Annotated in this window: 43 protein-coding genes, 1 tRNA gene and 2 pseudogenes (1 of these 46 only partly in view); 37 read left to right on the forward strand and 9 right to left on the reverse strand. The window is 44.0% G+C overall.

The features are described from left to right. The 6 genes from infC to CYL18_RS13550 form a co-directional block, all read left to right on the forward strand. A protein-coding gene (gene infC / locus CYL18_RS13525) for a translation initiation factor IF-3 (RefSeq protein WP_104850055.1) crosses the window boundary here: on the forward strand, positions 1–484 show its 3' portion. 20 nt of this gene lie to the left of the window's left edge; 484 of the gene's 504 nt are visible here — the last part of the coding sequence; the start codon falls outside the window, past its left edge; its stop codon occupies positions 482–484. 22 nt (positions 485–506) lie between these two features. Further along, positions 507–707 (forward strand): 50S ribosomal protein L35, encoded by a 201-nt coding sequence (gene rpmI / locus CYL18_RS13530; RefSeq protein WP_049669916.1) that lies wholly within the window; start codon positions 507–509, stop codon positions 705–707. A gap of 34 nt (positions 708–741) precedes the next feature. After that, positions 742–1,101, forward strand: a complete 360-nt coding sequence (gene rplT, locus CYL18_RS13535) for a 50S ribosomal protein L20 (protein WP_104850056.1) — start codon at positions 742–744, stop codon at positions 1,099–1,101. A gap of 118 nt (positions 1,102–1,219) precedes the next feature. Beyond that, positions 1,220–1,477 carry a DUF1294 domain-containing protein gene (locus tag CYL18_RS13540; protein ID WP_104850057.1) on the forward strand — a complete coding sequence of 86 codons (258 nt, stop codon included), beginning with the start codon at positions 1,220–1,222 and terminating at the stop codon, positions 1,475–1,477. Between the two features lie 86 nt (positions 1,478–1,563). Continuing rightward, positions 1,564–2,139 (forward strand): TVP38/TMEM64 family protein, encoded by a 576-nt coding sequence (locus tag CYL18_RS13545; RefSeq protein WP_236636474.1) that lies wholly within the window; start codon positions 1,564–1,566, stop codon positions 2,137–2,139. Between the two features lie 164 nt (positions 2,140–2,303). Continuing rightward, on the forward strand, positions 2,304–3,170 hold the full coding sequence (locus tag CYL18_RS13550) for an aldose epimerase family protein (RefSeq protein WP_236636475.1): 867 nt from the start codon (positions 2,304–2,306) through the stop codon (positions 3,168–3,170). A 43-nt stretch (positions 3,171–3,213) separates the two neighbouring features. Here CYL18_RS13550 and CYL18_RS13555 read toward each other — a convergent pair whose 3' ends face one another. Together CYL18_RS13555 and CYL18_RS13560 are read right to left on the reverse strand one after the other, a co-directional pair. Then, positions 3,214–3,414: a hypothetical protein gene (locus CYL18_RS13555; protein ID WP_104850059.1), complete on the reverse strand. Its 201-nt coding sequence runs from the start codon at positions 3,412–3,414 to the stop codon at positions 3,214–3,216. 135 nt (positions 3,415–3,549) lie between these two features. Next, positions 3,550–3,930: a sigma-w pathway protein ysdB gene (locus CYL18_RS13560; RefSeq protein ID WP_104850060.1), complete on the reverse strand. Its 381-nt coding sequence runs from the start codon at positions 3,928–3,930 to the stop codon at positions 3,550–3,552. 145 nt (positions 3,931–4,075) lie between these two features. Between CYL18_RS13560 and CYL18_RS13565 the strand changes: the two genes are divergently transcribed. Continuing rightward, positions 4,076–5,164 carry a M42 family metallopeptidase gene (locus CYL18_RS13565; protein ID WP_104850102.1) on the forward strand — a complete coding sequence of 363 codons (1,089 nt, stop codon included), beginning with the start codon at positions 4,076–4,078 and terminating at the stop codon, positions 5,162–5,164. 40 nt (positions 5,165–5,204) lie between these two features. Here CYL18_RS13565 and sspI read toward each other — a convergent pair whose 3' ends face one another. Further along, on the reverse strand, positions 5,205–5,414 hold the full coding sequence (sspI, locus tag CYL18_RS13570; protein WP_104850061.1) for a small acid-soluble spore protein SspI: 210 nt from the start codon (positions 5,412–5,414) through the stop codon (positions 5,205–5,207). A 126-nt stretch (positions 5,415–5,540) separates the two neighbouring features. On the opposite strand from sspI, the gene CYL18_RS13575 reads away from it, so the two are divergent. The 7 genes and pseudogenes from CYL18_RS13575 (at position 5,541) to CYL18_RS13600 (ending at position 12,764) form a co-directional block, all read left to right on the forward strand. Next, positions 5,541–6,275 (forward strand): TrmH family RNA methyltransferase, encoded by a 735-nt coding sequence (locus tag CYL18_RS13575; protein ID WP_201741287.1) that lies wholly within the window; start codon positions 5,541–5,543, stop codon positions 6,273–6,275. Between the two features lie 372 nt (positions 6,276–6,647). Next, complete coding sequence (pheS, locus tag CYL18_RS13580; protein WP_104850063.1) at positions 6,648–7,685, forward strand: phenylalanine--tRNA ligase subunit alpha; 1,038 nt, start codon at positions 6,648–6,650, stop codon at positions 7,683–7,685. A 23-nt stretch (positions 7,686–7,708) separates the two neighbouring features. Next, positions 7,709–10,120 carry a phenylalanine--tRNA ligase subunit beta gene (gene pheT / locus CYL18_RS13585; RefSeq protein WP_104850064.1) on the forward strand — a complete coding sequence of 804 codons (2,412 nt, stop codon included), beginning with the start codon at positions 7,709–7,711 and terminating at the stop codon, positions 10,118–10,120. Between the two features lie 817 nt (positions 10,121–10,937). Then, positions 10,938–11,006 (forward strand): annotated as a pseudogene (locus CYL18_RS19720) (hypothetical protein); the annotation flags it as partial. A gap of 175 nt (positions 11,007–11,181) precedes the next feature. After that, positions 11,182–11,559, forward strand: coding sequence for a hypothetical protein (locus tag CYL18_RS13590; RefSeq protein ID WP_104850065.1), 378 nt, complete (start codon positions 11,182–11,184; stop codon positions 11,557–11,559). Positions 11,560–11,878: 319 nt separating this feature from the next. Then, positions 11,879–12,250, forward strand: a complete 372-nt coding sequence (locus CYL18_RS19400) for a hypothetical protein (RefSeq protein WP_201741284.1) — start codon at positions 11,879–11,881, stop codon at positions 12,248–12,250. A gap of 160 nt (positions 12,251–12,410) precedes the next feature. Further along, the gene (locus CYL18_RS13600; RefSeq protein ID WP_104850066.1) at positions 12,411–12,764 is read left to right on the forward strand and encodes a hypothetical protein; all 354 of its coding nucleotides are present in this window, start codon (positions 12,411–12,413) and stop codon (positions 12,762–12,764) included. Between the two features lie 359 nt (positions 12,765–13,123). Here CYL18_RS13600 and rnhC read toward each other — a convergent pair whose 3' ends face one another. Beyond that, on the reverse strand, positions 13,124–14,086 hold the full coding sequence (rnhC, locus tag CYL18_RS13605; protein ID WP_104850067.1) for a ribonuclease HIII: 963 nt from the start codon (positions 14,084–14,086) through the stop codon (positions 13,124–13,126). A gap of 108 nt (positions 14,087–14,194) precedes the next feature. Here rnhC and zapA point away from each other — a divergent pair, with 108 nt between their 5' ends. The 4 genes from zapA to CYL18_RS13625 all read left to right on the forward strand — a co-directional run bounded on the left by zapA (position 14,195) and on the right by CYL18_RS13625 (position 19,222). Beyond that, the gene (gene zapA, locus CYL18_RS13610; RefSeq protein ID WP_104850068.1) at positions 14,195–14,467 is read left to right on the forward strand and encodes a cell division protein ZapA; all 273 of its coding nucleotides are present in this window, start codon (positions 14,195–14,197) and stop codon (positions 14,465–14,467) included. A 7-nt stretch (positions 14,468–14,474) separates the two neighbouring features. Further along, complete coding sequence (locus CYL18_RS13615) at positions 14,475–15,011, forward strand: CvpA family protein (RefSeq protein WP_104850069.1); 537 nt, start codon at positions 14,475–14,477, stop codon at positions 15,009–15,011. Between the two features lie 108 nt (positions 15,012–15,119). Next, on the forward strand, positions 15,120–16,838 hold the full coding sequence (gene polX, locus CYL18_RS13620) for a DNA polymerase/3'-5' exonuclease PolX (protein ID WP_104850070.1): 1,719 nt from the start codon (positions 15,120–15,122) through the stop codon (positions 16,836–16,838). Positions 16,839–16,864: 26 nt separating this feature from the next. Beyond that, complete coding sequence (locus tag CYL18_RS13625; RefSeq protein ID WP_104850071.1) at positions 16,865–19,222, forward strand: endonuclease MutS2; 2,358 nt, start codon at positions 16,865–16,867, stop codon at positions 19,220–19,222. Positions 19,223–19,385: 163 nt separating this feature from the next. On the opposite strand, the gene CYL18_RS19515 is transcribed toward CYL18_RS13625, so the two are convergent. Together CYL18_RS19515 and CYL18_RS19520 are read right to left on the reverse strand one after the other, a co-directional pair. Next, entirely contained in the window at positions 19,386–19,841 is a 456-nt protein-coding gene (locus CYL18_RS19515) for a GNAT family N-acetyltransferase (protein ID WP_236636479.1), read from the reverse strand. 15 nt (positions 19,842–19,856) lie between these two features. Then, positions 19,857–20,327, reverse strand: a pseudogene (locus tag CYL18_RS19520) (DinB family protein); the annotation flags it as partial. A 217-nt stretch (positions 20,328–20,544) separates the two neighbouring features. Between CYL18_RS19520 and CYL18_RS13635 the strand changes: the two are divergent. The 7 genes from CYL18_RS13635 (at position 20,545) to uvrC (ending at position 28,065) form a co-directional block, all read left to right on the forward strand. Then, the gene (locus tag CYL18_RS13635) at positions 20,545–22,245 is read left to right on the forward strand and encodes a long-chain-fatty-acid--CoA ligase (RefSeq protein WP_104850073.1); all 1,701 of its coding nucleotides are present in this window, start codon (positions 20,545–20,547) and stop codon (positions 22,243–22,245) included. A gap of 98 nt (positions 22,246–22,343) precedes the next feature. Beyond that, complete coding sequence (locus tag CYL18_RS13640; protein ID WP_104850074.1) at positions 22,344–22,937, forward strand: TetR/AcrR family transcriptional regulator; 594 nt, start codon at positions 22,344–22,346, stop codon at positions 22,935–22,937. 17 nt (positions 22,938–22,954) lie between these two features. Further along, entirely contained in the window at positions 22,955–23,728 is a 774-nt protein-coding gene (locus CYL18_RS13645) for an enoyl-CoA hydratase (RefSeq protein ID WP_104850075.1), read from the forward strand. A gap of 119 nt (positions 23,729–23,847) precedes the next feature. Next, positions 23,848–24,621, forward strand: coding sequence for an electron transfer flavoprotein subunit beta/FixA family protein (locus CYL18_RS13650; RefSeq protein WP_104850076.1), 774 nt, complete (start codon positions 23,848–23,850; stop codon positions 24,619–24,621). 46 nt (positions 24,622–24,667) lie between these two features. Then, complete coding sequence (locus CYL18_RS13655) at positions 24,668–25,645, forward strand: electron transfer flavoprotein subunit alpha/FixB family protein (protein WP_104850077.1); 978 nt, start codon at positions 24,668–24,670, stop codon at positions 25,643–25,645. A gap of 161 nt (positions 25,646–25,806) precedes the next feature. Further along, a complete protein-coding gene (trxA, locus tag CYL18_RS13660) occupies positions 25,807–26,121 on the forward strand; it encodes a thioredoxin (RefSeq protein ID WP_104850078.1) in 315 nt (104 codons plus the stop codon). A gap of 165 nt (positions 26,122–26,286) precedes the next feature. Further along, on the forward strand, positions 26,287–28,065 hold the full coding sequence (gene uvrC / locus CYL18_RS13665; protein ID WP_104850079.1) for an excinuclease ABC subunit UvrC: 1,779 nt from the start codon (positions 26,287–26,289) through the stop codon (positions 28,063–28,065). 40 nt (positions 28,066–28,105) lie between these two features. Here uvrC and CYL18_RS13670 read toward each other — a convergent pair whose 3' ends face one another. Continuing rightward, a complete protein-coding gene (locus tag CYL18_RS13670) occupies positions 28,106–28,567 on the reverse strand; it encodes a YslB family protein (protein ID WP_236636476.1) in 462 nt (153 codons plus the stop codon). 419 nt (positions 28,568–28,986) lie between these two features. On the opposite strand from CYL18_RS13670, the gene CYL18_RS13675 reads away from it, so the two are divergent. The 11 genes from CYL18_RS13675 to CYL18_RS13730 all read left to right on the forward strand — a co-directional run bounded on the left by CYL18_RS13675 (position 28,987) and on the right by CYL18_RS13730 (position 37,865). After that, positions 28,987–29,604 carry a succinate dehydrogenase cytochrome b558 subunit gene (locus CYL18_RS13675; RefSeq protein WP_104850080.1) on the forward strand — a complete coding sequence of 206 codons (618 nt, stop codon included), beginning with the start codon at positions 28,987–28,989 and terminating at the stop codon, positions 29,602–29,604. A gap of 59 nt (positions 29,605–29,663) precedes the next feature. Continuing rightward, on the forward strand, positions 29,664–31,424 hold the full coding sequence (gene sdhA / locus CYL18_RS13680) for a succinate dehydrogenase flavoprotein subunit (RefSeq protein WP_104850081.1): 1,761 nt from the start codon (positions 29,664–29,666) through the stop codon (positions 31,422–31,424). A 2-nt stretch (positions 31,425–31,426) separates the two neighbouring features. After that, positions 31,427–32,188, forward strand: a complete 762-nt coding sequence (gene sdhB, locus CYL18_RS13685) for a succinate dehydrogenase iron-sulfur subunit (RefSeq protein WP_104850082.1) — start codon at positions 31,427–31,429, stop codon at positions 32,186–32,188. A 269-nt stretch (positions 32,189–32,457) separates the two neighbouring features. Further along, positions 32,458–32,928, forward strand: a complete 471-nt coding sequence (locus CYL18_RS13690; protein WP_104850083.1) for an acyl-CoA thioesterase — start codon at positions 32,458–32,460, stop codon at positions 32,926–32,928. Between the two features lie 109 nt (positions 32,929–33,037). Further along, positions 33,038–33,262, forward strand: a complete 225-nt coding sequence (locus CYL18_RS13695) for a helix-turn-helix domain-containing protein (RefSeq protein ID WP_049669948.1) — start codon at positions 33,038–33,040, stop codon at positions 33,260–33,262. Positions 33,263–33,533: 271 nt separating this feature from the next. Beyond that, positions 33,534–34,349: a glutamate racemase gene (racE, locus tag CYL18_RS13705; RefSeq protein ID WP_104850085.1), complete on the forward strand. Its 816-nt coding sequence runs from the start codon at positions 33,534–33,536 to the stop codon at positions 34,347–34,349. Positions 34,350–34,480: 131 nt separating this feature from the next. Next, positions 34,481–35,617, forward strand: a complete 1,137-nt coding sequence (locus CYL18_RS13710; RefSeq protein ID WP_104850086.1) for a GerMN domain-containing protein — start codon at positions 34,481–34,483, stop codon at positions 35,615–35,617. Positions 35,618–35,737: 120 nt separating this feature from the next. Beyond that, positions 35,738–36,475, forward strand: a complete 738-nt coding sequence (gene rph / locus CYL18_RS13715; RefSeq protein ID WP_104850087.1) for a ribonuclease PH — start codon at positions 35,738–35,740, stop codon at positions 36,473–36,475. A gap of 48 nt (positions 36,476–36,523) precedes the next feature. Next, complete coding sequence (locus CYL18_RS13720; protein ID WP_104850088.1) at positions 36,524–37,108, forward strand: XTP/dITP diphosphatase; 585 nt, start codon at positions 36,524–36,526, stop codon at positions 37,106–37,108. Next, positions 37,105–37,617: a metallophosphoesterase family protein gene (locus tag CYL18_RS13725; protein ID WP_104850089.1), complete on the forward strand. Its 513-nt coding sequence runs from the start codon at positions 37,105–37,107 to the stop codon at positions 37,615–37,617. Before CYL18_RS13720 ends, CYL18_RS13725 begins: the two co-directional genes overlap by 4 nt. 174 nt (positions 37,618–37,791) lie before the next feature. Further along, a tRNA-Arg gene (locus CYL18_RS13730) sits at positions 37,792–37,865 on the forward strand. A 387-nt stretch (positions 37,866–38,252) separates the two neighbouring features. Here the strand turns inward: CYL18_RS13730 and CYL18_RS13735 are convergent. Next, entirely contained in the window at positions 38,253–38,594 is a 342-nt protein-coding gene (locus tag CYL18_RS13735; protein WP_104850090.1) for a hypothetical protein, read from the reverse strand. Positions 38,595–38,976: 382 nt separating this feature from the next. Continuing rightward, entirely contained in the window at positions 38,977–40,197 is a 1,221-nt protein-coding gene (locus tag CYL18_RS13740; protein ID WP_104850091.1) for an NAD(P)/FAD-dependent oxidoreductase, read from the reverse strand. Between the two features lie 277 nt (positions 40,198–40,474). On the opposite strand from CYL18_RS13740, the gene CYL18_RS13745 reads away from it, so the two are divergent. Further along, positions 40,475–41,644 carry an MFS transporter gene (locus CYL18_RS13745; RefSeq protein WP_104850092.1) on the forward strand — a complete coding sequence of 390 codons (1,170 nt, stop codon included), beginning with the start codon at positions 40,475–40,477 and terminating at the stop codon, positions 41,642–41,644. Positions 41,645–41,749: the final 105 nt, after the last annotated feature.

Below are 41,749 nucleotides of genomic sequence, written 5' to 3' on the forward strand. Positions count from 1 at the left end.
TCGTGCCCGTGAAGTACGTCTAGTTGATCAAAATGGTGAGCAGCTTGGAATCAAATCTCGCAATGAAGCTTTGGAAATTGCTTCACGTGTGAATTTGGATCTTGTGCTGGTTGCACCGAATGCAAAGCCTCCTGTCGCCCGTATCATGGACTATGGTAAGTTCCGTTTCGAGCAACAGAAGAAGGAAAAAGAAGCTAGAAAGAATCAAAAGACAATCAGCTTAAAAGAAGTTCGTTTAAGCCCAACGATTGATGAGCATGACTTTAATACGAAGCTTCGCAATGCCATTAAGTTCCTTGAAAAAGGTGATAAGGTTAAAGCGAGCATTCGATTTAAAGGACGGGCTATTACCCATAAAGAAATCGGACAGCGCGTATTGGTTCGCTTTGCAGAGGAATGCAAAGAAGTGGCGTCTGTGGAAACAGCGCCGAAAATGGACGGACGCAGCATGTTCTTGATTTTAGCACCGAAAAACGAAAAGTAATGTTTCGAGGAGGAAAATTCCTATGCCAAAAATGAAAACTCACAGAGGCGCTGCAAAGCGATTCAAAAAAACTGGTTCTGGTAAGCTTAAGCGCAGCCACGCTTACACAAGCCACTTATTCGCTAACAAATCCACTAAAGCAAAACGTAAACTACGTAAAAGCGGAATGGTTAGCTCCGGAGATTTCAAACGCATTCGTCATCTTTTAGATAATATCAAGTAATTGAGAACGACTCAATTTTAGGAGGAATTTAGATATGCCACGTGTTAAAGGCGGTACAGTGACGCGCAGACGTCGTAAAAAGGTATTAAAGCTAGCTAAAGGTTATTTCGGTTCAAAACATACATTATACAAAGTTGCTAATCAGCAAGTAATGAAATCCTTGCAATATGCATTCCGCGATCGTCGCCAAAAGAAACGCGACTTCCGCAAACTTTGGATCACTCGTATCAACGCAGCAGCTCGCATCAACGGTCTTTCTTACAGCCGTTTAATGCACGGTTTGAAGCTTGCTGGTATCGAAGTGAACCGCAAAATGCTTGCTGACCTTGCTATCAGCGATGCAGCAGCTTTCGCTCAATTAGCAGAAACAGCTAAAAAAGAACTTAACAAGTAATTGTCTGATAAGGCGCTTCCGGATGGAGGCGCCTTTCGTTTGTTCAGGCATGAAGTGGGGCATTGACTTCTAGAAGAAGTCTGATTGGCTCTGCTGATTACATCATAAAGGGGGATGCATGGTGTTGACTATTTACATAGCTTTAATGAGTGTTGTGCTGCTTGTGATGATGAAGGTTGATAAGGAACGTGCGAGACGCAATCAATACCGTATCAGTGAAAGAACGCTGTGGGTGATGGCGCTTCTTGGAGGAGCGGTTGGCGGTGTGATAGGCATGCAGCTGTTCCGGCACAAGACGAAGCATCTTTCATTTAGATTTGGTTTTCCGCTGTTAGCTTTGCTTGATGTATCTGTGCTCGTATTTGTCCGTTTTTGAAGGTCATATTTGCAGGTGCTCGCATATATTAAAGAGAGAAGGTACAAGATTTTGCAGCAAGACAGACAACCAAATGAGGTGTGACCGTGGGAGAAAACTATACGATCTTACTCGCCTTCATTGAATCAGCAGGATATATGGCCCCTATCATGTTCGTGTTGTTTCATGTGCTTCGCCAGCTTTTATTTATACCGGTGGCTGTTGTATGCCTCGCCGGGGGGATGCTGTTTGGCCCGCTGCTTGGGTCGGTTTTGTCGCTGATGGGTTTATGGCTATCATCTGTTGTCTTTTATTTCATGATCAGCAAAATGCCGTCCCTGCAGAAAAAGCTTGAACGGTTAGATGAGAGGACACTGAAGTTTGGCGGCAGGATCAATGTGCTGCAAGCGAGTGTGCTGCGATTGATTCCGTTCATCCATTTTCAGCTGTTGAATTTTTACTTAATGGGCAATAGTCGCCGTTTCTCGGAATATGCTAAGGCGGCATTATGGACGAATGTTCCGCTTGCCTTCTTTTATACAATTTTTGGTCATTCGATTGCCAGCTTCTCTATCGAGATGGGGTTGATTATACTTGTTGCCTTGGCTGGACTGATCTATTTTATGCGTGAGAAAAAAGTCGTCATCAAATGGAGCCATTTCTTCACACATTCAGAGCGTTAAAGCCCTGCTGCCTATTATGGCGGCGGGGCTTTTGTGTTGGGCGATTTTCCCAGTCCGCGCTGGCAAAATAGAATTTGAATTGGATTGGCGGGTATGGGAAGATGAAGATAGACCTGATTTTTCTGTGAAGTCAGTTTATTGAAACGAGAAGGATGTGCTTATTGATGTATGAAATTAAACAATATAAAGATGGACAGTATGATGTATATGAATTGATTGATAGAAGAGCTAAAGCATGGATGAAGGCTGCTCCTGAGCGCGGCGGCATTATTATTGGCTATGGAGTTGAAGGTACGGAGTTGCTTTACTTGAATAATGAGACCTTCCAGGATGAAGAGGCAAATGTGAGAGGCGGTATCCCGATTTTATTCCCAATCTCAGGCCAGCTTGAGAATGGGGAGTATGAATGGGAAGGAATCAGCTATACGATGAAGAACCATGGTTTTGCACGGAATATGCCATGGGAGGTTATAGAGACTGGGGCAACGAATGATGGAGCATTCATGACCATTCGCTTAAAAAGCAATGAAGAAACGAAAAAGTCCTATCCATTTGATTTTGAGGTCATTTATACATATCGTCTGCAGGATGGGAAGCTTTCAATAGAACAGGAATATCGGAATGAATCGGATGTGGAAATGCCAATCTATCCGGGGTTCCATCCGTATTTCAAGACGGCGGAGAAGGATCTGGCCTACAGGACGGATGCGAAGAGCTTCCTTGATTATAATGATGGTAAAGTCAAGTCGCTTCAAGAGGGTCTCAATCTCAATGGGAAAAAGGAATCCCTGGTCCTCCTTGATGCAGAAGAGAAAAGTATTGAGTTCCCGTTGCCGGAACTCTCTAAGTCTGTGTTATTGGAGTATGGGGCTGAGTTTCGCTATGTGGTTTTATGGACAGAAGAAGGAAAAGAATTTGTTTGTGTGGAACCATGGTTTGCGAAAACTGGCCAGTTCAATTTGAAGGATGAATTGACGTTCATTCAACCGGGAGAAGGATTGAAGACCTTCCTCACGTTATCAGCAAAATAAAAGCTGCCCGCGAGCGCAAGCAGCTGAACATTCCACCGAAGTCTTAATGAATAACATTTTTTCTTCTGCTTATGAGCATGACTAACAAGAGTCCGAGGCCGATTGCGCCTGTTAATGTCATGAAGTCAACAATTGGTTTTTCGAAGGGAATTGCAAATGAAAGCATGATCATCAAGCCAAGGATAGACCATATAACCAATAAGAAAGTAGTTAACAAACGGTTTAGTCGAGAATCCGTATTCATGCAAACTCCACTCCTTTCTACTTTGCCTCTACCTTATATACGAGGTTAGCAGGCATAATGTTTCAGGGGTGAGAATGCGAGCAGTATAGGGGTGGATTGGCAGCTTGATACGGTATAATGGAAACAGTCTTATGCTTATTTGACAGAGAGGTCTTGGAGGGGCTCTTCCCATTCGATTTCCGCATCTGGATAGTGAAGCTTAACTTGCTCTTCGATATAGAGAAGATCATCTGTGGTCAGGGAATCCGCATCAGCAGACGAAGCAGTTGAAATAAGAATGGAACTGACCGATTCGGGGTTATTCTTATCCCGTAAATATTTTTCTCCCTCAAATAGAAGACCTTTATAAGTGAGCGTGAAGTTCTTGTGTGCATTATGTCTCTCATCTAGCAGGTAAAACTGCTGATGCTTTTGGGAGGAATAGAGCTTACGCCATGGACTCAGGAATCGCTTGATTCCACTATATAAGAAAAAGATGATGGTAATCATCATTGCCATCTTTAGAATAAGTGTCATTTGATTACTTCCTTTCACTTCCATCTAGGTCTTTTACGAGTGAGAGCTGGAAAAGGTTTCGCATTAGGGTTATTAATTTTTAAAGGATAAGTTAAGGCTAAAATAGAAACATACATATGAAGAGTAATTGGAAGGAATGATGAGCATGACCAAAATGGATGAAACACTCTTAATGCTGAAGGAATTGACAGATGTAAATGGCATTGCGGGCAATGAATCACAGCCCCGAGAAGTGATGAAACGTATGATAGAGCCTTATGCGGATTCGATCACATTTGATGGAATTGGTTCATTGATTGCGGAGAAGAAAGGGGCTGAAAACGGCCCGCGCATCATGCTGGCAGGACATTTGGATGAGGTCGGATTCATGGTTACACGCATTGATGAGAAGGGATTCATCTTTTTCCAAACGATTGGCGGCTGGTGGTCTCAAGTTATGCTCTCCCAGCGCGTGACGGTTACGACTTCAAAGGGAGAAGAAATTACGGGTATCATCGGCTCAACTCCCCCGCATGTTCTTCCGCCTGAAGCAAGAAAGAAACCAGCTGATATTAAGGATATGTTCATCGATATCGGTGCGGCAAGCCGTGAGGAAGCGATGGATTGGGGCATCCGCCCAGGCGATATGATCACGCCTTATTTCGAATTTACGGTCATGAAGAATTCGCAGATGCTGATGGCAAAAGCCTGGGATAACCGAATCGGCTGTGCGATTGCCATTGAGGCCATGAAACGTTTGAAGGATGAAAAGCACCCTAATATCTTTTATGGTGTCGGAACGGTGCAAGAGGAAGTCGGCTTGCGCGGAGCTAAAACGGCTGCGGCAGCCGTTCAGCCGGATATCGCGATTGCCGTTGACGTCGGCATCGCCGCAGACACGCCGGGACTGTCCGAAAAGCATGGCATCGCCAAAGCAGGAAAAGGTCCAGGGCTTGTTTTATATGATGCAAGCTTGGTTGCTCATAAAGGCTTGCGTGAATTTATTGAGGGTGTTGCTGAAGAGATGAACATCCCATACCAATATGACCATATCCCTGGCGGCGGTACTGATGCTGGATCCTTCCACCTCGCAGGAACTGGTGCACCTTCCATTGCAGTCACGATCCCAACTCGCTATATTCACTCTAATGCGGGAATCCTGAATCGGGATGATTTCGAGAATACGGTCTGTTTAATCGTTGAACTTGTGAAGCGGCTTGACCGTCAAGCAGTTGATCAGATTAAATATAGCTAATAAAAAAACGATGACGGAGTGTTAACTCCATCATCGTTTTTCAATGCTTTAATGCCGTCTCCAGCAATCCAAGCATCTCATGCTTCTCATCATCTGAAGCTTTCTGCCAAATCAGTTCAAATAATACCCCAAGTCCGGGTAGCATTTTTTCCTCTCCGGATTGAATGGCATCGACGATGGTTGCTTCGAGCTCTTGCTGGGAGTTTCCGGTCACATTATGAATGATGGCATTACGCAAATTAAGATTCATGTTCATTCCTCCAAAGTAGTCTTGATGGTAGTTTTGCTATTCTTTGCTGTTTCTATGTATACAAAATCGGCTATAATGGAAGAACGTTAATGAAGAGGTGAAGGAAAGTTGAAATATATTGAATCAATGCAGAACACTCGCGTGAAGCAATGGAAAAAGCTTCTTGGCAAGAAGGAACGGGATAAGAGCAGGAAGTTTCTTGTTGAGGGCTTTCATCTAGTAGAGGAGGCGCTTAAGAACGGTCTTGTGGAGGATATTATCCTCAAGGAAGGGACGGACTTGCCGGTGAAATGGGACGTGGAGCTTGCCGACCTATTCACGGTACATAATGAGGTATTTGCTGCACTTGCAGATACAGATACGCCGCAAGGAATCATTGCCGTATGCCATAAGCCTCGCTTTGAACTTGAGGAGGGGAGCCTCGAGACAGTCCTGCTCATTGACCGCGTGCAGGACCCTGGAAATATCGGCACGATGATCCGTACAGCCGATGCGGCTGGTTTTAGCGCCGTTATCCTGGGAGATGGATGTGCAGACCCGTACAGCCCGAAGGTTGTCCGTTCCACGCAAGGAAGCCTGTTCCATCTTCCTATCCTAAAAGGTAATCTCGGAGATTGGATTGAACGCCTGCAAACAGGTGGGGTAAAAGTATTGGGTACGGCCCTGCAAGGAGCGAAGCCTTACCGGGAAATTGAACGGGCCGACCGTTTTGCCCTCCTTGTTGGAAACGAGGGGAGCGGGGTAAGCACAGAGCTCCTGCAAAAAACAGACCAGAATGTGTACATTCCCATCTATGGGAAAAGTGAATCCTTGAATGTGGCTGTTGCAGCCGGCATTCTCATGTATGGGCTAAAGAATTAATTTTTCGCCGAGGGTTTGAAACGGACGAGAAATTCGATTATAATGAAACAATAAAAATTGATGATGAAAAGCGAAGATGGAGAACAAGTAATTGTTTCATGTATTGGGCTGAACCAGGGAGAAAATGCCGAGGACTGAAAGCATTTTTAGAAGCCAGAAGCAATGAATTCACCTCCGGAGCTGCAACCGGGACCGCTGCGAGCGTAAAGGTTTGCCGGCATAAAAGCCGTTATGAAATGAAGCGAGCACAGCCTTCTTAAGGTGTGCTAACAAGGGTGGTACCGCGACTCATAACCTCGTCCCTTTTTTAGGAGACGGGGTTTTTTGTGTTTTCATTTAATTCATCATATTGACCAATTAGGAGGATGTATCATGCAAGAAAAATTACAAGCATTGCAGCAGGAAGCCTTGCAAAAAGTCACTGACGCAGCTGATTTGAAAGCGTTGAATGATGTCCGTGTTGCTTATCTTGGCAAGAAAGGGCCGATTACGGAAGTATTAAGAGGAATGGGCAGCCTTTCAGCGGAAGAAAGACCGAAGCTTGGCGCCTTAGCCAATGAGGTACGTGCGGCAATCACAGCGGCAATTGAAGAAAAACATGCAGCTCTTGAAGAGGAGGCCGTGAATCAGCAGCTTGCGGCTGAAAAGATTGATGTTACCCTTCCAGGTGCTCCTGTAAGAAAAGGCAATCATCATCCGCTTACAAAAATCACCGAGCAGCTTGAGGACTTATTCCTTGGCATGGGCTACACAATTGCAGAAGGCCCTGAGGTGGAGCAGGATTACTATAACTTTGAGGCATTGAACCTGCCGAAGAGCCACCCGGCAAGAGATATGCAGGATTCCTTCTATATCACAGAAGAGATCTTGATGCGTACTCACACATCTCCAGTGCAAGCCCGCACGATGGAAAAGCATGAAGGGAAAGGACCGGTTAAAATCATTTGCCCAGGTAAAGTATATCGCCGTGATAATGATGACGCGACCCACTCCCATCAGTTCATGCAAATTGAAGGACTTGTTGTGGATGAAAACATTACGATGGCTGACTTAAATGGCACGCTTGAGGTATTCGCGAAGAAATTCTTCGGTGAAGATCGTGAAATCCGTCTTCGCCCAAGCTTCTTCCCATTCACGGAGCCATCCGTTGAGATGGATATCTCCTGCAAAATTTGCGGCGGCAAAGGCTGCTCCGTATGTAAGGGAACAGGTTGGATTGAAATCTTAGGCGGCGGTATGGTGCACCCGAACGTGCTTGAGATGGCTGGTTTTGACTCCAGCAAATATACTGGATTTGCCTTTGGTATGGGTGTAGAGCGTATTGCGATGCTGAAATACGGCATTGATGATATTCGTCATTTCTATACAAATGATGTTCGCTTCACTAGCCAGTTTCACTGCCACGAGTAAAGAATGAGTCAGGAGGAAAAATCATGTTCGTATCATATAAATGGTTACAAGAGTATGTTGATTTAGATGGAATCAGCGCACAGGAATTAGCAGAGAAAATTACACGCAGCGGGATTGAAGTAGAAGGTGTCGAGGCACCGGCAGAGTCAATCACAAACGTTGTCATTGGTCATGTATTGCAAAAAGAACAGCATCCGAATGCAGATAAATTAAGTGTCTGCCAGGTAGATGTTGGTGAAGAGGAGCCAATCCAGATCGTATGCGGCGCACCGAATGTAGCAGCAGGCCAAAAAGTACCGGTTGCCCGTGTAGGTGCCGTCCTTCCAGGCAATTTCAAAATCAAGAAAAGCAAGCTTCGCGGGGAAGCATCGAACGGAATGATTTGCTCCCTTCAAGAGCTTGGCATTGAAGCAAAGGTTGTCGCGAAGGAATATGCGACTGGAATCTTCGTATTCCCAAGCGATGTTGTTCCTGGAACGAACGCACTTGAAGTGCTTGGTCTAGATGACGCCATCCTAGAGCTTGGTCTTACACCAAACCGCTCTGACTGCTTGAGCATGCTCGGTGTCGCATATGAGGTGGCAGCTATCCTCGGCAAGGAAGTGAAGCTTCCAGAGGTAGCTGTATCCGGTTCTGAGGAAGTAGCAACTGATTACATCTCCATCAAGGTAGAAGCGAAGGAACAAAATCCTTTATACATCGCGAAAGTCATCAAGGATGTCAAAATTGGGCCTTCACCATTATGGCTGCAATCCATCCTTATGAAGAGCGGCATCCGTCCGCATAATAATGTCGTTGACGTGACGAACTATATTCTTCTTGAATACGGCCAGCCGCTTCACTCATTTGACTATGACCGTCTTGGTTCAAAAGAGATTGTCGTACGCATGGCACATGAAGGCGAAAAGCTCGTAACGCTTGACGAAGCAGAGCGCACGCTTACTCCGGAGCATTTGGTCATCACAAATGGTCAAGAGCCAATCGCACTCGCAGGTGTCATGGGAGGAGCAAACTCCGAGGTTGTGGATGAAACAACAACTGTTCTGCTTGAAGCAGCTTATTTCGCTGGCGGCCCAGTGCGTAAAGCATCCAAAGATTTCGGCCTTCGCTCTGAAGCAAGTGCCCGCTTTGAAAAAGGGGTTGACCCGAACCGCGTTCGCGCAGCAGGCGACCGTGCAGCTGAAATGATTGCAGAGCTTGCAGGCGGAACAGTGCTTGATGGCTATGCTGAAGTGGATGAAATAGCGGTTGAACCAGCGGTTGTTAGCATTACGCTTGGCAAAATTAATAAAGTACTTGGTACAGAACTGCAAGTATCTGATGTGGAAGACATCCTCTCTCGCCTTCAGTTTGAAGTGAAGACAGAAGGAGAAGAATTCGTCATCACGGTACCGACTCGCCGCGGCGATATCACGATTCCAGAGGATATCATTGAAGAGGTTGCCCGCCTATACGGATATGATAACCTTCCAAAGACATTGCCTGTCGGTGAATCTAAACCAGGCTTATTAACGGACTATCAATTAAAACGCCGTATTGTGCGCCGTTATCTTGAAGGCTCAGGCTTAATGCAAAACGTGACGTACTCTCTCACATCCGAGGAGAAAGCTGCGATGTACGCACTTGATAAACGTGAAAGCATCCGTCTTGCGATGCCGATGAGTGAAGAGAGAAGCACGCTTCGCATGAGCTTGCTGCCAGGTCTTCTGGATGTTGTGAAATACAATGTTGCCCGTCAAATGGACAGCGTTGCTGTATATGAAACAGGCGATGTCTTCTTGAAAACTAGCAGTGATGAGCTTCCGGAAGAAAAAGAACATCTCGCTGGAGCGGTAACTGGTCTATGGAACGCTAACCTATGGCAAGGCGAGAAGAAACCAGTTGATTTCTTCGTTGTAAAAGGAATCCTTGAAGGCTTATTCCGTCAATTAGGCGTGAGCGAGCGCATCGAATGGAAGCAGGCTGTCAGAGAAGATATGCATCCAGGACGCACGGCCGATATTCTTTTAGATGGAGAACTATTAGGCTTTGCTGGCCAAGTCCACCCTAAAGTGGAAAAGAAAGAAGACTTGAAAGCGACATATGTATTTGAGCTATCTCTTGACGCACTATTAAACGCAGAGACAAAAGAAATCCAATACACAGCGATCCCGCGCTTCCCATCCATCACACGCGACATCGCGCTAGTCGTTGACAAGGATGTAGTGGCAGGAGAAATGAGCGCCATCATCAAAGAAGCAGGCGGCAAACTTCTGAAAGAAGTACACCTCTTCGATCTATATGAAGGTGAAAGAATGGAAGAAGGCAAAAAATCACTCGCATTCTCCCTAAAATACTTCGATCCAGAAAAAACACTAACGGATGAGGAAGTAACAAAAGCCCATGGCAAGGTATTGTTTGCTGTGGAAGAAAAAGGAGCGACATTAAGAGGCTGACCGAAAAGCTGAGGCGGCTTGCCCAGGAGCGAGGAGCATAAGGCAGAGCTGTGGAGGGGGTGTTTTCCCCGTAACAGCTATGCTTATGTCCTGAGCTCCTAGCCGCCCGAAGCTAGACACGGCGACTGATTAAGAGGAACAAAGACTAAGAACGCAGCATCGTGCGGCAACATCTTTGTGACCGACATCATGTCGGCCCGCGACAAGCATAAGAAAAAAGCGCGAAGGGAAGCTCCATCTCCCGTAGCGCTTTTTCTTATGTCTCGAGCAGCTAGGAGCCGAAGCTGGATTGGTTAAGAGGCTGATTGAAAAGCTGAGGCGGCTGATAGAGGAACAAAGACTAAGAACGCCACTTCCTGTGGCAACGTCTTTGTGACCAACATCGTGTTGGCCCACGCCGCGTCGTGCGGCACCGTCTTTGTGACCAACGTCGTGTTGGCCTGAAAGAGGCGAAAAACCAAATCGGTTTTTCGTCTTTTTTATTGCCCTCTGTTAAATAAATTTTCTCACGATTCGCAGATAAAAAGACATGATTATAGACGATTTTTTATCGTGTTTGTGCAGGAGGTATTGTCGTATAGTTGTTTCTGAGCAATAAGTTAGCTCTTTAACTAAAGGGGGAGGAGAGCTTACTACAATTATTGTGAAAGCTCACAAAATACATCCATATTTCATTGTTCTTCTTACCATTTCAATATAAGGACATTGAGGCACGCCAAGAAAGGGATAAAGAACGAATGAAGCTGGGGCTTTCTCAAAATGAATATTATGAGAGAAGGGGTTTGATAGAGAACAGCTACATTTTAATGCACAAGGGAATGTACTCTTTATAGGAGCAAATATGTTGGCTACCTTGCTATATCATTGGCGACATATAAAGCATTGATCCAAAGGATTAATGCTCTTTATGTTGAATTCCTTATTGTAGAACCTGAGCAGGCTGGTTTTACAAGGAGTGCAAAGAGTATATAGTTTAATAGCTGCTACCCTATATAAAGGGATTTGTCCTTATGATGAAAAGAAAAAATTATGTCGTTCCATTGTGGGGAGGTAGGTGACAATTGAAAAAAAGAGTTAGTTGTATATCTCAGATTTTAGTAGTGGTGTTCTTCACTTTAATGGTAGTAATAGACTTTTTTCCGGACATAGGAATAACCAAGTCGATAGGGACAATAGGAGTCATTATATTTTTAGTATTAGCAATGTTAACTCGTCATAAAGGGGAACCGGAATACAAATCAAGTAAACAAGAATTTATCTTTACCCTTCTTGGCGGAATATACATTTTCTCAATCCTATTAACTTTGACTTTACTAGGTGGTGTTTCTCAAGCTGGAATTGGATTGAATAACCCAATATTATGGGGGGTGTATATAGTTGGAGTTCTAGTTTCCTATACTAAGTATAGAAAGGAGTTAAAAAGCCGCAATAATAGTTAAGCTTTTCAATAAATATTTGATAAACATAGTTAGGGGACAGATTAGCAAAAGACGAAGAGACTGCAAAATTAGTAACTAAAGTATATTCGGAGCTAATCTATTAGAAGACATGGATGTCCCGGGACACAACGATATGTATCAATGAGGAGAAAAGGAAAAATGTATATGAATGGATGTTGAACGGATGTGATTCTTTTGAAGAATTAACTTCTTTTTCTGTTGAATTTCTAATGGAACAACAGGCAGGTTAGTTGTATGAGTCCTGACAAAGAAGTTGAAACAGTAATATTAACCTACAAGATATGGAGGCATACATAAAATGAAGTTCATTAAAATCATTTTGGCACTAATCCCAGTTCCATTCCTATTTCATTTTTATGAATATAACTACTGTAATCTTAAAGGGCACGATGCTGTTTTCTTATTTCCAGTGTTTCTATTGTTCATAACTGTCGTAGGCGTAACTTCGAGAAACATAAAATTACCTTTGTTCTTTGGAGTTAATTTCATAATGACAGTTATTTCCTTGTTGCTTGGCTATTTTTTAATTGTAGATGATGGAAGTTGGTTTAAACCTTTCGGAAGAGACTTCGCAATTATATTTATTTCTGCTGTTTATATCTTAGGACAGTTAATTATAAGAGGAATAATAAGAGGGACAAGTGAGTTCTATTCATCCATCAAACAGTAAGGCTAGTGTGCAATTAACGGAGGCATTGATCAAGGAGGATTAATGCCGTTTTTTGTCGAATTCCTTATGGTAGAACGGGAGAAGTTTTGTAAAATCAGGAAGGAATTTGGAGTGGCTGTCGAATTACATTTTATTTGAATTTGAATAGGGTGATTGAAACGTGTTGAAGGGCAAAGATTTGAAGAAAGAAGTTTTTGGCATCTTACCTATACTTATCATTTGCTTTGCATATGCATACCAAGAGCCAATATTGACAACTGAGAAAGCCATAAGTTATGCAGCATTGTGTTTGTATTCTCCGCCAGAAAGGTTGGGGATAAAAGCTGTGGATATTAATTGGGATGATATTAAAGCTGAGAAATTTTCCATTGAAGAAAAGAGTGGATTTTATAGTCAACTCACCAATCGACGTGAATTAAATATAACGATGAAAGCTAAAAATGGAGAAGAGCTAACCGTTAGGATGGACGCATACAATGGGAGCTGTCTTGAAGTGACTGGTCCATTAAATTAACGGGAAGTCCTGCGACTTATTGAACTGACAGGGGCTATAGCTGAATCACTTATCTGTCGAAAGTCCTTTTATGGATCCAGGGCATCTAGGAGGCCGGCAAAAATTAAAATAGTTAGGGTTCCCAGGGTAATTAGCCGTATAAATCTCTCTTTCGCAGTAGATAGATCCGATTGTCCGCGGCTGTTGCTAGTAACTTGTTCTTGGTAGGTAAAGAAATTGCCTTCTTGATTTTCTTAAAGTGAGTATGCTTTCTGCCATATTAGTATAGTTGTTTATATGCTTAATTGTATCTGTATTTATCAGAAACAGAAAAGAATAAAAAAGCCGAAGCTGCAAATCATTACAGCTTCGGCAGTGTTTCACAAGCCTGCCTTTCGCACGATTTGGCGGGCTTTTTCTGTGTTGGCAAAATGCAATTTGGCGAGTGGAGCCAGTGCGGCTTCCCCTTTTTTCGCGATGATGAGGGCGGCGGTATCATCGACTTTAGAGCTGGCTCCCTTTGGAATGGTGACCCCAGCCTGCTCGCTTAATAGATCCATATGCTTTAAGAAGGCATAGCGGGCGATGACGGAGGCGGCAGCGACAGCTGTTGAGATGCTTTCCGCTTTTGTGCTGAAATAGAGCGGGACTTCTCTTTTTCCGTTTGTTGCGGTATGGCGGAAATAAACGCCAGGCTCGCAGAATTGGTCAATCAGAATGCCGTCCGGTTTGACTCCGTTCAATTTGCCGAGTAGATGGTTGATGGCTTGTTCATGGAGCATGGCCTTCATCTTGCCTTGGCTATATCCTTTTCGCTGCAATTCATTGTATTTCTCATTGCGCAATACGAGCAGGCTATAGGGTATCATCTCTGTGATCTTACGTCCAAGGATGAGGATTTGCGGATCTTTGATCGTTTTCGAGTCACGGATTCCCATATCCTCCAGTACTTTGATATGCTCAGTAGAAACATAGGCAGCGGCGACGGTTACCGGCCCGAAATAATCACCTGTACCTGCCTCATCTGTGCCGATGATGCTTAATTGATTAATAGTGGCTGGCGGTCGGAACTCATGGTCTGAAACATTCCGCTTCGTTGTGAATGAAGAGGTGCTTTTCTTCATAGCGGGTGAAGGGGAAGAACTGCCCCACTTCCCTGCCTCAGAAGCTGTGTTGCTTCCTTGAAATAATACTTTGCCTGATTTATAGGCCGTAATGGTAGCTCCATTTACTTTGGCTGAAAAAACAGCGCCAGGCGGTGTGTTGGCCGTTAAAGATGTAGCATAATAATCTTTCATTTTATTAAGTGTTTCATTCGATACTTTGATGACGGTATTGGACATTCGATTCACCTCTTTGGGATTTCAGTAGAGTATGTAATTGACAGTTCTTATCAAGTAATTCCAAGAAAATCAATTTCATGGTATGATAAAAGACAGGATTTTTTACGAATGGAGGCACTAACCTTGTCGTTTCAAAAAAACAGGGTCAACGTTGAGATATACGGACAACAATACACCATTGTAGGGGACGAGGCAACGTCTCACTTGCGCAAGGTCGCCCTATCAGTGGACGAAAGAATGCGGGAAATTGGCCAAAAGAATCCGGGACTGGATACGACGAAATTGGCGGTGCTGACCGCGGTCAATGCCATCCACGATTATTATAAATTATTGGAGAAGATTGAGGAATTGGAATTAGAACTAAATCAAGAAAAGAAATGAGGATAACATGGTTACATTCATAATATTATTTGCTTTGTTGCTTGGATTCTTCGTTGGTCTTAGAAGAGGACTGATTCTCCAGACAATTCATTTGGCAGGCTTCATCATTGCTTTGATTGTCGCAAGGATGTTCTATAAGGATTTAGGAGATAAGTTGGAGATGTGGGTGCCATACCCAACACCTGGTGAGGGCACACTGAAGATGCTGTTTGATGTCGTTCACCTTGACGTTGCTTTTTATAATGCGATTGCGTTCCTGTTGATTTTCATCTTGGTCAAAATCGCTTTGCAGATGATTGGGTCCATGCTTGATTTTCTTGCCCAGCTGCCATTATTGAAGCAAATTAATAAAGTGGCTGGCGGTGCGCTTGGCTTTGTTCAAACCTATGTTGGAATCTTCATCCTTCTCTATATTGCTGCGATGCTTCCGGTTGGTACCTTGCAGGAGATGATTCAAGGGTCTTCCTTGGCAGAGGCGATTATTCTTAATACGCCATTTCTGTCCAATTGGGTAACGGACCTCTGGTTTAACCCGCTGTCATGACTTTTCCATCCATGGGGAAGTCTTTCTTTTTATGAAGCGTGAGTCAGCTTGTATATAATAATAGTTACCGGTATATTTACAACAAAAACGCACAGGTGGGTGAATCGTATGAGCGTGAATAAAAAAGACGTCATTAAACTATTGGAAACGATAGCGACATATATGGAATTGAAGGGAGAGAACCCTTTTAAGGTGTCAGCTTTTCGGAAGGCTGCGCAGGCACTTGAGATTGATGATAGAAGCTTAACGGAAATCGAGGATTTCACCAAGCTCTCCGGCATTGGCAAGGGAACAGCGGCTGTTATTACCGAGTATTTGGAGACAGGCTCTTCTGAAGTGCTGAAGGAATTGCAGGAGGAGGTCCCAAAGGGACTGATTCCTCTTTTGAGACTTCAAGGGCTCGGAGGTAAGAAGATTGCTAAGCTTTATAAGGAGCTGCAGATCACTAATGCAGATGAGCTGAAGGCTGCTTGTGAAGAGGGGCGTGTGTCAGCGCTTTCCGGTTTTGGCAAGAAAACGGAGGAGAATATCCTTGAGGCAATCAAGACGATGAATACGAAGCCGGACAGGCTCCCTCTTGCTGTCATGCTGCCGATCGTGGAGGATATTGAACGCCGGCTCGAGGGAATGAAAGAAATCATCCGTTTTTCCCGTGCCGGCAGTATCAGGCGCGGCCGCGAGACTATTAAGGATTTAGATTTTATCATTGCGACGAATGAGCCTGCCAGAATTAAAGAAGACATCCTGGCATTTGAGCATATTGACCATATTGTCGCAGCCGGAGATACGAAGGTGTCGCTTGCCCTTTCATATGACCATGAGATTGCGGTTGATTTCCGCATGGTCAAGCCGGAGGAGTTTGTCACAGCCCTGCACTATTTCACGGGCTCGAAGGATCATAATGTGAGACTTCGGCAGCTGGCGAAGGACAGGGGCGAGAAGGTAAGCGAATATGGGGTTGAAAACCTGGAAACAGGTGAGGTGAAGACCTTTGAGCGGGAAGAGGATATGTTTGCTCATTTTGGTTTGCCGTTTATTCCGCCAGAGCTTAGACAGGATGGAAGCGAGATTGAGAAATTTACGAAGGATTACCCGCTGATTCAGGAAGAGGATATTAAGGGAGACCTTCATATGCATACGACCTGGAGTGATGGGGCGCAGACATTGCGCGAGATGGTAGAAGCCTGCCGGGAAAAGGGCTATCGCTATATGGCCATTACAGACCATTCCCAGTACTTAAAGGTGGCAAACGGCTTGACCGCTGAGCGAGTCAGGAAACAAAAAGAAGAGATTCGCAAACTCAATGAAGAGTATGATGATATTATGATTCTATCCGGAATCGAGATGGATATCCTGCCTGATGGGACGCTTGATTTCGATGATGAACTCCTCGCTGAGCTTGATATTGTCATTGCATCCATTCATTCGTCCTTCTCGCAGCCGCAGGAGGTCATTATGGAGCGGTTAAAAACAGCCCTGATGAATAAGCATGTAGACATCATCGCCCATCCGACAGGCCGGGTCATTGGCAGAAGGGACGGCTATGACGTAGACATGGATATGCTGATTCAGCTGGCTGCCGAAACAAACACGGCGCTTGAATTAAACGCTAATCCGAACCGTCTTGACTTGTCGGCGAAAAATGTCAAGAAAGCGCAGGAGGCAGGGGTGGCGATTGTCATCAACACGGATGCCCATAGCACAGAGATGCTTCATAATATGGAGGTAGGCATCGCAAACGCCAAGAGGGGCTGGCTCAAAAAAGAAACAGTCCTGAATGCGCGGAACGAGGAAGAACTACTGTCATTTTTGAACCGAAATGACTGACTATAGATTAAGGGGGATTTTTCTCCATGCAGCAAAAAGTATTAAAAACATTAGAATATAACAAGATTATTGAACAGCTTGAACAGCATGCATCCTCAAGCTTAGGCCGGGATTTATGCCACCATCTCCTTCCAAACGCTGATTTAGAGGAAGTGAGGCATTCCCAGGAGGAAACTGACCAGGCGCGGACTGTCTACCGCCTGAAGGGTTCAGTGCCGCTTGGAGGTATTTTTGACATCCGCGGCTCGATGAAGCGGGCGCGAATTGGAGGGGTCCTCAGTGCAACTGAATTGATGGAGACGGCGAGCACGCTTCGAGCAGGCCGCAATATCCGCAAATTCCTGGAGGATATGCAGGAGAACGAGATTGAGCTTCCTATTCTTTATGCCTATAAGGATGAACTGACAAGCTTGCATGATGTTGAGAAAGAAATTAACGGAGCCATTGGTGATAATGGCGAGGTCCTTGATTCTGCAAGCGATGCCCTTCGTACATTAAGGCAGCAATTACGGACAAATGAGGCAAGGGTGCGTGAGAAGCTTGAAAGCATGATTCGCTCAAGCAATGCGTCCAAAATGCTATCAGATGCGATTATTACCATTCGGAATGACCGATTTGTCATCCCGGTAAAACAGGAATACAGAAGTCATTACGGCGGAATCATTCACGATCAATCCGCTTCTGGACAGACCTTATTCATTGAGCCTCAATCGATTGTGCAATTGAATAACTCCCTTTCTGATATTCGGATTAAAGAGGCTCGTGAGGTGGAAAGAATTCTGACAAGTCTATCGAATATGGCTGGGGAGCATTCAGAGGAGATATTGGCCAATGTCGATATTCTTGCAGCCCTCGATTTTGCTTTTGCCAAGGCGAAGTATGCAAGAGCCATCCAAGCGACGATGCCTTCGATGAACAATAAGGGTATCATCAAATTGAAGAGCGCCCGCCATCCGTTAATCGACCCGGAGAATGTCGTCGCCAATGATATCATCTTAGGTGAAACGTATGGCACGATGGTAATCACTGGACCGAATACAGGGGGTAAGACAGTTACCTTGAAAACGGTCGGCCTATGTACATTGATGGCGATGTCGGGCTTACAGGTGCCTGCACAGGAAGGTTCTGAGCTTGCCGTCTTCCGTTCCGTTTATGCGGATATCGGTGATGAGCAGTCAATTGAACAAAGCTTGAGTACATTCTCTTCCCACATGGTCAATATCGTAGAGATTCTTGAGACATTAGATTTCGAGAGCCTCGTCCTGTTTGATGAGCTGGGCGCTGGAACTGACCCGCAGGAAGGGGCTGCGCTTGCGATCGCCATTCTTGATGAGGTGCATACACGCGGCGCGAAGGTAATCGCCACGACTCACTACCCTGAACTGAAGGCATATGGATACAATAAAGAAGGCGTCATTAATGCGAGTGTGGAATTTGATGTGGAAACGCTGAGCCCGACATATCGCCTTTTAATTGGTGTGCCAGGACGAAGCAATGCCTTTGAAATCTCCACGAAGCTTGGCTTGAGCGACCGCATCATCCGCAATGCAAGAGGCATGGTCGGAGTGGAGTCCAATAAGGTAGAAAATATGATTGCCTCCCTTGAGACATCACGCAGAGAAGCGGAGAAGGATTTGGAAGAGGCAGAGGCTTACCTTAAGAATGCTGAACGTCTTCACAAGGACCTTCAAAAAGAGATGATGGAATACTATGAGAAGAAGGATGCCTTGATTGAGAAGGCGAAGCAGGAAGCGAGAGAGCTCGTCAGTCAAGCGGAAAAGGAAGCGGAGGGAATCATCAGCGACCTTAGGAAGCTTCGCTTGGAGAAGAATGCCGAAGTGAAGGAGCATGAGCTGATTGAGGCAAGACGTAAGCTGACAGAGGCCAAGCCAGAATTGACAAAGCAGGTCAGAAGGAGCGGCACAGGCAGTGCACAGAGAACGCTCAAGCCTGGGGATGAAGTTAAAGTATTATCCTTCAATCAGAAGGGAACCTTGCTTGAGAAGGTTTCAGACGATGAATGGAACGTACAAATGGGTATCCTGAAGATGAAGGTAAAAGAAAAGGATCTTGAATTCAAGAGTAGCCCTAAGCCTGTCGAGACACGGACGATTGCTAGCGTGAAAGGCAGGGACTTCCACGTAAATCTGGAGCTTGATTTGCGCGGTGAGCGGTATGAGAGCGCCTTGGCTCGTGTCGAGAAGTACATCGATGATGCCCTACTTGCAGGCTATCCTCGTGTGTCCATTATTCATGGAAAGGGCACAGGGGCACTAAGACAAGGGGTTAGAGATTATTTAAAGAACCATCGTTCCGTAAAATCGATGCGCTTTGGGGAAGCCTCTGAGGGCGGAACGGGTGTCACGATAGTTGAGTTAAAATAAAGGGGCTTAACGGGAGGAACCTATGGAGACATTGGCGAAAGTGCTGTTAGTTGTGTCAGCTTTATTTGTTCTTGTGGGAATCATCTATGTAACATTGATTGCCTGAAAATGAAACACCTTATGGAAAACAGACATTGATTTGTCTTCCATAGGGTGTTTTTTGTTAGTCTTCTTTACCCGTCAATACTAGCTCATAATGGCTGAAATGAGTATCCTCTGCATAGCCGTGTTTCCTGTAAAGACGCTTGGCGGTTTCGTTGGCAATGGCTGTACTTAAGCTAATCCCCTTCGCTCCTGTTTGGATGGCAAACTCTTGTGCATGATTCAAAAGCAAGGAGCCAACCCCTCTATTCCTAGCGCCGGTTAGAACATATAGATCATTCAGTACCCAGGCCCTTTGCATGGATATGGATGAAAATGTTGGATAGAGCTGGACGAAGCCGAGATAGCCCTGCAAATCGGCAGCGAAAAAGATGACAGATTCCTCTTTTTCTAAACGCTCCTTCAAAAAGGTCTTCGCACCTGCGCGATCAGAGAGTTGTTCATAAAACACTCTGTATAAGTCAAATAGATGAGAAATACCTTCAATATTTTCTTCGTCCGCCTGTTTAATGTATATGGGCGGATTCCCCCAAAAATCCTCAATCTGTTTTTGATGATGACGATCATGATAGGTGAATTCCAGGATGATATAAAGGAGCGAATAAGGTGTGCCTGTGTGAGGGCAATGGGTTTGCCCATTGGAAGAGGCTGGCCGATATAGCTGTTCATCAGGTAATTCGTTCAATACGGATATAAGCTGTTTTCTAGTTTTCTTCGCTTCGTGGAGGAGCTCATTTTTAGAAATGCCTGACCTCGCATAATTTGCGGCCATCTCATTAAATGGGTCAAAATCGGGAAAGTGCATGCCCTCTTCATCCTTGATAGAAGGGATGACAGCCGAAAGAAGATGCTTATCCCAATTCATTATATGGGCAATGATTTCTCGACATGACCATTTATCTAATCCAATAGGCATAGTCCAAGTCTCTTCTTCCATAGAATCTAATAGGCAAAGCCATATGGAATAATAGTTAAATGTATCAATCACCGTTTCTTTGTTCATCTTTCCAGCCCCTTTCGTGTACGTGCCATGAAAAGCTGGCTTCACAACCTTTCATTCTTTCTGTCTTGCTGAAATTTCTCTATTTTGTCATGTGATTTATCGATTTTTCTTTAAATATGAGACTTTTGACTGGTCGTTTTCCGTAAAATATTGTCATACTATTCTCACTATACTATAATTAAATAGGAAAAATAGCTTTTTTAGGGAGGTTTTTACAATGTTAGAAGAAAAACCATGGCATAAGCAATATCCAAAAGAAATCCCGAAAAGCATCGAGTATGGACAGAATTTAATCCCTGATTATTTAAAGGAGTCAGCTCGGAAATATCCCATGAAGAATGCTCTTCATTTTATGGGCGCAGAAATGACCTATCAGAAGCTGTATGAACATGCCTTGCAATTCGCGCATTACCTGAAGAGCATTGGCGTGGAAAAGGGAGACCGAGTGGCAATCATGCTGCCGAATTTGCCTCAAGGGGTCATCGCATATTATGGTACCTTGATGACTGGAGCTATTGTTGTTCAGACAAACCCGCTTTATATGGAACGAGAAGTGGAGTACCAGATGCAGGATTCCGGCGCAAAGGTCATCCTTACACTCGATATTCTTTTCCCCCGTGTTTCAAGTGCCGTTAAGAACACAAGTGTTGAGCACATCATCGTCACAGCCATCAAAGACTTTTTGCCATTCCCGAAAAACTTAATCTATCCATTTATCCAAAAGAGAGAATACGGTATCGTCGTGAAGGTCAACCATGAGGGTAATCATCATTTGTTTACGGAAATTTTGAAAGCGGCTTCAAAAGAGGAAATCAATTATGAGGGCGACCCGGAAAAGGACTTAGCCTTGCTCCAATACACTGGAGGAACGACAGGCTTCCCTAAGGGAGTCATGCTGACGCATAATAATCTTGTTGCCAATACGAAGATGTGTGATGCATGGCTGTATAAGTATAAAGAAGGGGAAGAAAGGGTGCTTGCTTTATTGCCATTCTTCCATGTATATGGAATGACGACCGTCTTAATCTTATCCGTCATGAAGGGACATAAGATGATCATCCTGCCAAAGTTTAATGCAACGGATACATTAAAGGCGATTCAGAAGCAGCGTCCAACGCTATTCCCAGGAGCGCCAACGATGTATATTGGTCTTTTGAATCATCCGGACATCGCGAAATATGATTTATCCTCCATAGATTCCTGCATTAGCGGATCCGCGGCATTGCCTGTCGAGGTTCAGGAGGAGTTTGAAAAAGTGACGGGCGGAAAGCTGGTCGAGGGATACGGACTAACGGAGACATCTCCGGTGACACATGCAAATCTCCTGTGGGACGGACCGCGCAAGAAGGGAAGCATTGGCTTGCCATGGCCGAGTACAGACGTCGCCGTTTTATCCGCAGAGAATCATGAACCGCTGCCTGTCGGAGAAATTGGAGAAATCGGCATTAAAGGGCCGCAGGTGATGAAAGGCTATTGGAATCGTCCAGAAGAAACCGAAAGCACTTTCGCCAATGGCTGGCTTTTGACGGGTGACATGGGCTATATGGATGAGGAAGGTTACTTCTATGTGGTCGACCGCAAGAAGGATATGATCATCGCTGGCGGATTCAATATATATCCGCGTGAAATTGAAGAAGTGCTGTATGAGCATAAGGCAGTCCAGGAGGTAGTTGTTGCCGGGGTTCCAGATCCATATCGCGGAGAAACGGTAAAAGCCTATGTTGTACTAAAGGAAAATGCTGAAGTGACGGAACAGGAATTAAATGAATATTGCCGCAAGCATTTAGCTGCCTTTAAGGTGCCGCGCTTATATGAGTTCCGTGATGAACTGCCCAAGACGGCTATCGGTAAAATCCTGCGCCGAGCTTTAGTTGAAGAAGAGAGACAAAAACTTGCCAACGATAAAAAAGAGGCATAAGCTATAATTACTGGTTTTTTCTTGACTTTCCTCCAATTGGCTACTAATATAAAATTATGAATGATGATTCATTCATTTTTGTTGGAGGAGGACGCACGATGAAGAAGGATCGCCCAAAATACAAACAGATTATTGATGCAGCCGTCGTAGTGATAGCAGAGAACGGCTACCATCAAGCACAAGTCTCCAAGATTGCAAAACAAGCGGGCGTGGCAGATGGGACCATTTATTTATATTTTAAAAACAAAGAGGATATTTTGATTTCGATGTTCCAAGAAAAACTCGGAGTCTTTATCTCTAATATTGATGAAGAAATGGCTCGGGTGACAAGTGCAAAGGAAAAAATGCTTGTCCTTATTAGGAAGCATTTCGAAATTCTCTTTGAGGACAAGCATTTGGCCATTGTCACCCAGCTGGAACTAAGACAATCTAATAAAGAGATTCGGTACAAAATCAATGATGTCTTGAAGGGGTATTTAAAGCTTGTTGATTCCATTCTCATTGCCGGTGTGGAGCAAGGTGAGTTTCATGAAGACCTTGATGTCCGTCTGGCAAGGCATATGGTATTTGGGACTTTGGATGAGATTGTCACGACCTGGGTGATGAATGAGCAGAAATACAATCTCGTGGAGCAGGCTGGGCCTGTGCATGAGCTTATCATCAAAGGTCTTGGCGCCAAAATCGTAAAGTAAAGGGGCAGATGGCTAGTATGAACACTTTACATTTGCACAAGGAAGGACAGGTGGCCTATGTAGCAATTACTAGGCCGCCTGCCAATGCCTTGGCATCAGAATTACTTCAGGATTTATCGTCCATGCTTGACTTGATTGAAGAGCAGGATGATATCAGGGCAGTGGTTCTCTATGGGGAAGGAAGATTTTTCTCGGCTGGGGCTGATATTAAGGAGTTCACGACTGTGGAATCCGAAGCGGCATTTTCAAAGCTCTCTGTGAAGGGGCAAGAGCTGTTTGAAAGAATCGAAACATTCAAAAAGCCGGTCATTGCAAGCATTCATGGAGCGGCGCTCGGCGGCGGCTTAGAGCTTGCCCTGGCCTGTCATTTGCGTTATGTGGCAGAGACGGCGAAGCTTGGGCTGCCTGAGCTGCAGCTAGGTTTGATTCCGGGATATGCCGGCACCCAGCGATTGACGAGGTTTGCAGGAGCAGCAAAAGCTGCTGAGATGATGTTTACCTCTCAACCTATTACCGGACTTGATGCTGTCGCATGGGGAATAGCCAATAAGGCTTTCAAGGAAGAAGAGCTTATGGATTCAGTGAAACAGATTGCTGAAACAATCGCGAAGAAAAGCCCGATTGCACTGGAGAAGACGATTCAGCTAATCAATTATGGGAAGCATGAACGCTTCTACGAGGGTGTAAAAAAAGAAGCTGATTATTTTGGCGAAATCTTCGGAACACAGGATGCGAAAGAAGGCATCACAGCATTTATCGAAAAACGGACACCTGTGTTTGAAGGAAAATAAGCACCTAATAGCGAATAATGTCATTAACAGCATTTTGGCTGGTCTTTCCAGCTGAAAGTTTATATACAACATGACAGCTTTATCTTCATATTTCATACGAACAATTAGGAGGGCCTTACATGAATATCTATGTTTTGTTGAAAAGAACATTTGATACAGAAGAAAAGATTTCCTTATCAAATGGCCGCATTCAGGAAGATGGGGCAGAATTTATCATTAACCCTTATGATGAATATGCGGTAGAGGAAGCCATCCAAGTGCGCGATGCACAAGGTGGTGAAGTAACCGTTGTGACGGTTGGCGGAGAAGATGCAGAGAAAGAACTTCGTACAGCACTCGCTATGGGAGCAGATAAAGCAGTCCTGATCAACATTGAGGATGATGTTGAAGATGGGGATCAATATACAACAGCAAAGATTCTGTCTGAATATTTGAAAGAACAAGAAGTAGACTTAATCATTGGCGGAAACGTCGCTATCGACGGAGGTTCTGGACAAGTCGGCCCGCGTGTAGCTGGTTTGCTTGATATCCCTTATGTCACAACTGTGACAAAGCTTGAGATTAATGGTGAAAATGTAACCGTTACCAAGGATGTCGAAGGGGATTCAGAAATCATCGAAACATCACTGCCATTATTAATTACAGCCCAGCAAGGGTTGAACGAACCTCGTTATCCTTCCCTGCCGGGAATCATGAAAGCGAAGAAGAAGCCGCTTGAAGAGCTGGAGCTCGATGATTTGGATTTAGAAGAGGACGATGTGGAAGCAAAAACGAAGAGCATCGAAATTTATTTGCCGGCACAAAAAGAGGCAGGCAAGGTTCTTCAAGGGGAGATTCCAGATCAAGTGAAAGAGCTAGTGCAATTGCTCCGCTCTGAAGCGAAAGTCATCTAACATTTAAGGCAACGAACATAAAGGGAAAATAACGGGAGGTAAAATTATGTCCAGAAAAGTTATCGTTTTAGGAGAAACAAGAGATTCTTCTCTACGTAATGTATCCTTTGAAGCGGTCGCTGCAGCAAAGACAGTTGCTGAGGGCGGTGAAGTGGTTGGCGTCGTATTCGGGGAAGCAGTGGCTGAGGCAGGCAAAGAATTGATTCATTATGGAGCAGACCGCGTGATCGTAGTTGAGAATGAACAGCTTAAACAGTATTCTTCTGATGGATATACTCAAGCCTTAATGGCTGTTATAGACCAAGAGAATCCAGAAGGAATCATTTTGGGACATACATCATTAGGAAAGGATCTTGCGCCGCGCGTAGCTGGCAAATTAGGATCCGGATTAATTTCTGATGCAATTGCTGTTGAGGAAGCAGGCGGGAACATCGTATTTACTCGCCCAATCTATTCAGGGAAGGCATTTGAGAAGAGAATTGTGACGGAAGGAATCGTCTTCGCTACGATCCGTCCTAATAATATTGATCCGCTTGAGCATGATGCTTCACGTTCAGGGGATGTCCAATCTTTATCTGTTGATATAAAAGATTTGCGCACGGTCATTAAAGAGGTGTTGAGAAAGGCTACAGAAGGAGTGGACCTTTCCGAGGCGAAAGTCATCGTGGCCGGCGGACGCGGCGTGAAGAGCGCCGAAGGGTTTGAACCATTGAAGGAGCTGGCTGATGTGCTTGGCGGTGCCGTTGGTGCTTCTCGCGGGGCTTGTGATGCTGATTATTGCGATTATGCGCTTCAAATTGGTCAAACCGGTAAAGTCGTTACACCTGATTTATATATTGCGTGCGGAATCTCTGGAGCCATCCAGCATTTAGCCGGTATGTCTAACTCCAAGGTTATCGTCGCCATTAACAAGGATCCTGAAGCGAACATCTTTAAAGTGGCGGATTACGGAATCGTAGGTGACCTTTTTGAGGTCGTACCGCTATTAACGGAAGAAATTAAAGCCTTGCTTGTCAAATCCTGATTTCATCTTAAAGGCCGGCCCAATTTGCCGGCTTTTTTTCATGGAGTCCGGAAACATTTTCAACCTGTGGATAATCGAGCAATACAGTAGCATCCTATAATAATCAGTGGTATACTCCACTTAGAGTTATACTTTATGTAGTATTTAGGAGGTTAATAAATATGGCAATTTCTAATGTTACGGATCAAACGTTTGTAACTGAAACAGGCGAAGGCTTGGTTTTAGCTGATTTTTGGGCTCCTTGGTGCGGACCTTGTAAAATGATTGCACCTGTATTGGAAGAAATCGACGCAGAGCTTTCTGACAAAGTGAAAATCGTCAAATTAGACGTTGATGAGAACCAAGAAACAGCCGTTAAATTCGGTGTTATGAGCATTCCGACGCTTGTCCTCTTCAAAGATGGCGAAGTTGTGGATAAAGTAATCGGCTTCCAGCCAAAAGAAGCGCTCGTTAACTTAATTTCTAAACACGCTTAATAAATGAAGAAAGACTTCGGTGCAGCCGGGGTCTTTTTCTTATGTAAGACTCCTAAATAAAGGTATATAATATAAAGTATTCTCGGTGCATTTCATTAGCAGATTAATCAGGTGATGCCGTGATGTTAGCCTGAAACGAAATTATAACCAGAGGGGGAACCCTTTTTGAAGCAGCATATAAAAGATAAACTGGCACTTTTGCCTGATCAGCCTGGCTGTTATTTAATGAAGGACCGTCAAGGGGTCGTGATATATGTAGGTAAGGCGAAGGTGCTGAAGAACAGGGTGCGCTCCTATTTCACAGGTTCGCATGATGGAAAGACCCAGCGGCTTGTTGCTGAGATAGAGGATTTTGAATACATTGTCACCAGTTCCAATATGGAGGCGCTCATCCTGGAGATGAACCTCATAAAGAAATATGATCCAAAATACAATATCATGCTAAAGGATGACAAGAGCTTCCCGTTTATTAAGATTACGTCGGAGCGCCATCCGCGTTTGATCATAACCCGTAATGTGAAGAAGGATAAGGGGAAATATTTTGGTCCTTATCCGAATGTGTATGCGGCGAATGAAACGAAAAAGCTGCTTGATCGTCTCTATCCGCTTCGCAAATGTACGACGTTGCCTTCAAAGGTTTGCCTATACTATCATATTGGCCAATGCCTTGCCCCTTGCGAGAAGCCTGTTAAGGAAGAAACGTATAAGGAAATGACAGAGCAGATTATCCGTTTTCTAAATGGGGGCTATAAAGAAATCAAGAAGGAACTGCATGAGAATATGCTGAAGGCATCAGAGGAGCTCGACTTTGAACGGGCAAAGGAATATCGTGACCAAATTTCGCATATTGAAGCAACGATGGAGAAGCAAAAGGTCGAGTTCAGTGATTTAGCCGATCGTGATGTTTTTGGCTATGCCGTCGATAAGGGATGGATGTGCGTTCAGGTATTCTTTGTCCGTCAAGGCAAATTGATTGAGCGAGACGTTTCCTTATTCCCGTTCTTTGATGACCCGGCAGAGGAGCTGCTGACTTTCCTAGGCCAATTCTATGAGCAGCCAAATCATTTTAAGCCGCAGGAAATTCTGCTGACAGATGATGTGGACCTTGAGCTGGCTGAAGGTCTTCTAAACGTGAAAGTGACACAGCCGAAGAGAGGGCAGAAGAAGGACTTGGTCAAGCTGGCCGTGAAGAATGCCCGGATTGCCCTCCAAGAAAAATTCTCGTTAATAGAACGAGATGAGGAGAGGACAATTAAGGCAGTTGAGAATTTAGGAGAGGCTATGGGTATTTATACACCCCATCGCATTGAAGCTTTCGATAATTCCAATATTCAAGGAGTAGATCCCGTTTCGGCGATGATTACGTTCATCGATGGGAAGCCGGCCCGCAATGAGTACAGGAAATATAAAATCAAGACCGTGCAAGGTCCGAATGATTATGAATCGATGCGTGAAGTTGTCAGAAGGCGATATGCTAGAGTGCTGCGCGAGAACTTGCCTCTTCCTGACTTAATTATCGTTGATGGAGGGAAGGGTCATATCGAGGCGGTTCGTGAAGTAGTAGAGGATGAGTATGGGCTTGAGATTCCGGTTGCGGGGCTAGCGAAGGACGACAAACACCGGACATCGCAATTGCTTTATGGAAATCCGCTTCAAATCATCCCGCTTGGACGCACGAGTCAGGAATTTTATTTATTGCAGCGGATACAGGATGAAGTACACCGTTTTGCGATTACTTTCCATCGGCAAACAAGAGGGAAATCCACCTTCCAATCCACGCTTGATGGTATCCCGGGAATCGGGGAGAAGCGGAAGAAGCTACTGCTGAAGCATTTTGGATCCTTGAAAAAGATGAAGGAAGCAGACTTGTCTGATTTTACTGGCCTCGGAATACCGGAAGCCAGTGCAATAGCCTTAAAGGAAAAATTAGATGAAGAAAAATAAAGCCCGCCAAGATTCTTGGCGGGCTTACCCTTTATAGGATTTACAGCATATCTTTCGTATCGGTTTTGACAGTGAAATAGACGATGCTGGCTCTTTTTTTCTGCTCCTCATATGTCTCTGATACAGCCTTTTTCATATTCTCAAGCTGGTATGCCAAGAAACCGGCCTCTAATTGAAAGTTGGCCTGTTCGTTGATGGCATATCTTCGCTGAATCAACTCTCCTGATAATTCCCATTTTATTTCGTCCTTTGATTCCTTTAAGATTCGGAGATCTCCCCATCCGGCATCCTTAAAGAAAGCAATCGTCTCATCTATTGTAGAAAGCGGGAACCTTCTTCCTAGTTGCTTGCCAGCCCAGTATAGCAGCTGCGGTCCCTCTTTTCCTAACAAGTCTTCTAATAGAAATTCCCTGATTAATTCATAGCCAAAGGCTGGTATTAGCGGTCCATTTTCAATGGAGGGCGCAGTTTCTGTTTCTTCCATTTTCTCTTCTTTTGCCATGGTCTCCCCTCTTTCTTATTAACATTATAGCTTCATATAGGGTATCTCTTGCAACTGTAAATATCAATTTCCATCATCTGGCCCGATATTTTTGATTTATAAATATACATTTCCAAATTTAAACCTTTTTTGATAAATAAGGAGAATGGTTGTATCCGTTTTCTTGACGCTGTTCTAATAATAGGAGTAAAATATAACCGTCACATAGTTGTAAGAATATGTGGAATTTTATTTGTTTTAATACTATTCACCCGTTAATCCAGCAGAAAAATATTGTCTATTATTGGGAGAATAGGAGAGATGATTGCGGCATAAAAGAGAATCTGCAGCAATTATTGAAGGATAGATGGTTTGCTTGTACTGTAAAAGCGCGCTAGCTATCCATACATTTTTTCATTATAAGAGGGAGGGGTAAACAAATGGAGAGTCATCGCGAGTTTAACTATCGCAGGTTGCATTCTTTACTAGGGGTATTGCCAGTAGGGCTGTTTTTAATACAGCATCTGGTAATTAATAATTTTGCAACCAGGGGGCCTGAAGCCTTTAACAAGGCAGCTGCTTTTATGGAGGCATTGCCTTTCAGGACAGCACTTGAGGTCTTTATCATCGCATTGCCGATACTTTATCATGCTGTTTACGGAATCTATATTGCATTTACGGCGAAATATTCTGTTGGCAGCTATAGCTACTTCCGTAACTGGATGTTTGCTTTGCAAAGAATCACAGGACTTATTACGGTCGTATTCATTGTTTGGCATGTTTGGGAGACGAGAATTCAAGTGTTCTTTGGGGCACATGTCGATTCCAATATGATGGTTGATATTTTATCTAGTCCATTTATGGTTGTGTTCTATATGGTCGGTGTGTTGTCTGCTATTTTCCATTTTGCCAATGGATTATGGTCATTTGCAGTAAGATGGGGACTTATTGTAACGCCAAAATCTCAACGGATTTTTACATATATCACAGTAGGTGTATTTGTAATCTTGGCTGTAATGTCTGTCCGCACTCTGCTAGCGTTTATCAACATGGCTTAATGACAAAAGATAGCTTAGCAGTTTAATACCTGCAAGTTAAATAAGGAGAGGGTCGGTTTATGAGTAAAGGGAATATAATCGTAGTCGGCGGTGGTCTAGCTGGATTGATGGCTACTATCAAAATCGCCGAAGTTGGACATAAAGTAGAACTTTTTTCAGTCGTACCCGTCAAACGCTCCCACTCCGTTTGTGCGCAAGGCGGCATTAATGGTGCGGTAAATACAAAGGGTGAAGGGGATTCACCTTGGGAACATTTTGATGATACGGTATACGGTGGTGACTTCTTGGCTAACCAGCCTCAAGTTAAAGCGATGTGTGATGCGGCACCGTCCATCATTCATATGTTCGACCGTATGGGGGTAATGTTTAACCGTACACCGGAGGGATTGCTTGATTTCAGACGCTTCGGGGGTACACAATATCATAGAACAGCATTTGCTGGGGCAACAACTGGCCAGCAATTATTATATGCATTAGATGAGCAGGTGCGCCGATATGAAGTAGCGGGTCTTGTTCAGAAATATGAAGGCTGGGAATTCCTTGGCGCCGTTCTTGACGATGAGAAGGTTTGCCGCGGAATCGTAGCCCAAAACCTTGTGTCTTCAGACATTCAAGCATTCCGTGCGGATGCCGTCATCATGGCAACAGGCGGTCCTGGAATCATTTTTGGTAAATCTACGAATTCCATCATTAACACAGGATCTGCTGCAGCGATTGTTTATCAACAGGGAGCAACCTATGCAAATGGAGAATTCATTCAGATTCACCCTACAGCTATTCCAGGAGATGATAAGCTCCGCTTGATGAGTGAGTCTGCCCGTGGTGAGGGTGGTCGTATTTGGACCTACAAAGACGGAAAACCTTGGTATTTCCTTGAAGAGAAATATCCAGCCTATGGTAATCTTGTGCCTCGGGATATCGCCACACGTGAAATCTTTGATGTGTGCGTAAACCAGAAATTAGGCATCAACGGCGAGAACATGGTTTACCTCGATCTATCTCATAAGGATCCGAAGGAATTGGATATTAAACTTGGCGGAATCATTGAAATTTATGAGAAATTCACAGGGGATGACCCACGCAAGCTTCCAATGAAAATTTTCCCGGCTGTTCACTATTCGATGGGCGGCTTATGGATAGACATGGATCAAATGACGAACATACCAGGCTTATTCGCTGCCGGCGAATGCGACTATTCTCAGCACGGAGCAAACCGCTTAGGTGCGAACTCCCTGTTATCTGCGATTTACGGCGGAAGCGTCGCGGGCCCAAGTGCGGTTCGTTATGTCAATGGACTAGCTACAAGTGCAGATTCATTGCCTGATTCCCTCTATGATAATCATGTGTTTGAACAAACAGAGAAATGGAATCACATCCTGTCTATGAAGGGTACAGAGAATGCTTATTCTCTTCACAAGGAATTAGGCGAATGGATGACGGATAATGTGACGGTTGTTCGCTATAATGATAAACTCCAAGAAACAGATAATAAGATCCAAGAGCTGATGGAAAGATGGGAAAATATCAACATTCATGATACGGCAAAATGGAGTAACCAAGGCGCATCCTTCACACGTCAGTTATTCAATATGCTGCAATTAGCCCGTGTTATTACACTGGGAGCCCTTAAACGTGATGAAAGCCGTGGAGCTCATTACAAGCCAGATTTCCCAGAGCGTAATGATGAAGAGTTCATGAAGACTACGATGGCTGACTTCGTTGACAGCAAATCTGCACCGAATATTTATTATGAAGATATAGATGTATCGTTAATCAAGCCACGGAAGCGAGACTATTCTAAGAGTAAGGGGGCCAATTAATCATGGCTGAACAAAGTAAAGTACTGTTTAAGATACAGCGCCAAGACAACCCGGACTCTGAACCATATTTTGAAGAATTCGAGCTGCCTTATCGCCAGAATATGAATGTCATCTCTGCCTTAATGGAAATTCGTCGTAATCCAGTGACGAAGGACGGCAAGGAAACGAGTCCTGTCACTTGGGATATGAACTGTCTTGAGGAAGTGTGCGGAGCCTGCTCCATGGTCATCAATGGCAGACCGCGTCAATCTTGTACGGCACTAGTCGATAAACTCGAGCAGCCAATCGTGCTTGAGCCAATGCGTACATTCCCGGTCATCCGTGACCTTCAGGTAGACAGAAGCAGAATGTTCGATTCCTTGAAGAAAGTAAAAGCCTGGATTCCAATCGATGGAACATATGATTTAGGACCAGGACCTCGTATGGCAGAGAAGAAACGCCAATGGGCCTATGAATTGTCCAAATGTATGACATGCGGTGTGTGCCTTGAAGCTTGTCCGAATGTAAACAGCAACTCCAATTTCATTGGACCAGCTCCGGTATCTCAAGTTCGTTTGTTCAATGCCCATCCAACAGGTGCGATGCATAAAGCAGAGCGTCTAAATGCCCTAATGGGAGACGGAGGAATCCAGGATTGCGGTAACTCTCAAAACTGTGTTCAAGTTTGCCCGAAAGGCATTCCGTTGACAACTTCCATCGCGGCTCTAAACCGTGATACAAATTTGCAGGCTTTCAAAAACATGTTTGGAAGCGACCAGATTTAATCAATCACAGCCAAGTAGCTTATAGGATAGACAAAATGACTTCAGAATAGCTTTTATTCTGAAGTCATTTGTTTTTAGGGGCTTGTCTCGAATAGGAGGGATAAACTGTCGTTTTCTTTTGCTATTGCAAAGCGTGCCGTCTGCATAGACTAGGTTTACATCCCTTTATAGCTGTATGCTGCCTCTTAATTGTAAAAATAATTACATTTTTGTCGGTTTTTATATATAATGAATGAATAGTCATTCATTTATGGAGAGGGGCAAATAGCATGGGCAAGATTGGTTATATTACGGATATGAAAGAATGGATGGAGGGCTTCTCCTTCCGCTATCCAATTAAGGTCAGATTTTCTGAAACAGATATGTTCGGCCACCTGAATAACACTGTTCCATTCACGTACTTCGAACAAGCAAGGATTGAATATTTTAAAAGCTTGGGATTCATGCAGGATTGGGTGGACACAAAGAATGAAACCATACCTGTTGTTGCTGATCTGCAATGTGATTACTTACGTCAAGTTTTCTTTGATGAGAATATTACTATCATGGTGAAAGCAGCTTCTGTCGGCAATTCCTCTGTTGATATACATTATTTAGGGATGAGAGAAGATGGGACTCCGTGCTTTGTCGGACGCGGGACCGTCGTTCAAATCTCAAGAAATACAGGTAAACCTGTCGCTTGGACGGATGAGATGAAGGAATTGTTTCAGCGATCTCCGGCCAGTGCGGAAAAAGCTTGAAGAGGTTTTGTAAAATAGTCACTCCTTATCAACCAATCACATACACTATTTTGACTAAATATATACCCAATCCTAAGGTTATGGCTGGCAGCAAGGAGGGTTACAATAGTTGAAGGAGAACGATTTCACTCACAAGCCTTTACTCACAAAAAGAGAAAGAGAAGTATTTGAGTTATTGGTACAGGACAAAACCACGAAAGAAATCGCCAAGGATTTATTCATTAGTGAGAAAACCGTGAGAAATCACATATCCAATGCGATGCAAAAATTGGGCGTAAAGGGCCGTTCACAAGCGGTCGTTGAACTACTTCGGATGGGTGAGCTGGAGCTGTAAAAGCTGAAAAGACCCTCTTTACTAAATGGAGTAAACGGTACTAGTTCAAAACCAGATGAGTCCATATAATGAAAGAGCAGAGGTTTTTTTCAGCTTACCTAATGGCAATAGCCTTAAGGGGGATGAAATTCATGCCGCTGCTCTCTTTTTTTGTGATTTACATGGGTTGGAAAAATCTCGGACAAATGATAAAGTAAACAGAGTCCGGGTTTATTTGCATGAATTCGGTGATTGATAGAGAAATGCATAATGTAGATAGAGGCGATATGAAGTGGACAGACAGAACCCAATCGGTCTTATTGACTCGGGGGTTGGCGGTTTAACGGTACTGAAGGAGTTTATCCGGCAGCTCCCTAATGAAAACTTAATCTACTTGGGAGATACGGCCAGATGTCCGTATGGGCCGCGCCCGATGGAGGAAGTTCGAAAATATACGTGGGAAATGGCTAATTTCCTGCTTGAGCATAATATCAAAATGCTTATCATAGCTTGCAATACAGCGACTGCTGCCGTGTTGGAGGAGATGAGGGAGAAGCTTCCGATACCTGTCCTCGGAGTCATCCAGCCGGGTGCCCGTGCAGCCATTGATGTCTCTAAAAATAGAAATATCGGTATCATTGGCACAGCAGGCACGATCAAAAGCAAGGCTTATAATAAAGCTTTATTAAGCATACATCCGAAAGTGCATCTCGAATCTTTGGCCTGCCCCAAATTTGTCCCGTTAGTTGAGAGCGGGGAGTGGAACAGTTCAATAGCGAAGAAGATTGTCGCGGAAACGCTGAAGCCGCTTAAGAACCGCAGCATGGATACATTGATTCTCGGATGCACCCATTATCCATTATTGAAGGAGCCTATTTCTAATTATATGGGCTCCTATGTCACGGTCATCTCATCGGGTGAGGAAACAGCCAGGGAAGCGAGCGTGCTGCTTGAGCATTCCGGAATGTTGAACATGGCTAATGACCATCCTTCCTACCGTTTTTATACGACAGGATCAAGAAGAATTTTTAAATCCATTGCTTATTCATGGCTCGGGGAAACGGTCGAGACTGTCGAGCATGCCAAGCTTGAATCATTAATTGAATAGAATTGATTAAAAAATCTCCATTAAGGAGGTTTTTTGTTTTTTCGTCCCTAAACTTTTTCTGCTGGAGAATGGCATAAAATGAGCCAAGCCTCGTATAAATGTAGTACAAACAGTCTTAGGAGGTATGGCGTATGCCTAAACGAACAAAAACAGCATTAGCGGCGACGTTGCTGGTGACGAGCGCATTGGCATCAGGGTGCGGGATGCTTGATTTTCAAAAGAAGGAAGAAATTGACCCTCCGCAGGATATCGCATATTTAGAGGATTCCTCTGAGACAGAGGTAGCCGTCAATGTGGAAACGGAAACCGGGGATGGAACGGTGGAAGGAACTGAAGAAGAAGCAGTAGAGGAAGAGGAGAAAGGAAAAGCCGAGGAAAGCGGCGAGAAGACGGGCACAAACCAAACTGAGGTATACCTGATTGATGCGAATGGCTATGTCGTTCCACAGACGCTGACCCTACCAAATGCAGAAAATGAGGCAAAGCAAGCGCTCGAATACATGGTCACCAATGGTCCTGTTAGCGAGATTCTCCCGAATGGATTCAAGGCCGTCTTGCCGGTTGACACAACCATTAACAGCGTGGAGATTAAGGACGGCGTAGCGACAGTCGACTTCTCGAAGGAATTTAAGGAATATAAGGCAGAAGAAGAGGCCAGTATCTTAGAGGCTATCACATGGACATTGACCCAATTTGACGGTGTAAAGAATGTGAAACTGCAGATTGAGGGCACTGCCCTAAATGAAATGCCGGTCAACAAAACGGTCATTCCAAGTAATGCTTCACGAAATATGGGGATTAATACAGATACCTCCGAATCAAGTGATATCATGAACACGCGCCCTGTAACCGTCTACTTTATGGCAGGCGATACAGATAACTACTATTATGTGCCGGTGACAAAACGGGTCAGCAATTCGGAAGGGGATGTAGAGGCCGTCCTTGCGAGCCTGATCAAGGGACCAGGCTACTCTACGCCACTTGTAAGCGAGTTCAGGCCAGATACAGAGCTGTTGGATAAACCAGGCATTAAGGATGGAGTAGTCAGCTTGAACTTCAATGAGTCCATCTATTCTAGCTTTGATGGGGAAGAGAAGATTGTATCAGAGCATCTGCTAAATGAACTCGTCTTGTCCTTGACTGAGCAAAAAGGTATCGATAAGGTGGATGTGCAAGTGAACGGGAAATATGACTTGATGAAGGAGGACGGCAAGAAATTAACGGAGCCGGTCTCTCGTCCGGAAAGCTTGAACACGGGTAAATATTAAGAGGGAGAGGGCAAGCCAGTGTAATGGCTTGTCTTTTTTTCTGCCTTTTGTACCGGATGCTTTTTAATTAAAAAAGGGTATGCTAAACTTAGCATGATGGGAACAAATTAGGAGGTAATTATGAGATTTGATGGTCGAAATATTGAGGAGTTAAGGCCCGTACATATAGAAACGAATTATATCAAGCATCCGGAAGGCTCTGTGCTCATTTCAGTCGGTGATACGAAGGTCATTTGCACAGCGAGCGTGGATGACAGAGTACCGCCATTTATGCGCGGCGAGGGGAAAGGCTGGATTACGGCTGAGTATTCCATGCTTCCGCGCGCGACTGAGCAGCGGACAATGAGGGAATCAACGAAAGGCAAGGTAACCGGCAGAACAATGGAAATCCAGCGTTTGATCGGACGAGCTCTCCGGGCGGTTGTTGATCTTGAGGCACTAGGCGAGAAGACAATCTGGATTGATTGCGATGTTATCCAGGCTGATGGGGGCACGCGCACAGCCTCTATCACTGGAGCTTTTGTCGCTATGGCATTAGCCCTTCACAAATTGCAGGAAGCAGGCAAAATCACCTCCTTCCCGGTTAAATCTTACCTGGCAGCTACATCCGTAGGGATTATTGAGGAGTTTGGTGCCGTTCTTGACTTGAATTATCATGAGGATTCCCGTGCCCTAGTAGACATGAATGTCATCATGACAGGAGCGGAAGAGTTCGTGGAATTACAGGGAACAGGCGAGGAAGCCACCTTCACGCGTGCCCAATTAAATGAATTGCTTGATTTAGCGGCTGCAGGGATCAATCAATTATTCGAATCGCAAAAAGAAGCATTAGGGCCGATTGCTGAGAAAATCAAGTAAAAGCGTAGATTCTGCGCTTTTTCTTCTTATCTAGAGAGGAGAGGGACTATGAAAACTGTTTTAATTGCAACGAAGAATAAAGGGAAAGCGAAGGAGTTTGAAGCGCTGTTCGCCCCTAAGGGCATAAAGGTGCTGACATTGCTCGATATCGAGGATGCCATTGATGTTGAAGAAACGGGCACTACATTCGAGGAGAATGCTATCCTAAAGGCGAAAGCCATTTCTGAACAAATGAACATGACCGTCTTATCTGATGACTCAGGACTTGTCATTGATGCACTAGACGGACGCCCTGGCGTTTATTCGGCGCGCTATGCAGGACCAGCCAAGAATGATAAGGATAACTATGAGAAGGTTCTTGAAGAAATGAAAGATGTTCCAGACGAAAAACGGACAGCTAGATTTTATTGTGCGATAGCGATGGTCGGTCCTGAAATCGGCACCATCACCGTATCAGGAACATGTGAGGGCTATATTGCCCGCGAGCCAGAGGGTGAGTATGGCTTCGGCTATGACCCTATCTTCTATGTGCCGGAGAAGGAAACAGTCATGGCGAATCTTGAGCCAGCAGTGAAGAACAAAATCAGCCACAGGGCCAATGCCTTAAAAGCATTGGAGGCGAAGCTCGGATGAAAGCATTGATTGTCAGTGACAGCCATGGGCTCTATGATGAATTGCATACGTTATATGCCCGCCATAAGGATGAAGTAGACATCTTCATCCATTGTGGCGACTCTGAGCTGTCACAGGAGGATGAGGTCATCAAGCCCTATGCCACGGTCCAAGGAAACTGCGACTTCGGCGATGATTTCCCGGCTGAAAGTGTCATCAGCTTTGATACATGGTCCATATTCGTCACACACGGGCATCTGTTCAATGTTAAATCTACCCTGCTGAATGTAAGCCTTAAGGCAAGAGAAGTGGGAGCTGACATCGTCTGCTTCGGTCATTCTCATATCGCCGGTGCCGAAAAGATTGATGACTGCCTTTTCATTAACCCTGGCAGTATCCGTCTTCCAAAAGGCAGCAAGTACAAAACATATGCCATCCTCGAGAAACGAGGGAAGAAGGCAATCGTTGATTTCTACACACTTGAAGGGGATAATTTACCAGACTGGAGTTTAAAAACAACCCTTTCCTAAAACGCAAAAAAGTTGTATAGTAGGTGAAGGAGATTCCACTTCTCCTTCACCCAAAAAAACGCAAAAAACTTTTTCAAAAAAGTTATTGACTTAACGGTGAACACAATATATAATAATAAATGTCGTCAGGCGATGATGACAAAAAAGAAACGAAAAACAATTACTTCATATCATGTCCCAGTAGCTCAGCTGGATAGAGCAACGGCCTTCTAAGCCGTCGGTCGGGAGTTCGAATCTCTCCTGGGACGCTAACGTAAACACCCTGAACTTTTTATTAAAGTTCAGGGTGTTTTTTATCTCTTATATTACTTAGAGAAACGGTCAGTATATAAATTATGACTTACTCCGCTTGTTATATTTTTTTGAAATGATTCAAGATGCGATTTGATAGCTTCTTTTATGATTTTTTCTTCTGTCCCGAGCCTTTTTCTACTACATCAGCCGGTAATCTCGCAACGAGGCTACCGGCTTTTTTGAGCAGAAATGCTGACATACGGATCAGAAAACGAAGTCAGGCTGCCTCGGAAGTCTTGATACATAAAAAAAAGCCCGGGATATGGAATCCGGACTATTTCCGTATCCTAGTGGGCTTTTTAAATGGTCAGCATTAAACCAGTACTATTGTGATTTTATAGTTATTTATGATTAGATTTATGATTAGATTTCTTGGAAAGCAGTTTCTTTCCTTGTTCGATTTGCTCGTTAATTTGCTGTAGGGCATTGCCTAAGCCATTGAAAACATTAGCAGCTGACTGATTAGCTGCGACAAGCTGTTCTGCATTTACTGGAGTATGATCATTTTTTTTGAATTGATCTGTCAAAGCATCAATTTTTTCTGCTTCTGCTCTAATTAATTCGGCAAGAGCGAATTTTTCATTAATGGCTCCAACAATCAGGAGGACCCCGAGTATTCTTTCGATTTCATTTCTATCGTAGCTTTGAGCGGTTTTCATAAGCTGCTTAAAATTTTGTTCCATTTAACATTCTCCTTTGTTTAGTATATTTTTGCAGTCCGGATTGTATAAGTTATGTTTTCCTGTGAAATAAGCTTGGACAATTGCAGATTTTCAATGAAAATATACTCATATCCATAAGGGAAATATCCTTATGGAACCTTCTTTTGGGGAAATAATCTTACTATCCTCTGTGTCTCATTAAATAAGCTCTGTAGACTCACTCAAGCACTTTGAATGAGAACAGTGATACTGTTCTTTCAATTTAGTTCAGAACGCTCAGCTGGACAGAGGATATGCCATCTAAGTGTATATTCGGGAGTTCGAAGCTCTCCCTGGGACGCTACCAAAAGAAAAAGACAAAAACCAAAGCGGTTTTTGTCTTTTTGCATATAAGTGCTTGATGCTATTGACTTAAATTTCTATTATGACTATATAAATCAAAGTCTGGATGAGATCCGTTTTTAATGATTTCCGTGATTATTTTTGACAAGATGCTGCTATAGACAAGTCCATTATCTCCGTAGGCGAATAGGAAATGACAACGGGGGAATTCCTCGTACTGCCCAATTAGAGGGAGTCCGTCATGTGTCCCACCATAGAAGGCTCCAAGATAATATTCAGGCTCTGCATGTATATTAGGGAAAAGCTTATTAAATTCCTTTATTAGCTTTTTCTTCTTAGCGATGATTTTGGAATCACGATCCTCCGGGTAGGTCGTATTGTCGTCAAGCCCTCCAATGATGATTCTATTATCTGCGGTTGTCCGCATATAGACGTATGGGCGGGCCGTCTCCCAGATTAATGTTTGCTTATACCAATCGGATTGCTGCAGATTCTCAACCGGCTTGGTGATGACGGCATAGGAGCTGGTTAAAAGGCAATCCTTCTCCTTTTTGAATTCAAGCCCTTCATAACCTGCGGCAATAATGACATGCTTTGCCGTGATGGAATGATTACGATTCGTATAAAATATAGCGTGTTCCTTCGTGAATTTCTTCCCTTTTATTTCGGTGTTCTCATATATTTGAACACCCTTCCTGGAGGCAGTCTGCAGCAGACTATGATTATACTTGAATGGATTGATTTCTCCATCATTATGGATATACAAGGCAGATTGCTTAGAGAAAGGGTATCGCTCTTTAATTTGTTTTTCGTCCAGAAAATCCACTTGAAAGCCGTGCTTGGCTAAAAAATGATACTCCTTTTGCAGCTTCTCCTCTCCTTGTGAATCACTGGCATAATAGAGGCTATCCCTTCGTTTAAATTCAGGGTCGACATCAATTTTTTTGGAAGAATCCTCAATATCGGATATAGCTTGTTCACATAATTTCGTATGATGAATGGCTGATTCCTCTCCAAACGTATGAATCAGCTCAAATAGCATCTTATCCCCTAGATATTGGAGAAGGGCGGTGTTCGCCATTGTACTGCCAGTGCCAATCTGTCGCTTATCGACAACAGCGACCTTAAGGTCTGTTTCGCTTAAAAGGTGAGCACATTGAGCCCCTGAGCTTCCTCCTCCGATGATGAGAACATCACAAAAAATATCCTCTTCCAATGGCGGATAAGATGGAGGATGTGTAAGTGTTGTTTGCCAATAAAACTCCCCGTTTTGAAGATTCATGAATCCTGCTCCTTTAGTAAAAATCGTTCTGCATAGATTTCCCTTGTCATATGGAAATATTCTTATATAAAAGCAGTAGTTTTAAGATAGAGGGAAATGCTTGGCCCGACTAAAAAGCTAATCTATGCATTCTCCTTGATATGCGAAAAGATGGGGGATAAGGAATTGACGGCCCCAGAACAAGGAAAAGTACTCCTGCTCCTCCATTTTTTTGTTACACTTTAAGTAATGCTCGGTGAATAAAATTCTTATACATACTCTATCGGGGGAACGCTCTATGCGTCAGTTTATTTTTTTATTTATCATTTATGCTGCTTTTATCAGTTTAGGATTGCCTGATTCTCTTTTAGGGGTGGCTTGGCCCGAGATGGTAGGGGAGTTTGATGTAGCCTACAGTTCGGCTGGGATCATTTCAATGACGGTTGCGGTTTGTACGGTTATTTCTAGCTTGCAGACTGCACGTATCTCTCGGAAGATAGGAACCGGCAGGCTGATCTTAGGCAGTGTGCTCTTTACTGCAATCGGTTTGATGGGGTTTGCGTTTACGCATAATTTCCTGTTTTTAATTGTTTTGGCAATGCCTTTAGGTTTTGGGGCAGGCGCTATTGATACCTCTTTAAATGACTATGTAGCTGCCAACTTAAAGGCGCATCATATGAATTGGCTGCATGCCTTCTGGGGAGTAGGCGCAACATTAGGGCCGATTATTATGGGAGTAGTATTAAATAATCATTTCTCTTGGAGAAACGGGTATTGGATTATTGGCTGCATTCAATTGGCTCTCGTTATCGTTCTCTTCTTTTCACTGCCTCTTTGGAAGCAAAAACAGCAAAAAGTATTGGAAGAATCTAAAGAGGGTGAAGCTCCTGTTCAAGCCATCTGGAAACGAGCGGGGGTTATATTTTCGCTAGTATCTTTCTTGGTTTATGTTGGTTTAGAAGGAACGATATTTTTGTGGGGGAGCAGTTACTTAATTGAAGAGAAATCATTATCTGCGGTAACCGCCAGCTTTATCATATCTGTATTTTTCGCAAGTTTAACGGTGGGACGGATTATTTCTGGCTTTATTACTTTTTGGCTGACGAACCAAAAGCTGCTGATTGTTAGTCAAATCATCCTTCTAATCGGGATTTTCATAGTGGCGATTGGAAGTGGCGGTATCTTGTATGGAGGATTTATCCTAATTGGTCTAGGATGTGCGGCCATTTTTCCGACCATGATCCATGAAACGCCGAGAAGGTTTGGAAAAAGGGATTCTGGTGCCATTATAGGGTATCAGGTAGCTGCTGGTTATGCTGGCATAACTGTATTGCCTCCATTATTAGGAGTATTGTTCCAAGGACTCAGTATGAAGCTATTGCCAATGTTTTTGGTCGTTTTTGTCCTAGTCCTGCTTGGTGCAACAATTTTTATTGAAAAAGAGAGAGGCAAGAAGATTTATAAATAGAAGGTTTTTCATCACCAAGAGCTTTGATTGAAGTGACCCCAAAAAGTTAGACACAGTTATTTCCTTAAGCAGCTCGCATAGAATGAGTCCGATATTGTATCGGGC

The organism is Pradoshia eiseniae (assembly GCF_002946355.1).
In the GTDB taxonomy this organism is placed as follows: Bacteria; Bacillota; Bacilli; order Bacillales; family Pradoshiaceae; genus Pradoshia; species Pradoshia eiseniae.

Excerpts from the sequence above, each read along its gene's own strand:
- polX (WP_104850070.1), top strand. The coding sequence starts at position 15,120 with ATGAGCGTGAATAAAAAAGACGTCATTAAACTATTGGAAACGATAGCG.
- zapA (WP_104850068.1), top strand. The coding sequence starts at position 14,195 with ATGGAGGCACTAACCTTGTCGTTTCAAAAAAACAGGGTCAACGTTGAG.
- CYL18_RS13720 (WP_104850088.1), top strand. The coding sequence starts at position 36,524 with ATGAAAACTGTTTTAATTGCAACGAAGAATAAAGGGAAAGCGAAGGAG.
- pheT (WP_104850064.1), top strand. The coding sequence starts at position 7,709 with ATGTTCGTATCATATAAATGGTTACAAGAGTATGTTGATTTAGATGGA.
- pheS (WP_104850063.1), top strand. The coding sequence starts at position 6,648 with ATGCAAGAAAAATTACAAGCATTGCAGCAGGAAGCCTTGCAAAAAGTC.
- CYL18_RS13550 (WP_236636475.1), top strand. The coding sequence starts at position 2,304 with ATGTATGAAATTAAACAATATAAAGATGGACAGTATGATGTATATGAA.
- CYL18_RS13655 (WP_104850077.1), top strand. The coding sequence starts at position 24,668 with ATGTCCAGAAAAGTTATCGTTTTAGGAGAAACAAGAGATTCTTCTCTA.
- sdhB (WP_104850082.1), top strand. The coding sequence starts at position 31,427 with ATGGCTGAACAAAGTAAAGTACTGTTTAAGATACAGCGCCAAGACAAC.
- trxA (WP_104850078.1), top strand. The coding sequence starts at position 25,807 with ATGGCAATTTCTAATGTTACGGATCAAACGTTTGTAACTGAAACAGGC.
- CYL18_RS19400 (WP_201741284.1), top strand. The coding sequence starts at position 11,879 with ATGAAGTTCATTAAAATCATTTTGGCACTAATCCCAGTTCCATTCCTA.
- CYL18_RS13640 (WP_104850074.1), top strand. The coding sequence starts at position 22,344 with ATGAAGAAGGATCGCCCAAAATACAAACAGATTATTGATGCAGCCGTC.
- CYL18_RS13635 (WP_104850073.1), top strand. The coding sequence starts at position 20,545 with ATGTTAGAAGAAAAACCATGGCATAAGCAATATCCAAAAGAAATCCCG.
- rnhC (WP_104850067.1), bottom strand. The coding sequence starts at position 14,086 with ATGTCCAATACCGTCATCAAAGTATCGAATGAAACACTTAATAAAATG.
- rph (WP_104850087.1), top strand. The coding sequence starts at position 35,738 with ATGAGATTTGATGGTCGAAATATTGAGGAGTTAAGGCCCGTACATATA.
- CYL18_RS13565 (WP_104850102.1), top strand. The coding sequence starts at position 4,076 with ATGACCAAAATGGATGAAACACTCTTAATGCTGAAGGAATTGACAGAT.
- rplT (WP_104850056.1), top strand. The coding sequence starts at position 742 with ATGCCACGTGTTAAAGGCGGTACAGTGACGCGCAGACGTCGTAAAAAG.
- CYL18_RS13710 (WP_104850086.1), top strand. The coding sequence starts at position 34,481 with ATGCCTAAACGAACAAAAACAGCATTAGCGGCGACGTTGCTGGTGACG.
- CYL18_RS13540 (WP_104850057.1), top strand. The coding sequence starts at position 1,220 with ATGGTGTTGACTATTTACATAGCTTTAATGAGTGTTGTGCTGCTTGTG.
- CYL18_RS13740 (WP_104850091.1), bottom strand. The coding sequence starts at position 40,197 with ATGAATCTTCAAAACGGGGAGTTTTATTGGCAAACAACACTTACACAT.
- rpmI (WP_049669916.1), top strand. The coding sequence starts at position 507 with ATGCCAAAAATGAAAACTCACAGAGGCGCTGCAAAGCGATTCAAAAAA.
- CYL18_RS13560 (WP_104850060.1), bottom strand. The coding sequence starts at position 3,930 with ATGACACTTATTCTAAAGATGGCAATGATGATTACCATCATCTTTTTC.
- CYL18_RS13675 (WP_104850080.1), top strand. The coding sequence starts at position 28,987 with ATGGAGAGTCATCGCGAGTTTAACTATCGCAGGTTGCATTCTTTACTA.
- CYL18_RS13645 (WP_104850075.1), top strand. The coding sequence starts at position 22,955 with ATGAACACTTTACATTTGCACAAGGAAGGACAGGTGGCCTATGTAGCA.
- sdhA (WP_104850081.1), top strand. The coding sequence starts at position 29,664 with ATGAGTAAAGGGAATATAATCGTAGTCGGCGGTGGTCTAGCTGGATTG.
- CYL18_RS13555 (WP_104850059.1), bottom strand. The coding sequence starts at position 3,414 with ATGAATACGGATTCTCGACTAAACCGTTTGTTAACTACTTTCTTATTG.
- sspI (WP_104850061.1), bottom strand. The coding sequence starts at position 5,414 with ATGAATCTTAATTTGCGTAATGCCATCATTCATAATGTGACCGGAAAC.
- CYL18_RS13735 (WP_104850090.1), bottom strand. The coding sequence starts at position 38,594 with ATGGAACAAAATTTTAAGCAGCTTATGAAAACCGCTCAAAGCTACGAT.
- CYL18_RS13575 (WP_201741287.1), top strand. The coding sequence starts at position 5,541 with ATGCAGAACACTCGCGTGAAGCAATGGAAAAAGCTTCTTGGCAAGAAG.
- CYL18_RS13615 (WP_104850069.1), top strand. The coding sequence starts at position 14,475 with ATGGTTACATTCATAATATTATTTGCTTTGTTGCTTGGATTCTTCGTT.
- CYL18_RS13690 (WP_104850083.1), top strand. The coding sequence starts at position 32,458 with ATGGGCAAGATTGGTTATATTACGGATATGAAAGAATGGATGGAGGGC.
- CYL18_RS13625 (WP_104850071.1), top strand. The coding sequence starts at position 16,865 with ATGCAGCAAAAAGTATTAAAAACATTAGAATATAACAAGATTATTGAA.
- CYL18_RS13670 (WP_236636476.1), bottom strand. The coding sequence starts at position 28,567 with ATGGCAAAAGAAGAGAAAATGGAAGAAACAGAAACTGCGCCCTCCATT.
- CYL18_RS13725 (WP_104850089.1), top strand. The coding sequence starts at position 37,105 with ATGAAAGCATTGATTGTCAGTGACAGCCATGGGCTCTATGATGAATTG.
- CYL18_RS13745 (WP_104850092.1), top strand. The coding sequence starts at position 40,475 with ATGCGTCAGTTTATTTTTTTATTTATCATTTATGCTGCTTTTATCAGT.
- CYL18_RS13650 (WP_104850076.1), top strand. The coding sequence starts at position 23,848 with ATGAATATCTATGTTTTGTTGAAAAGAACATTTGATACAGAAGAAAAG.